At 35.2% G+C, this 57,671-nt stretch carries 58 protein-coding genes and 6 pseudogenes (2 of these 64 running past the window's edge); 14 read left to right on the top strand and 50 right to left on the bottom strand.

Annotated elements, in window-relative coordinates; translation table 11 throughout:
- The 6 genes from AC1Q8N_RS14010 to AC1Q8N_RS13985 all read right to left on the bottom strand — a co-directional run.
- Positions 1-295, bottom strand: partial view of a UvrD-helicase domain-containing protein gene (locus AC1Q8N_RS14010; RefSeq protein ID WP_493521224.1) — the start only. 1,472 nt of this gene lie to the left of the window's left edge; the window shows 295 of its 1,767 coding nt (coding positions 1-295); its start codon is at positions 293-295; its stop codon lies off the left edge, out of view.
- Positions 296-552: 257 nt separating this feature from the next.
- Positions 553-1,101 (bottom strand): restriction endonuclease, encoded by a 549-nt coding sequence (locus tag AC1Q8N_RS14005; protein ID WP_050000889.1) that lies wholly within the window; start codon positions 1,099-1,101, stop codon positions 553-555.
- A gap of 37 nt (positions 1,102-1,138) precedes the next feature.
- Positions 1,139-1,336: a hypothetical protein gene (locus tag AC1Q8N_RS14000; RefSeq protein WP_493521223.1), complete on the bottom strand. Its 198-nt coding sequence runs from the start codon at positions 1,334-1,336 to the stop codon at positions 1,139-1,141.
- 125 nt (positions 1,337-1,461) lie between these two features.
- Complete coding sequence (locus AC1Q8N_RS13995) at positions 1,462-2,439, bottom strand: tripartite tricarboxylate transporter substrate binding protein (protein ID WP_493521222.1); 978 nt, start codon at positions 2,437-2,439, stop codon at positions 1,462-1,464.
- A complete protein-coding gene (locus tag AC1Q8N_RS13990; protein WP_493521221.1) occupies positions 2,436-3,113 on the bottom strand; it encodes a response regulator in 678 nt (225 codons plus the stop codon). The genes AC1Q8N_RS13995 and AC1Q8N_RS13990 overlap by 4 nt, the downstream gene beginning before the upstream one ends.
- 19 nt (positions 3,114-3,132) lie before the next feature.
- Complete coding sequence (locus AC1Q8N_RS13985; RefSeq protein ID WP_493521220.1) at positions 3,133-4,722, bottom strand: ATP-binding protein; 1,590 nt, start codon at positions 4,720-4,722, stop codon at positions 3,133-3,135.
- A 225-nt stretch (positions 4,723-4,947) separates the two neighbouring features.
- Here AC1Q8N_RS13985 and AC1Q8N_RS13980 point away from each other — a divergent pair, with 225 nt between their 5' ends.
- Together AC1Q8N_RS13980 and blaIII are read left to right on the top strand one after the other, a co-directional pair.
- Complete coding sequence (locus tag AC1Q8N_RS13980) at positions 4,948-6,270, top strand: MFS transporter (protein WP_098222557.1); 1,323 nt, start codon at positions 4,948-4,950, stop codon at positions 6,268-6,270.
- Between the two features lie 536 nt (positions 6,271-6,806).
- Entirely contained in the window at positions 6,807-7,757 is a 951-nt protein-coding gene (gene blaIII / locus AC1Q8N_RS13975; RefSeq protein ID WP_081143868.1) for a class A beta-lactamase BlaIII, read from the top strand.
- A 217-nt stretch (positions 7,758-7,974) separates the two neighbouring features.
- Here blaIII and AC1Q8N_RS13970 read toward each other — a convergent pair whose 3' ends face one another.
- From AC1Q8N_RS13970 to AC1Q8N_RS13930, 9 genes and pseudogenes are all read right to left on the bottom strand, one after another.
- Complete coding sequence (locus tag AC1Q8N_RS13970) at positions 7,975-8,133, bottom strand: hypothetical protein (RefSeq protein WP_002087303.1); 159 nt, start codon at positions 8,131-8,133, stop codon at positions 7,975-7,977.
- 599 nt (positions 8,134-8,732) lie between these two features.
- On the bottom strand, positions 8,733-9,257 hold the full coding sequence (locus AC1Q8N_RS13965; protein ID WP_493521219.1) for a hypothetical protein: 525 nt from the start codon (positions 9,255-9,257) through the stop codon (positions 8,733-8,735).
- A 605-nt stretch (positions 9,258-9,862) separates the two neighbouring features.
- Positions 9,863-10,345, bottom strand: a complete 483-nt coding sequence (locus AC1Q8N_RS13960) for an antitoxin YezG family protein (RefSeq protein ID WP_000447113.1) — start codon at positions 10,343-10,345, stop codon at positions 9,863-9,865.
- A 2-nt stretch (positions 10,346-10,347) separates the two neighbouring features.
- Positions 10,348-12,015 (bottom strand): DNA/RNA non-specific endonuclease, encoded by a 1,668-nt coding sequence (locus tag AC1Q8N_RS13955; RefSeq protein WP_098642563.1) that lies wholly within the window; start codon positions 12,013-12,015, stop codon positions 10,348-10,350.
- Positions 12,012-12,374, bottom strand: coding sequence for a DUF3958 family protein (locus AC1Q8N_RS13950; protein WP_098642564.1), 363 nt, complete (start codon positions 12,372-12,374; stop codon positions 12,012-12,014). The genes AC1Q8N_RS13955 and AC1Q8N_RS13950 overlap by 4 nt, the downstream gene beginning before the upstream one ends.
- A 40-nt stretch (positions 12,375-12,414) precedes the next feature.
- Positions 12,415-12,690 (bottom strand): TIGR04197 family type VII secretion effector, encoded by a 276-nt coding sequence (locus AC1Q8N_RS13945; RefSeq protein ID WP_098642565.1) that lies wholly within the window; start codon positions 12,688-12,690, stop codon positions 12,415-12,417.
- 162 nt (positions 12,691-12,852) lie between these two features.
- Positions 12,853-13,149 carry a WXG100 family type VII secretion target gene (locus tag AC1Q8N_RS13940; protein ID WP_000918588.1) on the bottom strand — a complete coding sequence of 99 codons (297 nt, stop codon included), beginning with the start codon at positions 13,147-13,149 and terminating at the stop codon, positions 12,853-12,855.
- Between the two features lie 250 nt (positions 13,150-13,399).
- Complete coding sequence (locus tag AC1Q8N_RS13935) at positions 13,400-14,029, bottom strand: DUF4352 domain-containing protein (RefSeq protein ID WP_098642566.1); 630 nt, start codon at positions 14,027-14,029, stop codon at positions 13,400-13,402.
- Between the two features lie 169 nt (positions 14,030-14,198).
- A pseudogene (locus AC1Q8N_RS13930) lies at positions 14,199-14,327 on the bottom strand (GIY-YIG nuclease family protein); the annotation flags it as partial.
- Positions 14,328-14,534: 207 nt separating this feature from the next.
- Here AC1Q8N_RS13930 and AC1Q8N_RS13925 point away from each other — a divergent pair.
- The gene (locus tag AC1Q8N_RS13925; protein WP_098642567.1) at positions 14,535-14,873 is read left to right on the top strand and encodes a hypothetical protein; all 339 of its coding nucleotides are present in this window, start codon (positions 14,535-14,537) and stop codon (positions 14,871-14,873) included.
- Positions 14,874-14,979: 106 nt separating this feature from the next.
- Here the strand turns inward: AC1Q8N_RS13925 and AC1Q8N_RS13920 are convergent, their stop codons facing one another.
- The 3 genes from AC1Q8N_RS13920 to AC1Q8N_RS13910 form a co-directional block, all read right to left on the bottom strand.
- Positions 14,980-15,141 (bottom strand): hypothetical protein, encoded by a 162-nt coding sequence (locus AC1Q8N_RS13920; RefSeq protein WP_003304587.1) that lies wholly within the window; start codon positions 15,139-15,141, stop codon positions 14,980-14,982.
- Between the two features lie 51 nt (positions 15,142-15,192).
- Entirely contained in the window at positions 15,193-15,843 is a 651-nt protein-coding gene (locus AC1Q8N_RS13915) for a Yip1 family protein (RefSeq protein ID WP_070168460.1), read from the bottom strand.
- 412 nt (positions 15,844-16,255) lie between these two features.
- Positions 16,256-16,927, bottom strand: coding sequence for a hypothetical protein (locus AC1Q8N_RS13910; RefSeq protein ID WP_098642568.1), 672 nt, complete (start codon positions 16,925-16,927; stop codon positions 16,256-16,258).
- A gap of 127 nt (positions 16,928-17,054) precedes the next feature.
- Between AC1Q8N_RS13910 and AC1Q8N_RS13905 the strand changes: the two are divergent.
- Positions 17,055-17,278, top strand: a pseudogene (locus tag AC1Q8N_RS13905) (tyrosine-type recombinase/integrase); the annotation flags it as partial.
- Positions 17,279-17,376: 98 nt separating this feature from the next.
- On the opposite strand, the gene AC1Q8N_RS13900 reads toward AC1Q8N_RS13905, so the two are convergent.
- From AC1Q8N_RS13900 to AC1Q8N_RS13845, 12 genes and pseudogenes are all read right to left on the bottom strand, one after another.
- Positions 17,377-17,586, bottom strand: coding sequence for a hypothetical protein (locus AC1Q8N_RS13900; protein WP_098642569.1), 210 nt, complete (start codon positions 17,584-17,586; stop codon positions 17,377-17,379).
- A gap of 3 nt (positions 17,587-17,589) precedes the next feature.
- Positions 17,590-18,060, bottom strand: a complete 471-nt coding sequence (locus AC1Q8N_RS13895) for a hypothetical protein (RefSeq protein WP_493521218.1) — start codon at positions 18,058-18,060, stop codon at positions 17,590-17,592.
- 178 nt (positions 18,061-18,238) lie between these two features.
- Positions 18,239-18,386 (bottom strand): annotated as a pseudogene (locus tag AC1Q8N_RS13890) (DUF4176 domain-containing protein); the annotation flags it as partial.
- Positions 18,387-18,515: 129 nt separating this feature from the next.
- Positions 18,516-19,184 (bottom strand): hypothetical protein, encoded by a 669-nt coding sequence (locus tag AC1Q8N_RS13885; protein ID WP_142330289.1) that lies wholly within the window; start codon positions 19,182-19,184, stop codon positions 18,516-18,518.
- Positions 19,185-19,652: 468 nt separating this feature from the next.
- Positions 19,653-20,111, bottom strand: coding sequence for an SMI1/KNR4 family protein (locus tag AC1Q8N_RS13880; protein ID WP_070168448.1), 459 nt, complete (start codon positions 20,109-20,111; stop codon positions 19,653-19,655).
- Between the two features lie 18 nt (positions 20,112-20,129).
- The gene (locus tag AC1Q8N_RS13875) at positions 20,130-20,588 is read right to left on the bottom strand and encodes a YrhA family protein (protein WP_098642571.1); all 459 of its coding nucleotides are present in this window, start codon (positions 20,586-20,588) and stop codon (positions 20,130-20,132) included.
- A 140-nt stretch (positions 20,589-20,728) separates the two neighbouring features.
- Positions 20,729-21,301, bottom strand: a complete 573-nt coding sequence (locus AC1Q8N_RS13870; protein ID WP_000707080.1) for an imm11 family protein — start codon at positions 21,299-21,301, stop codon at positions 20,729-20,731.
- Between the two features lie 34 nt (positions 21,302-21,335).
- Complete coding sequence (locus AC1Q8N_RS13865) at positions 21,336-21,830, bottom strand: AHH domain-containing protein (RefSeq protein WP_002203410.1); 495 nt, start codon at positions 21,828-21,830, stop codon at positions 21,336-21,338.
- Positions 21,831-21,987: 157 nt separating this feature from the next.
- A pseudogene (locus AC1Q8N_RS13860) lies at positions 21,988-22,540 on the bottom strand (cytoplasmic protein); the annotation flags it as partial.
- Positions 22,541-22,588: 48 nt separating this feature from the next.
- Complete coding sequence (locus AC1Q8N_RS13855) at positions 22,589-23,566, bottom strand: ornithine cyclodeaminase family protein (protein ID WP_493521217.1); 978 nt, start codon at positions 23,564-23,566, stop codon at positions 22,589-22,591.
- A 19-nt stretch (positions 23,567-23,585) separates the two neighbouring features.
- Positions 23,586-24,638: a proline racemase family protein gene (locus AC1Q8N_RS13850; RefSeq protein ID WP_493521216.1), complete on the bottom strand. Its 1,053-nt coding sequence runs from the start codon at positions 24,636-24,638 to the stop codon at positions 23,586-23,588.
- A gap of 186 nt (positions 24,639-24,824) precedes the next feature.
- Positions 24,825-25,286 carry a VOC family protein gene (locus AC1Q8N_RS13845; RefSeq protein WP_048545603.1) on the bottom strand — a complete coding sequence of 154 codons (462 nt, stop codon included), beginning with the start codon at positions 25,284-25,286 and terminating at the stop codon, positions 24,825-24,827.
- A 131-nt stretch (positions 25,287-25,417) separates the two neighbouring features.
- Here AC1Q8N_RS13845 and AC1Q8N_RS13840 point away from each other — a divergent pair.
- Positions 25,418-25,618 (top strand): annotated as a pseudogene (locus AC1Q8N_RS13840) (YflJ family protein); the annotation flags it as partial.
- A gap of 202 nt (positions 25,619-25,820) precedes the next feature.
- On the opposite strand, the gene AC1Q8N_RS13835 reads toward AC1Q8N_RS13840, so the two are convergent.
- The 6 genes from AC1Q8N_RS13835 to AC1Q8N_RS13810 form a co-directional block, all read right to left on the bottom strand.
- Positions 25,821-26,774 (bottom strand): TRM11 family SAM-dependent methyltransferase, encoded by a 954-nt coding sequence (locus AC1Q8N_RS13835; protein ID WP_048545605.1) that lies wholly within the window; start codon positions 26,772-26,774, stop codon positions 25,821-25,823.
- A gap of 229 nt (positions 26,775-27,003) precedes the next feature.
- Positions 27,004-27,717: a hypothetical protein gene (locus AC1Q8N_RS13830; protein ID WP_098222850.1), complete on the bottom strand. Its 714-nt coding sequence runs from the start codon at positions 27,715-27,717 to the stop codon at positions 27,004-27,006.
- Positions 27,718-27,786: 69 nt separating this feature from the next.
- Positions 27,787-28,836: a M42 family metallopeptidase gene (locus AC1Q8N_RS13825; protein ID WP_098123545.1), complete on the bottom strand. Its 1,050-nt coding sequence runs from the start codon at positions 28,834-28,836 to the stop codon at positions 27,787-27,789.
- Between the two features lie 150 nt (positions 28,837-28,986).
- Complete coding sequence (locus AC1Q8N_RS13820) at positions 28,987-29,313, bottom strand: nucleoside triphosphate pyrophosphohydrolase (protein ID WP_048545611.1); 327 nt, start codon at positions 29,311-29,313, stop codon at positions 28,987-28,989.
- Positions 29,314-29,330: 17 nt separating this feature from the next.
- Positions 29,331-29,648, bottom strand: coding sequence for a YjcN family protein (locus tag AC1Q8N_RS13815; RefSeq protein ID WP_048545615.1), 318 nt, complete (start codon positions 29,646-29,648; stop codon positions 29,331-29,333).
- A gap of 114 nt (positions 29,649-29,762) precedes the next feature.
- Positions 29,763-30,551 carry an enoyl-CoA hydratase gene (locus tag AC1Q8N_RS13810; RefSeq protein WP_000454176.1) on the bottom strand — a complete coding sequence of 263 codons (789 nt, stop codon included), beginning with the start codon at positions 30,549-30,551 and terminating at the stop codon, positions 29,763-29,765.
- Between the two features lie 242 nt (positions 30,552-30,793).
- On the opposite strand from AC1Q8N_RS13810, the pseudogene AC1Q8N_RS13805 reads away from it, so the two are divergent.
- A pseudogene (locus AC1Q8N_RS13805) lies at positions 30,794-31,405 on the top strand (O-antigen ligase family protein); the annotation flags it as partial.
- A 256-nt stretch (positions 31,406-31,661) separates the two neighbouring features.
- Here AC1Q8N_RS13805 and AC1Q8N_RS13800 read toward each other — a convergent pair.
- Positions 31,662-33,140, bottom strand: coding sequence for a SulP family inorganic anion transporter (locus AC1Q8N_RS13800; RefSeq protein ID WP_048545617.1), 1,479 nt, complete (start codon positions 33,138-33,140; stop codon positions 31,662-31,664).
- A 187-nt stretch (positions 33,141-33,327) separates the two neighbouring features.
- On the opposite strand from AC1Q8N_RS13800, the gene AC1Q8N_RS13795 reads away from it, so the two are divergent.
- Both AC1Q8N_RS13795 and AC1Q8N_RS13790 read left to right on the top strand, forming a co-directional pair.
- On the top strand, positions 33,328-33,798 hold the full coding sequence (locus tag AC1Q8N_RS13795) for a hypothetical protein (protein ID WP_048545619.1): 471 nt from the start codon (positions 33,328-33,330) through the stop codon (positions 33,796-33,798).
- Positions 33,799-34,277: 479 nt separating this feature from the next.
- Positions 34,278-34,475 carry a hypothetical protein gene (locus AC1Q8N_RS13790; protein ID WP_048545620.1) on the top strand — a complete coding sequence of 66 codons (198 nt, stop codon included), beginning with the start codon at positions 34,278-34,280 and terminating at the stop codon, positions 34,473-34,475.
- A 584-nt stretch (positions 34,476-35,059) separates the two neighbouring features.
- Here the strand turns inward: AC1Q8N_RS13790 and AC1Q8N_RS13785 are convergent.
- The 4 genes from AC1Q8N_RS13785 to AC1Q8N_RS13770 all read right to left on the bottom strand — a co-directional run bounded on the left by AC1Q8N_RS13785 (position 35,060) and on the right by AC1Q8N_RS13770 (position 44,355).
- Positions 35,060-36,616: a fatty acid--CoA ligase gene (locus AC1Q8N_RS13785; protein ID WP_098048651.1), complete on the bottom strand. Its 1,557-nt coding sequence runs from the start codon at positions 36,614-36,616 to the stop codon at positions 35,060-35,062.
- Positions 36,617-36,929: 313 nt separating this feature from the next.
- Entirely contained in the window at positions 36,930-38,420 is a 1,491-nt protein-coding gene (locus AC1Q8N_RS13780) for a coproporphyrinogen III oxidase (RefSeq protein WP_063263540.1), read from the bottom strand.
- Between the two features lie 142 nt (positions 38,421-38,562).
- Complete coding sequence (locus tag AC1Q8N_RS13775) at positions 38,563-43,098, bottom strand: MSCRAMM family protein (protein WP_493521215.1); 4,536 nt, start codon at positions 43,096-43,098, stop codon at positions 38,563-38,565.
- Positions 43,099-43,482: 384 nt separating this feature from the next.
- Entirely contained in the window at positions 43,483-44,355 is an 873-nt protein-coding gene (locus AC1Q8N_RS13770; RefSeq protein WP_048545625.1) for a Cof-type HAD-IIB family hydrolase, read from the bottom strand.
- A gap of 134 nt (positions 44,356-44,489) precedes the next feature.
- Between AC1Q8N_RS13770 and AC1Q8N_RS13765 the strand changes: the two genes are divergently transcribed.
- Positions 44,490-45,107, top strand: coding sequence for a DNA-3-methyladenine glycosylase (locus tag AC1Q8N_RS13765; protein WP_046957221.1), 618 nt, complete (start codon positions 44,490-44,492; stop codon positions 45,105-45,107).
- 182 nt (positions 45,108-45,289) lie between these two features.
- Here AC1Q8N_RS13765 and alsD read toward each other — a convergent pair whose 3' ends face one another.
- Together alsD and alsS are read right to left on the bottom strand one after the other, a co-directional pair.
- Positions 45,290-46,048, bottom strand: a complete 759-nt coding sequence (gene alsD / locus AC1Q8N_RS13760; RefSeq protein WP_000215003.1) for an alpha-acetolactate decarboxylase — start codon at positions 46,046-46,048, stop codon at positions 45,290-45,292.
- A 16-nt stretch (positions 46,049-46,064) separates the two neighbouring features.
- Entirely contained in the window at positions 46,065-47,753 is a 1,689-nt protein-coding gene (alsS, locus tag AC1Q8N_RS13755) for an acetolactate synthase AlsS (protein ID WP_048545630.1), read from the bottom strand.
- 359 nt (positions 47,754-48,112) lie between these two features.
- Here alsS and AC1Q8N_RS13750 point away from each other — a divergent pair, with 359 nt between their 5' ends.
- Positions 48,113-48,670 carry an HAAS signaling domain-containing protein gene (locus AC1Q8N_RS13750; protein WP_098079878.1) on the top strand — a complete coding sequence of 186 codons (558 nt, stop codon included), beginning with the start codon at positions 48,113-48,115 and terminating at the stop codon, positions 48,668-48,670.
- Positions 48,671-48,694: 24 nt separating this feature from the next.
- Positions 48,695-49,291: an NDxxF motif lipoprotein gene (locus AC1Q8N_RS13745; RefSeq protein WP_493521214.1), complete on the top strand. Its 597-nt coding sequence runs from the start codon at positions 48,695-48,697 to the stop codon at positions 49,289-49,291.
- Between the two features lie 41 nt (positions 49,292-49,332).
- Here AC1Q8N_RS13745 and AC1Q8N_RS13740 read toward each other — a convergent pair whose 3' ends face one another.
- Positions 49,333-49,689 carry a YlbF/YmcA family competence regulator gene (locus AC1Q8N_RS13740; RefSeq protein ID WP_048545636.1) on the bottom strand — a complete coding sequence of 119 codons (357 nt, stop codon included), beginning with the start codon at positions 49,687-49,689 and terminating at the stop codon, positions 49,333-49,335.
- 141 nt (positions 49,690-49,830) lie between these two features.
- Positions 49,831-50,967, bottom strand: coding sequence for a DUF445 domain-containing protein (locus tag AC1Q8N_RS13735; protein WP_116443056.1), 1,137 nt, complete (start codon positions 50,965-50,967; stop codon positions 49,831-49,833).
- 134 nt (positions 50,968-51,101) lie between these two features.
- Here AC1Q8N_RS13735 and AC1Q8N_RS13730 point away from each other — a divergent pair, with 134 nt between their 5' ends.
- Positions 51,102-52,154 (top strand): YheC/YheD family protein, encoded by a 1,053-nt coding sequence (locus tag AC1Q8N_RS13730; RefSeq protein WP_098048660.1) that lies wholly within the window; start codon positions 51,102-51,104, stop codon positions 52,152-52,154.
- A gap of 20 nt (positions 52,155-52,174) precedes the next feature.
- Positions 52,175-53,635, top strand: coding sequence for a YheC/YheD family endospore coat-associated protein (locus tag AC1Q8N_RS13725; RefSeq protein ID WP_098681674.1), 1,461 nt, complete (start codon positions 52,175-52,177; stop codon positions 53,633-53,635).
- Positions 53,636-53,651: 16 nt separating this feature from the next.
- Here the strand turns inward: AC1Q8N_RS13725 and AC1Q8N_RS13720 are convergent, their stop codons facing one another.
- Positions 53,652-53,897, bottom strand: a complete 246-nt coding sequence (locus tag AC1Q8N_RS13720) for a hypothetical protein (protein ID WP_000510463.1) — start codon at positions 53,895-53,897, stop codon at positions 53,652-53,654.
- A gap of 438 nt (positions 53,898-54,335) precedes the next feature.
- On the opposite strand from AC1Q8N_RS13720, the gene sasP reads away from it, so the two are divergent.
- Positions 54,336-54,539: a small acid-soluble spore protein, SasP family gene (gene sasP / locus AC1Q8N_RS13715; protein WP_000013349.1), complete on the top strand. Its 204-nt coding sequence runs from the start codon at positions 54,336-54,338 to the stop codon at positions 54,537-54,539.
- 51 nt (positions 54,540-54,590) lie between these two features.
- On the opposite strand, the gene AC1Q8N_RS13710 is transcribed toward sasP, so the two are convergent.
- The 4 genes from AC1Q8N_RS13710 to AC1Q8N_RS13695 all read right to left on the bottom strand — a co-directional run.
- A complete protein-coding gene (locus AC1Q8N_RS13710) occupies positions 54,591-55,325 on the bottom strand; it encodes an amino acid ABC transporter ATP-binding protein (RefSeq protein WP_098048661.1) in 735 nt (244 codons plus the stop codon).
- A 28-nt stretch (positions 55,326-55,353) separates the two neighbouring features.
- The gene (locus AC1Q8N_RS13705) at positions 55,354-56,052 is read right to left on the bottom strand and encodes an amino acid ABC transporter permease (protein ID WP_033657688.1); all 699 of its coding nucleotides are present in this window, start codon (positions 56,050-56,052) and stop codon (positions 55,354-55,356) included.
- Entirely contained in the window at positions 56,039-56,836 is a 798-nt protein-coding gene (locus AC1Q8N_RS13700; protein WP_046957228.1) for an amino acid ABC transporter substrate-binding protein, read from the bottom strand. The genes AC1Q8N_RS13705 and AC1Q8N_RS13700 overlap by 14 nt, the downstream gene beginning before the upstream one ends.
- Positions 56,837-57,107: 271 nt before the next feature.
- A protein-coding gene (locus AC1Q8N_RS13695) for an ABC transporter ATP-binding protein (RefSeq protein ID WP_075312062.1) crosses the window boundary here: on the bottom strand, positions 57,108-57,671 show its 3' portion. It continues 1,437 nt past the right edge of the window; 564 of the gene's 2,001 nt are visible here — the last part of the coding sequence; its start codon lies beyond the right edge, outside the window — the gene reads right to left on this strand; the stop codon is at positions 57,108-57,110.

Below are 57,671 nucleotides of genomic sequence, written 5' to 3'. Positions count from 1 at the left end.
GGTATAAGTTAGCTTTACAAAATGGATTATCTACCTGTTTTCCATCTGCTAAATCTATTTTTCTTCTATCTGCTCTATTAATATAAGAAAGTTCCCAATCTTTCACTTCAAAGATTGTTACACCTCTTTGTGAATCAATTAAAATAAAATCAGGTTCTAAATGTCTAATTCTTGGTTGAATATATAAATACGCTTCTCGCTCCACGTCTTTATATAAAGAGCGAATCTTTTCAAGCACTCTTCTTTCACCTGAAGTCAAGCTTGGCAAATCATTCGGTATAATGTGTAAACCCACAAGAATCCCCTCTTTTTTCATATTATGCGTGTATTTCATTTATATAAATTAAATATAAATATATACAAATAAATGAGTTGCAATAATAAAAAATAATCAAAAGTTCTCTTTTACTATTAAAAATATTATTACACGCCATTTTCATTTTAAATTATATACTAAAATATAAGTTTTCTGGATTATTTTTCTATATCCAAAACAAAAAGACACTTTTCATAGTGCCTTTTCCATAAGTCTATACCTGACCTTCTGTATCACTAATTTCTCTTTTCTCGTTTGCCCTGACTAATTAACTTAATAAGTTTCTCTCTATTAATTAATACAACTCGATTCACTTTAGCGAGTTTGTATGCTGCAGCTGTAAATTCACTATTTGTAACAACCCATGTTTCATCAGCTTTATAAAATTCTTTTGCACCAACAATCTCCTGAACAGATTTAATTCCAACGTTATTCTTATAGCGTTTTGCCTGTACAATAATTCTTTTATCATTTTTTCTCAAAATTAAATCTGCACCAAAATCGTTAGATGCTTTAGTAATCTCTGTTTTATAACCCAAAGCAGGAAATAGACTTCCTAAATATTTTTCAAACTGGTGTCCGCTCATTTTATCAATATCATAAATTCCTGATTGTCGAAGTTCTCTTAGCTTTTTTACATTTACATACATATATAATAATATAATTGCTGCTGATACCATTACTATTGGCACTAAAAATTCCGGTTTCCACAACACTCCGAAAAACGTAATAACTAGTAAAGATCCCAATATTGATTCATCTTGCTTTTTCTTTCGCTTAGCCATCTTAACTCCTTTTTACTCATAAACTATAATAATTACTTTAATGACCTAAATAAAATATCCCACCTAAAATAACTAATGCTATAGCACCTTTAATTATAGGTAGCATATCATCTGGTATATAAGATCTAATAATTACAAGCACAGTACATACAACAAATATAATACCAAGGAGCATCCATCCATCCCAAAGTACTTCTTTTAATGATTCTGGTAACTCTATATTATTAACATCCATTTTAGTTCCCTTTCTATCTTAATTTATAAAATTATAATAACGCATTATTTTTATAAAAGGAAACATTTATATAAATGTATATACTAAGAATGATATCGATATTTTATAAGTACAAAGCACTAAAATTACTTATCTCCTCTATCTCCACCAACCATCTCTCCATACCACTCATATCTCTCCTCCAAAAACACCCTACTCTCCCCACTATCCTTATAATAAGAATTCCACCCTCTCTCCCTCAAAATCCCCTTCCAACTCTCACTCTCCACCATCCTCTTAATCACACCATCCCAATAAGCAACCTCTTCCTCCGTCATATCTTTTGGGCCCATAATGCCCTTCCAGTGCTGGAAGATGACGTTGATTCCTTGTTCTTTCCAGGTTGGGATTTCTGGTAGTCGGTCTAGACGTTTTGGTGCGGATACGGCTAGTATTTTTATTTTGCCGGCTTTGTATTGTCTTTCGGCTTCGGATAGGGTCATGGTTGCGGCGCCTATTTGTTTGTTCGTTAGGGCGTTTATGATTTTTTCTTTGTTTTCGTAGACGAAGAATTGTAGTTCGGCAGGGTTTATGCCGAATGCTTTGCTTACTTGTACGAATGATAGGTGATCGTCGTTCCCTAGGCCGGGGGCAACGCCGATTTTGAAGTTTTTCTTGTTTTGTTTTAGTTGTTCCATTAGTTGTTTTGCATTTTCTATATTCGAGTCTTTTGATACGACAACGACTTCCCAGTCCGATGCGAGTGTCGCGAGCGGCGTGAAGTCTTTATATGTTAGTTTACTGTGGCCTAGTAGGTTGTTCGTTATGAGTAAGCTTGAGTTAATCGCCAGTACGTGACCGCCTTTTTGTTTCGTATATTTCCATCCGACGTCACCGCTGCCACCGACTTTGTTTGTGACTGTGATTGGTTTTGTGAAGATTTTTTCTTCTGTTAGCGTTTTTTGCATCGCTCGTGCTGTTAAGTCCCATCCTGCTCCTTGAACGTTCGGCGCAACGATTTCTACTTCTTCTATGTTCACTTTATTCGTGTGCGTTTTTTCTCCGGAACAACCAGCTATTACTCCTGTCATGATCCATATACATAGTAATAATCGTTTTTTCATAGTCCTCGTCCTATGCGATATTTTCGTTCTGGTCGTCCGATAATGCCGTATGTGTACTCTACTGTGCATTCATTTGTCGCTACTAAGTATTCTAAGTATCTTCTTGCGGTTGTTCTGGAGGCCCCCATTTGTTCTCCCATTTCTTCTATTGTAATGCCCTCTTCGAATCCTTTTATAATCCCTTTCACTTTTTGCAGTGTTAACGGATCTACACCTGTCGGTAAGTTTTTTATGTCTTGTGTTTGCGAAAGGCCAAAGAAGTTATCGATAAGTGCTTGATTCACTTCATTGTTACTATGTAATAATTGCTTCTTTCTTTTATAGTCTTCAATTGTGCGAACGAATTTTTCTAGCGTGACCGGTTTTATAAGGTAGTTGCTTACGCCGTTTCGAATTGCTTTTTCTAACATATGGTTTTCATTTGCCGCCGTAACCATAATGACGTCAACGTTTGGAAAGTCAGCATGAATTTTTGGTAATAAGTCTGTTCCGATTCCATCTGGTAAGTAATTATCTAATAGAAGTAAATCGATTTCTTCCCTTCGTAGTAATTCCATCGTTTCTTTCGCGTTCAATGCTTTTCCAATCACTTTTACGTCCTTTATTTTTGATAAAAACTCCTCCTGAATTTGCGCGACGCGGAAATCATCTTCTGCAATTGCAACCTTCAACATATGCCCATCCCCCTGTTTGTCATGTACTTTCTCTCAATGTTTTCGGAAGGTAAATTGTAAAAATAGCTCCCCCATTTTTCTCATTTTGAATCTCAATTGTTCCCCCTAGCAGATCTACCATTTCTTTCACGTTTGCTAGTCCGTAACCACGATCATTTCCTTTCGTTGAAAACCCTTTTTGAAAAATAGTCGTGATTTTTTCTGCCGGTATCCCTATCCCACTATCTATCACTTCAAACACAATATCGTGCCCAATATCCGTAACAAAGAAGGACACATTCTTTTCCTCTTGTGTACTCACCGCATCAAATGCATTGTCGATTATGTTTCCAAGAATCGTAATAAGGTGCGAAACTTTTATATGGTCTGGTAACGGATGAAGTGCACTATCTCCTTCAATATGAAAATCAATTTTCTTCTCAGACGCTGTTCCAAGTTTTCCTAATAAAATAGCTTGTACTTTCGCATCGTGAATTTGATGGAATAAAATATGATTTTGGCTTTGATGAATATTAGATTCTTGCTGGATAAATTCAATTGCTTCTTTGTAATGTCCTAACTGAAGTAATCCTGATAAAACGAAAAGTTTATTTGTAAATTCATGTGTTTGAGCGCGTAAGTCCTCAGAATACTTTCTTACCTCAGATATTGTATTAACAAGGTTTTGCAATTCTGTTTTATCTCTAAAACTACATACAACGCCTACCGTACTATTATTTTCGAGTATCGGCGTCCTATTTAAAATAAACACTTTATCTTGAAATGCGATTTCTTGATCGTTTTCTAGCACTCTTTCCATATTAAATTCTGGTAAAACTTTTGAAATGTGCCGCTGCATATAATCATCATTTACATGTAGCATTTCTTCTGCCGAGGTGTTCATCATCGTAATAAAACCGTTTTGATCAATAGCTATAATTCCTTCTTTTATAGATAGTAATATCGCACTTCGTTCCCGGTATAGCGCTGCGATTTCATTCGGCTCTAAACCGAGTGTGTCTTTACGAATGCTACGTGCTAAAAGAATGCCACCAACAATTCCAGCTACTAATACAGCTAAGGAAAAGAGTATAATTTCTTTCGTTCTACTCAATATGTTAGATTCAATACCTTTTATTAAAAACTCTACTGTCACAACACCTACAACTTGATCGTAGTCTCCGTTATGAACAATAATGGGTGCCTTTGCCATTAAAGCCGGACCACTTTCACCATTTCCTTCAAGCGTATAATAGCCACCAAAAGTGAGTGCTTCATAGTTATATGGATTGTTACTCTTTGTGCCAATTAACTCCGAATTAGAATGGGAATACATCACCCCAAAGCGATCTTCTATAATGACATAATCTGCACTAGCTTGCTCACGAACTTGTTCCGCAATGGATTGAATCGTACTTTTATGCTCATTATTTTGAAAAGCATCTTTTATAGCTGGCATAAAAGAAAGCGACTTCGCTGTTTGCAGTGCTAACTGTTCCACTTGTCGCTTCGTATCAACGGACTGAATGTAAACAAATATTCCTGCTAATAGGAGAACAACAAATAAAATTAACGTAATAATTAAGCTTACTATTTTCGTTTGTAATGACACTTTGCGTGATTTCTTCATACTTCATATCCTTTGATAAAATATTCAAAACTATCAATCTCCTTTTTCTATTATTATGACAAAACTAATAATGAAGCAACTATTAAAACTCTCCATGTACATAAAGTACAAAAAGAATAAAATTGTCATAATATTGAGATTTCATTCTATAGACAGTACAATTCAACTATAATGAACACGCTTTCATAATTATCATTTTATTTATAAGCACGAGGAGGAATGATTATGGCTCAAGCAAAATCTAATCGAGTCGCCGGCAATATTTTCAAAGGTTCTGTCGGCAATTTAATTGAATGGTACGACTGGTACGTTTACTCTGCTTTCGCTGTTTATTTTTCAGCAGAGTTCTTTCCTAAAGGTGATCCAACGAGTCAGTTACTGAACACAGCAGCTATTTTCGCAGTTGGATTTTTAATGCGCCCTATCGGAAGTTTATTAATGGGACGTTATGCGGATCGGCACGGCCGCCGGGCGGCATTAACGCTTTCCATTACAGTTATGGCCGGTGGTTCTTTAATTATCGCCTGTACACCTAGTTACGAAAGCATCGGTATTATGGCGCCAATTATTTTAGTTCTTGCCCGTTTACTTCAAGGGTTATCACTTGGCGGAGAGTATGGAACTTCCGCAACATATTTATCTGAGATGGCTAGTAGTGGACGCCGAGGCTTTTATTCGAGCTTCCAATATGTAACGCTCGTTGCCGGACAAATGGTTGCGTTAGGTGTTCAAATTGTTCTTCAGCAATTACTAAGCGAACCAGATATGAAATCTTGGGGATGGCGCATTCCATTCATTATTGGAGCGATGGGCGCAGTAGCTGTATTATGGCTTCGCCGCACAATGGATGAATCGGAACAGTTCGCAAACATAAAATCACAAAAACGCGAAAGCGCAGGAACTGTTCGCGCTCTTATGAAACACCCGAAAGCAGTATTAACAGTAGTCGGCCTCACATTAGGGGGCACTGTCGCATTTTATACGTACACAACATATTTACAAAAATTCATGGTAAACACAGTCGGTCTTCCGAAAGAGGTTGTAAGCTGGATTAACTTTGCCGCACTACTTATTTTCGTCGTACTTCAGCCAATTGCGGGGCTACTATCCGATAAAATTGGACGCCGCCCACTATTAATGGCATTCGGTATTCTCGGAACATTACTAACAGCACCGATCTTCTTCTTCATGGAAAAAACGACAGAACCAATCGTAGCATTTTTACTCATGATGGTCGGTCTCATTATCGTTACTGGTTACACTTCCATTAACGCCATTGTAAAAGCAGAACTCTTCCCAACTGAAATTCGCGCATTAGGTGTAGGTTTACCGTACGCATTAACCGTTGCGATATTTGGCGGAACAGCCGAGTTCATCGCATTATGGCTAAAGAGTATCGGAATGGAATCACTATTCTACTTCTACGTAGCTGGTTGTATCGCTATCAGCTTTATCACATATTGGCGTATGGATGAGTCATCGAAGACTTCGCAGATTGAGGCGGAGCTTGGTGGTGGGGATACACTAGTTAATAATAAGTCTAGTTAAAATTATGTATTCTATGTTTTTCGTTAATCTGAACTCGATTTGCTTTATCTAAAAAAGCATAATTCATTAAGATATAATTTAAAAACCTCTACTTATATGTAGAGGTTTTTGTATGATGAAAAAACACGTAGTTTCATTGTTATTTTACAAACCCAAAATTCTCCCTCCTCTTAAAGTGGAACAAATTTATTACTTAGAGTGTCTAATAAGTGTATTTCTAATATTAGTTGTCCAGATTGGATACAACATATCCCGTTTGACATCTATTTTTATGTATTACAAAAAAATGAAAGGACTTATTATTCCCAAAAGCAAAAAATATGTATTGTAATACTTTCACAGGTGAACCATTACAAGTGGAAACAAAAAAGAAACAGCCCAAACCGTGACTTATCAATCATATAAACGTTTTGGATATCCTTTAACCTGTGAAAATTTAGCTGCAGTAGTATTGTTACCCTATGCCATCTTTAATTGCATTGGTATTTAGAATACCTAGACAAAATCCATATATTCTTGAAAGAGGTTGAAAATTTATGTTCGTTTTAAACAAGTTCTTTAACATTTTACATTACAAAAAGATTGTGCCTGTAGTATTACTTTCATGTGTATCACTTATAGGATGTTCCAATAGTAACACTCAATCTGAACCACCTAAACAAACGAATCAAGCTAATCAAATTAAACAAGAAAATACAACAGGTAACCAATCTTTCGCTAAACTTGAAAAAGAATATGATGCTAAGCTTGGTATTTATGCACTGGACACAGGTACAAATCAAACTGTTGCTTATCATTCAGATGATCGTTTTGCATTTGCATCTACATCTAAATCATTAGCTGTGGGCGCTCTTTTACGCAAGAACTCATTAGAAGCTCTTGATCAAAGGATTACGTATACTCATGAAGATCTTTCTAATTATAATCCAATTACTGAAAAGCATGTTGATACAGGACTGACGTTAAAAGAACTTGCAGATGCTTCTGTTCGATATAGTGACAGCACAGCACATAATTTGATTCTTAAACAGTTAGGGGGGCCCTCTGAATTTGAAAAAATCTTGAGAGAAATGGGAGATACTGTTACTACTTCAGAACGATTTGAACCTGAATTAAATGAAGTGCATCCAGGAGAAACACATGATACCAGCACACCAGAAGCGATAGCTAAGACACTTCAATCATTTACATTAGGAACTGCACTTCCAATAGAAAAACGTGAACTATTAGTAGATTGGATGAAGAGAAATACAACTGGAGATAAATTGATTCGTGCGGGCGTACCAAAAGGATGGGAAGTAGCTGATAAAACAGGCGCGGGATCTTACGGAACAAGAAATGATATCGCAATTATTTGGCCACCAAATAAAAAGCCGATTGTTCTTGCTATACTTTCTAATCATGATAAAGAAGATGCTAAATACGATGATAAACTTATTGCAGACGCAACCAAGGTCGTGTTAAATACCTTAAAAGCTACGGAATAAATGATAATAGGTTAAAAGTTTTCTATTTTAGGCGGGTGTTTTCATCAACTAAAAATTTAATAGTGTCCCAAAAACGAAATTTGGTGCTAACTTGTAATAAAAAGCTCATTTTTATTGTTTGGGGATAAATGATTCTTTAAGCTTGATGGCAATTTGGTGCTATTCCTAAAACATCTGGACTGTAATAGCCAACTAAAAAATGCAAACAAAAAGACCTTTAATCAGTCGTTTTGTTTGCATTTCCTTTTTCTAAAACTACAGAAAAGATAAGTACTATAGTTAACACCATAATAAACCTTACTTCACTTCCATCACTTACAAAAAATGAATACAAAGTATAAATTAAAATTAATATTCCATAAATAACTTTGTGCAATGAACTCCCCCCTTTTTGCCGTATATATTTTAGTCTAAAAATTTAATTCAAGCCCTATATCAAAATAAAAATAAAAAGCACCTGTGATATACACAAAGTGCTTTTCTCTTGTCAATTTATCTATTTTCACTATATTTATCTATTTTCTTTTTATAACTCAAATTTCTTCGAATCATACTTTTCTAGAGTTTGCTACCATTCATTTTGTTCATATGGAATATATTTATCTGTCTGTACATCTTCAACATTTTCTCCACCTGTTAATAATCTCCTGTACTTAAAAGAGTGCCCTGTTAATACTGTTGTAATCATTTTGTATTGCCCTCCTTTTGTTTGATTACTTGTATCATAAAACAAGTATCTGAAGTTAATATGTAGTCCATCTAGAGTGTATGTAAATTTAGAAAATCTCTAATAAAATGTTTATGTTGTAACGTTACCACCAAAACTAGTGCTTCCAACACCATGATTTGAAGAGATAGTAACCTATATTCTAGCCCCAATTCCTCCTACAGTTCTATATTGAGTAAAACTAGTTAATCCCTACAATATAAAAAGAGCACCCCTTTTGGATGCTCTTCGTTATAACTATATATTATTTAATTTCCCTCTTTTGTTGGTACCATTTTTCCTTCTTGAGAGTCTGTACCCTCTGTTCTTTCAACAGTTTTTGCATGTTCTGGTTTTTCAGGGGCTCCCATTTCAAATCCAGATTGAGAATCTGTACCTTCTTTTGCTGGTACCATTTTTCCTTCTTGAGAACCTGTACCTTCTGTTCTTTCAACAGTTTTTGCATGTTCTGGTTTTTCAGGGGCTCCCATTTCAAATCCAGGCTGAGAATCTGTACCTTCTTTTGTTGGTACCATTTTTCCTTCTTGAGAACCTGTACCTTCTGTTCTTTCAACAGTTTTTGCGTCTCCTTTAGGAGTTGCTGGCACTGCATCTTTAGGTAAATCAAAGTTTTGTGAGAAAGACATTGTTCCATCTGCACTTTGTGTAATTACTTGATTTGAACTATTTTCATTTGACTTTAAATTGTCCATTTTCGCATCATCTGCACCTACTGCACCTCCCGCTACCAATCCTGTACTTAAAAGTGCTCCTGCTAATAATGTTTTAATCATTTTTCATTACCTCCTGTTTATTTGTAATATTCATCAAAAAAGTATCTAGAGTTAATGTTTTAGTCATTATCTTTATCTACTTGCTTTTTTGATTACATTTAGCATAAGACAAGAATCTATAGTTGATATGGACTGTATCTGGAGATTATGTAAAGAAAAATAGATGATCAATTGTATATCCTAATGGATGCTTAGACAAAATTGAAACTTTATATGAGTTTGAACAATTGAGTTCCCCTTTGTTTTTGGGTGTGAGGTTTTTAGCTGGGGTGGAGTGAGGGACTAACCTTTTCTAATTTGAAAGCAAACTTTTTATTATTAGTTTACATTCGAATCCCAGTAAAAGTTGACTTCTCATCAATTCCCCTGATATTCTCAAAATACACAACAAAAGTATACATTCAAGACATTGAAAATACAAAGGTCAAAGATATGAAGTAAACCCTCAAACGTCATTGTTCCGAACGGGACTATATTCTGTTCCTATCTACTCCCTCTCATAATTAAGTATGAGAATTATTCATTTTTAACTATTGAATTTAATAAAAAATCCTCTATGAATGATAATTCATAGAGGATAACATAACACACAATTATCAATATTTTTATTTATCTTCTATATTTTTAAGATAATTATCTAAAAACTTTTTATCAATTTCATTATCGGGAGTAATACCAAGATATTTGTATTTCCATATTATCTCCCTTTCTGTAGGATTATGTTCAGGGGATAACACATCTGTATAATCATATTCTATTTTGAATTTTCCTGAATCATGTAGAATTAATGTTAAGTTTGTCCATAATTCTTGTTCATTTTTCTTAAATTCTTCACGTAATTTCTCTAATGCGTCATATAGTTCGAATAATAAGTCATCATAAATCTCCTCATCTACATCATATACTTTTGGAATATTATTCGAATAAATAAAACCATTTTTTTTAGGAGTAGTAAAGAAGAAGTATGCTTCTGTTGAATCCTCTAATAATTCAGCATATAGATAAATTTCGTTCCATTCCCCTGGTATAATTTCATCTATTTTTGTACCTATTTCTTGATAAACTATTTCCATTTTTTCAGTTTCCATACTTATCCTCCAGATTGATTTTTTATCCTAATTTTTTTAATTTCTCCATTAATCTCATAAGCTATTTTAAATTGAGAAGGTCTTATACTATCATCAGAATATATAGGCTCTATTTTTACTTTCACCGTTTTTTCATCCGCTAAAGCTTGCGACCACTTTTGTTCAAGACTATACCATTTACCTCCAGAACGATTTATTTGTGAATTCATTGCCACCAAATTATCAATATCACCAGATCCCTCAAACATACTTGCGATTAAATGACCTCCATCATCATCTTTTAATCTATCATTTCTTCCATTCGGTCCATTTTGTCCAGCTTTTCGTTGTGCATAAGGATTTCTTTTAGCATCTCCTGTTTTTAATTCTCCTTCTACACTAGTAATTCGCCTCTCACTATCAGTTTTATAAGTATGGCCTGATGGTGATTTATACTCTACATCTGGTGCAAGTACTTTTCTGCGTTTAACTCTTTCATAATGAGCTCCATATTCTACTTTAGCGGATAAAAGCGTATCCTTTGCTTGATTAAACTCAGGTATATTAAACCTGGATTGTCCACCACTTCCACCAGCAAAAGCAAATTGGTCTTTCAATGGTATTTGATTCGAAACGGAAGAGATACCTTCTGGGAATTTTGCTAGATTCGCGCCTTCACTGAGTGTAGTTATTTTCCCTACTCTGCCTATCCCTTTATCCCCAATCCATCCTATCCCAACTTCCATAAAAGTACTTGTTCCCCATTTTGCACGACTTTCTGCATCACCATGCCAAAAATCATTCATAAATGAATCAGAAAAAGTATTATACGCAGTAAATGCTGTCTCTAGGGGATGGCCTATAGCATACTTAATATTTTCTTTTGTTACTGTATCATCTAGTGAATTGAATCCTTCTACAATCCCTCCGATAACTTGCCCAGAACCAACGTATATACCGTCCCAAACTTTTCGAAGCATAGATTTTTCAGGGGGGGTATCATACATTGTACCTTCTTCGATATTATCATCTGATAAATTGTTATTTACAAAATTATCCGCTTCGCGTGCCTTAGCTTCTGTCATTTTTTGAATGGAAGTCGTCCAGTCCATATTCAATCCCTGTGTACTAAATGTACCACTTACGGGACTAAAACCTTTTCCACTTTGGACTTCCGCTAAACCCTTCGCAATGTTAGCGGCTAGTTGGAGTGCAGTATCATAATTACTACTAGAAGTATAATTAAACTCATATAAATGCTCTAGTTTTTCTTCAAGTTTTTTTCTCATCGCAACTAAGACTGCAACAATTGCGTCTATTCCAGGCATTGGCATAGCTACATCTACCGCTTCTATACTTGCAATCGATTGATTGATTTCCTGTATTTGTTCTCTTATTTCTTGTTCGATAACATCAGTTGAAGCTACCTTTGATTGAAATTGACTTGGAAAAGCATCATTCTGACGAATTAATTCTTCACATAAATAAATGATTCCTTGTGCTAAAGGTCGAAAAGTTTGTACAAAAAATGATTTTGCACTGCTATATGTTTGTCCTTGTAGAACAGTATCAATTGCAAAAGCGTCAATCGACTGAATAGCTTGTTCCATACCTTGAATGGTAGCGGTACATACAGCATTCATACTTTGAGTTTGGTTTTGTACTTCTCCCAAATACATATTTAAACTCATGCGTTGACCTCCCTTGTTAATTGTTGTTGTTGAAAGGAAAGGTCGTTTTCTAAATCACTAAGGTCTCGTCTTTCTTTAAGCAACGTTTCTTTTTTGTTTTCCAATTCAAATGTGACTTTTCGTTCAATATGTTGTGCATCTTGATACGTATTCATAAAAAACTGAGACATTTCTCTATCACCATGCCAAGTTCCTAAAATTCGATCAAACAAACGACGATTTCGACTTCTACATTCATAAAAATCTGCTTCCGCTTGTTCCTGAGCTTGAATCGCGAATTGATTTCGGTCCTGTTCTTCAAATACACTTCGTAACTTTTGATTTAACTGTGTAATTTTGTTTTCAATATCTCGATCCATCTTTTTCCTCCTACTATTTTACTTTACGTAGGTTGTCACATTAGCGAAAAGTGTTGTGAAGTTCGTTATCCATTCTCTCAAATTCATTAGATACTGAATGAATATTATTAACCGCTTGTTGAAAAGCAGTGGAAAATTGTTTCGTCAAGTCTAAAACTTGCTGATTCGCTTCTTGTGCTTTCAAATTAACAGATAATGTTGTACGCGTCGCCTTTGTTATAGGACGATTTGTTGCACTTTGGATTATATTCGAAGCTGTTCTCATCTGGGTAGCAATTTGCGTTGCTGTTTGTAAATTACTTTGAAATTGTCCCATTCTTTCAAACCCTTTCTATAAGTTTTCCAAACGCACCAAAGAAATCTCAATAAATATATATCCCTATCAATATCACTCGCGCTAGGCATACAATCAAATGAGCCATACAATATAAGCTGTATGGCTCATTTGAAATGCTTGTTATATAGAGTAAAACAATTTTTATTTCAAACCGAAATTACGTGATAATTCTTCATCATGAGAAGCAACAGCCTCTGCAGTTTTATTAAGCTGCATATTAATCTCTTGTAATAGCTGTGCAAAGTTTTGTACCTTTGGCTTTAATTCATTGAACTGTTGGTCAAAACCTTCAAAAGCACGTCCTTCCCATTCTCCTCTTAATTCATTTTGCAAGTTTTGTAGTTGACTTAAAATGTCCTCAATTTGATTTGCACCTTGTCCATATCGAGCCGCTTTCGATTTAAGCTCCTCTGGTGACATACGAATTTGTCCAGCCATTTTCATTTCCCCTTTAATACATAATGAGCAAAATATATATTGGTTAATTTTACTAAACACATTATAATCTATTATTTTGAACTTTTAAACGTTTTATCTTTCTATTGAATATTAGAATATTAATATCCAACTTTTTCTTACTTTACAAGATTTTATGCGGAAAAGACCACCAAAAGGCAGTCCCTCAAAACCAAATTCTGTGTTAACTTGTAACAAAAAAGAGGAGCCATCTCCTCTTAATAAATAAACACTATTTAATTTGTTCCTTATACTCATGGTTAACAAGTACATACCATTTTCCTGTATCAAATTTTTCTTTATTAATCACGTAAACTTTATTTTGTCTCTTTACCTCCCCTGGTTTTAATTCCTTAGTAATAGTAGAGGTCTCACCTTTTTCAACCTCATAACTACTAGCTGCCCACACATCACTTTGGTAAGCATTGTCATTTTCATCCACTAAATCCACTGATGGTAAAACGGCTAATTTCATCGATTCGTTTGTGATGTTTTTCCCTTCTACTTCTACAACAATAAAGACATGTCCATTTTCAGGTTCTTGGATTCCTATACTTTCTTTACCAACCTTATCTCTTTCTACAACTCTTTTTACAGTTACATCAAATTTAGGTGTATGAAAATCCTTGTTTACAGCATACTCTTTTTCTTTTACTTTTGATTTCTCTTTTGTTTGTTCCGTATTTTTCTGCTTTGTATTCTCTTTCGTTTTCGCCTCATCAGTTGTTTGCACTTTCTTTTCTTCTTGTTTAAAATTGGTTTCTTTAGATTCTGAAGAAGTTTTGTCGGATGCATTGCCGCAACCAGATAAATTGAATACTAAAGCGCCACCTAAAATACATGTAGTAAATTTTTTCAACATCTCTTTTTATCCCCCAATAACACGATATATAAATTCCTTACTTATCATAGCAAAAAATACAATCTTAAATTGTTGCATCTTGTCGAATGATTAAGAATAATCAATTGTTTTTATTGCATATAAAAAACATGATCTTGATGTAGTACCAAGATCATGTTTTACGTTGATGTTATTTATAAAACACTTTATTCACATTATATTTCGCTTGAAATTCATTAATCATATATGTTTCGTAAATTCCTCTTTCCATCTGATTTTCTACAATACATACATCAATACGATACACTTCATCACGATGTTTTTAATTGGTGATAAAATCTATTAGTGCATTCTTGCGATAAACTACATTTATAAGGATGATAAAATAAAAAAACCACGAATAGATTACCTCACAAAATGAGTTAAAAAACTATCAACTTACAGAAAATCCCTCTAAAATGATTGTTATATATGATCGAAAATGTAGAATGAAATTAAAGAAAAAAAACATATTTAGGAGGTTATCATGACATTTGATGAATTGAAAAAAAATAAACCAACAACCTCATGGGTTGAGTATGATGAAGATGGGGAATTTTTCACTGAAGAAAATATAAGTGCAACAAATAAGGTTCTTGACACTTACATTAACCATTTACAGCAATTAGGTGAGAATCCAACCGAAGCTGAAGTCATGCAAGTTGTTAAAGAGGTCGTTATTAAATTAAATGAACTCAATATCGAACATGACCATTTTATCGAAACAATGGAAAGAGAAGATCTCTATGAATTTATCGATGCAGCTGCACGAATAGCTAGCTTAGAATCCGAAGAAGATATAACAGAAGAATGGCGGGAGTGGTAACAAAGGCCGCATTTACTCCTTCATAAAAATTCATCCCTTATTCTCCGATTGGAAAATAAGAGACGAACAAAGACAATCTACTCAGCTCCCTTAAGGTTTTAATAGTTTAATAGTTTAATATTTGATTTTCAAGTTTGCCTTCACAAATTCCTGTTAACACTGATAATAAGAAAAACAGGCCGTAAAACGGGCGATCAATTTGATCATATAGGTCATACGCTTCGCCAAGTGGAACATCCGAATCATGTGGTTGTTCACCCTGTAACAATTACTAACAGCGCGTAGAAAACGTTTGGGTAAATAAGAGGCAAATAAATGATTAAAAAGTTGTAACCCCTACTATAAGAAATACTATTATTACCAAAGGAAGAATGATAATCATAAAGGATATTATTATTGTTAATAATGCTTTCCATGCTGAAAATTGGTGTGCTTCTCCTAAACATTTTAAGGAAATAATGATTGTCCAAATTCCAATAACTATATCAATTATGGCAAAAATAAGAAACAAAATCGTTAAAGTTATGCTACTATCCATTTCCGGTGTCTCACTCGTAAAGTTTTCTATCCCAAACAAGAAAAATGAAGGCACCCAAACTAATATAAGAGAATAAACGTAAGGGATATAAGAATAGGCAACTGAGTAACGTGTTTTTTCAAAGGTACCTTGTCCACCAAGTTTTTTTGCCACCCAATTAAATAACGCTGGTAGCAAAAAATAATAAATTAAGAAAGCAACAAAGGTACCGAATATAACCATTGAGATTAATGAAACTGGACTACTTATTGAATCTGCCATATTTTTAGAAGATGCTCGATCTAAAGTCTGTACGAATGAGCCTAATAAAATAAGTAAAAACACATTCTTAGGTTTGGATATAAAAATTTCTTTCATTGTATCACGTGGCTTTGTCCAAATGGAGAACCAAGGATTAAGTGCACGTTTAAATTGATTTTCTGGAGTTTCCATATAAAAAACATTCCCCTTTCTTAAAACATCTTAAATATAATTTCCTAATCATCCCAATTATGTACCTAGAAATATTAAAGCATAAATAGTCGGTTATTTAAATATAAATATTCAATCATTTAATTTCATCTGAAACTTAGGGGGAGTGCTTCTTAGCAATTACCTCTATATTGTCTTGCATTTTTAACTATGGGCTGAGTAGTTACTTTCATTTTTGAGTACCTCACATTCTTTAATACATTGGATAAACATTTATAATCCTATCATTAATAAGAACAAACCTAATTTCCATTCCTTCAGATGTTTTACTAGAATATAATCTTCCACTTATACATCTTTTATTGCTATAAGTCTCGTGAATGGCTTCCATAAGAAGAATGCGATTATATACTTGAAATGCAACAAATCCTCTTTAAAAGCCTATACGTATTTTCCCTCCATCTTCTATATGCTGCCGTAAATAATAATACTTATGAAGTTCTATAATCATATAAAACAAACCAAACGAAAACACTGTGCATGCAGACATAAATACAATTGCCCCCATCTGTTGTGTTGCAATGCTAAGAATTATATTAGCGATTAACTGCCCCAATCCCGCTGCAATAGCTGCTACTTTTACACCACCAGTTCCTTTCGATGATTTTGATTTTTTTCTTGGTTCCTGAAGTTTTTCAATATGATTTTTATAAAAATAATACAAAGCAAAACCATACAAACCAAATGAAAGAATAAAATAGATAGGAGTTTGTAATTGTAACACTTCATAAGCATATTTTTGAGTTATAACCAATAATCCGACTGAACATATGATGCCATATACTCCTCGAAATAGAGTGTATTGTAATTGTCGTTTCCGAGGATTGATAGCAATCCATATCGCCCATAAATTTAAAAAAATAACTGGAGGAGTTACTATATATACATAGAGTAATCGAAAAGGATTCGCAAACGCAGGCAAAAGAACAAACACGTCTGCCCCCAAAAGGACAAGACCAATTACGTGGACTCTTATTTCATTTACAGGATAAAGAGCCATATAATGTGCAAAAGCTTTCTTATTAAAATCTAGACTTTTTTTCATGTTAATTAAACCACCCCGCTATTGTTGACCAGGCTTTTTTCGCACCCGTTTTCACCATATCCTTAATACTTTTATCTTCACCATCACCATCTAAATCAACATCCCATTTCACACCTTCTGTGAAATATTATTCCCTTCTCGAAAAGAAGATCAACCCATTAATAAGATCTAGACTTATCAAAAATCTCAAAAAGCCGGAGATTTTGCTGGTATCAAATCTATTAGAACTCACACTATGCGCAAAACTTTCGGCTATTGGTTCTATAAACAAAAGACATTGCAATGTTGCAAGAAATCTTGAATCATAGCACACCACAGATTTCACTTAAATATATTGGTATCACTAAATAAGAAAAAGGTAATATCTTAGTTACATTTCAAATTTTAAAAATAAAAAGGGCATATCCCTTTCGGAATTGCCCTTTACCTTAAGAGTATATGTCAGCTTATTATTTATTTCTTTTCACAAAATGATGAATCCCTTCAAAGATTACTTCTTTTAGAGCTTCTGGATAATCCAAATAACCTTGTTTTCCCGTAATTATTTCCAATAATCCCCTTACATTCCCATCAAGTATTATAGTAACTTCTGGCGTTAGTTCACCAGTTTCTTCATTTTTAAATGTTTCTTTTATCATAATTAATTTATTTTCTTCAATGACCTAATCCTCTCTAACTAAATAGCTTTTATTCTTATCTTCCCAGTATCTATATTCATAGGGGACTTGTTCATTAAATCGCTGTAAATAACCTCTCCAGTTATCCGGAATATATTCTTCAAAAGATATTGATTCCGGATAATTAGAATAAAAAATTAAACGCTCAAAATCTATTAAGAAACATGGATTATAATCATAATTGGCTTCTTCTCTATTAGTTCTTAGTTCCCTTAAAAATTCTAACCTAATATCTTCTGTAAATCTTTTATATTTTTCTATTCTTTCTACAAAGTTAGCTATTGTAGTCTCATTTAAAATACTAATGCCTTTTCTTTCTTCTGGATATTCACTAGGAGAATATCCAGCTTGATTATAATCTAAACACCATAAATCCGATTCAGTTATATACCAATTGAGCTTATTTTTATATTTTACACCTACTATAATATTTTCGACGTATAAAGGCTTAATCATTTAACTCGTTCTCCTCTCTTACTTAATAAGTTTAGCATTTCGTCCATATTCTACCAACCACCGACTAATGGGGGCAGGTAATTCGTATGCAACACCTTCAAATCCATATTTATCAAAAATACCCTTGTCAACAATCTTAGGAGCTGTTCTACCTTAGTTAAGTGGATTAGTTTTATAATCCTTCTGAATAAAAACAGCCTATGTAGTCATACAGGTTCTTCAACCATAAGTAGTTGTTTTCTTCCGTAAATTACAACCTTTTTTGTCCCTCCTTTTAACAGAACAATAGAGCCATTTGGTAAAAACTTTTCTTTAGAAAATTGTATAATTCCCCATCCTTCCTTTATCTAAATGTAATTCTATATTCATGATGTTGCTTCTCCCTTTTCTTTTCCGCAGTCTTTACTGACTATAGGAGAACCACGATTATATACTTAAAATTCAATACAGACTCTTTAAATGGTTTCATGTGTTCTACCTCCACCTTCTATATGCTTCCTTAAATAATAATACCTATGGAGTTCCATAATGAAATGAAACAACATAAACGAAAGCATGGAGTATACACACATTAATACAATTGCTACCATCTTTTGTGTTGCAAAACCAAGACTGATATTAGCAATGAGTTGACCCAATCCTACAAAAGCCAATACTCCGAAACCAGAGTTTTTTTTCGATGACTTTGATTTTTTGATTGGTCCTTGAAGTTTTTTAATATGATTTTTATAATAATGATTCAAAGCAAAAATATACAAACCAACTGCAAAAACAAAATAGATGGGAGTTTGTAATCCTAACATTCCATATGCAAACTTTTGGGTTATAACTAATAATCCTACTGAACATACGATGCCAAATACCCCACGAAATAGAGTGTATTGTAATTGCCGTTTCCGAGGATTTATAACAATCCATATTGTCCATACATTTAAAAAAACAACTGGTGGAACTATAATATACATATATAGTGGTTGAAAAGGATTCGCAAAAGCAGGCAAAAGCACAAATATATCTGCTATCCCAATAACAAGAGTAATTATAGTCGATCTTATATCATTTACAGCATAAAGAGCCATATAATATTCAAAAGCTTTTTTATTAAAATCTGTATTTTTTTTCATGTTAATTAAACCACCCCGCTACCGTTGACCAAGCTTTTTTCATTTCCCCTTTAATACATAATGAGTAAAATATGCATTGGTTAATTTTACTAAACATATTATAAGATTTTATTATGAATTTTCAAACATTTAATCTTTCTATTGAATATTAGCATATAATCAATTCTAATCATGAAACATTCTACCTTTTCTTGTTTTGATTGTTTCTAAAATACCGACAATAACCCCTAAATCAAATATTTTTTCAGCGTTAAAGATATTATTCCCGAATTTAATAATAGGTGCATTTAATCCAAATCTTTCATTCCATTAATTAATCTTAATACCCAATCACCCTTTAAACATATTAAGAACGGAATATACAATCTAACATGTCATTAAAAAAGCTTATGCAGGTTATACATAAGCTTTCTTACTCATGATTAGATATTTTTCAAATGCTACACCTTAAAGCAAGTCTTAAAAAGATTAAATATAATAGTCAGGATTTTCATCCATTTTAATTGAAAATTCTTCTAAAGAATCCGCTATTTTCCCATCCTCAGAGTAAATAGGACATTGACCTAATTCATTTTCCTCTTTAAATTTAATGGTTAAAAAGTTAAGTTCTGTTACTTCAAAAAACACTAATGATTCATCATCATCTACATCATCTAGGTTGGGATTATATTCATAAATATCTTGTCTTAAACGGAAATCTGCAACTGAAATCGGGTCCATAAATCTGTTAAAAAACGTTCTTTTATCAGAATTTAAAAACCCACAACCTATTTCTTGATAAAAGCGTTTCAGTTCTTTTGGAAGTTCCATTTGTAATAAGCTTTCTGCCTCATCTATCTCATCTTGATATATAGGATAGAAAATAGGTTTTTGTTTAGAACGGACACTTCTGTCTGCTACAACATATTCTTTCAAAAAATTAAACATAATTTTTACTACCTCCTATTAAAGAAGGGTTATTTTTAACGCTTCCTCAAGCATTGTATTAAAATCATTATATGTGTTCATTACCGTACCTGATGGTTTATCAATTTCTAAATAAGTACCGTCTGATAAGCTTTTACAAAACCACGCAATATTTGAATCGCCAAAGAAAAGATACTCTTTTTGAAATTCATTTTCATACCAAATCTCATTCGTGTCTATAAAGCCGCAAATATGTTCATGTTCATCTTTTTCTGTTTCTAGTAAAGGAGAATCGACTCCGTAAAGTACCAATCCATCAAAGTCTAAACCATTTACAGTTTTAAGAAACTCTTCGTATTCACTCGGTAAATCAACATTAAATTTCTCTTTTGCATATTCTCTTAATCTCTGAACTTCAGTATCCGTTGCGGGTGTATTCAGCTTATAATTAACACTTTTCAATATATCTTCAATTTCTAAAATCAGATTTTTCCACATATAAATTTCACCATTTCTTCAGCTTGAATCAGTTCAAAAATTTCTTTTTCATTTCCCTCATAATTGTTTAACATTCTTAGAATTTCTAAAACCTTTGCATCCATGTCACTAACTCCTATCAATTATTTTAGGACTTTCTTTTACATGTTTGCTTCTGAATCCCATACCTCTATAAATTCAAAACCTTTTAAATCACTTTCTAACACTGTATTTCTAAATTCATCTGATACAAAAACGGAAGGAATATGTAATATTTCATTTAAGTAAACTTTAAATATTGTTTGGTTCTTAACCATATTAGGTAAGAATGCGTATTTTTTGAAATCTATTACTAAGCCAGAACGTAGTTTCTTTAGTATAGCTTTCTCATAGTCAATAGCATCTAGTGCATTTAAAACGTTAATTATATAATACACTTCTCCCATCACATCATGAATTAGGGGAAGAAATTCTACATTATCACCAAGTATAGACTCTAAGAACTTTTTAGCTTTCCCACTAACCATTGGTGTACCAACTTCTCCCCAAAAATGAGGCAAATCACTTTGATTTCCTTCTTCTACACATTTAATACGTATTTCTCCCCATGAATCAGATGCTTTTACTGCCGAGTCAATTTTTCCTTCAAAATACTTTTTAGAATCTTCTTCTAAGTTCAATAGTTGAAAGGATTCATAGTCATCAAATGAACTCTTTAATTCCCAAATTTTCATGTTTACTCTCCTTTGTTATTTTTCTATTCTAAGATTACTCTTTCTTCGGTTTATTTAATTTTAATTCACCATTTAATAAACGTTCCCTTATATCATGTAAGGCGTCAACAGCATCTTCTTGAGTACCGCCCCGTTTCTTAACAAGACTTAATACTCTCTCTACTTCAAGTATGTACTCTGAACTATGCTTTCCTATGTGTAAGACTTCAGTAGTCACGTATTCATTAACTTTATAAGGTAAAAATACTCCATTAGCCGCTGAATCATGGTCTATCCCAAATTCCTTTAATAATTTTTGTGCCTTTTCTGCCCTACTATCGTTCCAAGGTGTTAGATGATGCGCTGCATTAGAATATGGGGTTGGTTCAATCCCTGCATCCTTAAGTTCTTCACGTAATATTTTAGATGCTGTATACGAATCAGGATACTCATTTTTCACTTCAACTCTATCAAGAACTTTATCCGCATAATCTTGTATTACTTCTTGTACACCTTTAACTCTATTTCTTCCACCAGTTTTAGAAAACATAAATGTATCACGGGCTTCTTGTAAAGCTTCAAAAGTTTTATCTGATTGCTACCAAAGCCACTAGTACCTGCGAATGCAAATCGTTCTTTCAATGGTAAATGATTCGAAACAGACGAAATACCTTCTGAGAATTTTGTTAGATTTGCAGTAGTTGCTACCTTCGATACTTTACTTAATCCTTTATCACCAATAAGTCCTAATCCAACTTGTGTTAAAGCATAACTTCCCCATTTAGCACGACTTTCAGCATCTCCATTTATTACATCATTAATAAATGAATCTGACAATGCATTATACATGGTACTAAGGGTATCAATAGGGTGCAAAGCAGCGTTCCCCATGTTTTCCCACGTTTCCCAATCTCCTAAAGCTTTTATTCTGTCTATTGTATCGCTAACTGCTTGTCCCGTACCATCTACAATACCGTCCCAAATTTTTTCACCAGTAGTTTTTTCAGGTAGCTTACCACACATTTCACCTTCTTCAATTGAATTGGCAGCTTGTCGAGCCCTCTCTTCTGTAATTGCTTGAATTGAAGTTGTCCATTCCATATTCAACCCTTGTGTACTAAATGTACCACTTGCAGGACTAAATCCTTTTCCACTTTGAACTTCAGCAAGACCAGTAGCAATACTCGCTACTAGTTGAAGAGCCGTACTATAGTTATTACTGGACGTATAATTGAATTCATATAGATGCTCTACTTTTTCTTACTTTACAAGATTTTATACAAAAAAAGACCACCAAAAGGCAGCCCCTCAAAATTCAATCCTATTCCCCACTCCGCGCTCCACCGCTTTCTCATACAAATACTTCGCAACGATAATATCTACTACTGCCAAACCAACCGATTTAAAAACAGTAATCTCTTCATCGTTCTCCCTACCTGCTTTTTCTCCGCTTATGATTTGTCCGAGTTCAGCGTAAATGTTGCTTGCCTCAAATAGACCTTCTTGTATCGGAACTTGAAGGTCACCTGTTTCTTCTAGTGCTGCTTCTTTTGATTCGACTACTACTTTGTTTGCATTAGCAATGGCGTGGGATGGTAGTTCTTGCATGTTCGGTTTGAATGAGCCGGCGGCGTTTACGTGGACGCCTTTTTGTAGTTTTTCTGAGAAGACTGGTGTGGATGCGTTCGTAGCTGTGACAATAATGTCAGCTTCGCTTATTGCTTCATTTGCATTTGTGTGAACATATGCAGGTTTATTGAATCTCTCTTGTATAAATTGCGCAAATGCATACGCTTTTTCTTCTGTTCGATTGTATAAAATGACTTTTTCGATGTCTCTTACCGCAAATATAGCTTCAGCAATTCCCTTCGCCTGTTCACCGGTCCCGATGATGCATAAAGTTTTTGCATTATGACGAGCTAAATGTTTTGTCGCTACTCCTGATAGGGCGCCTGTTCGAATCATCGTTAAGTAGGATCCTTCTAAAAGTGCGAGCGGTTCTCCCGTTTGAAAGTCTGATAGCATAACAATCCCGTTTATCGTTTTCTTTCCTATCTTTTTGTTCTCGGGGACTACTGTTACTACTTTTAAGCCAAGTGCCTCAAGTCCCTCCGCTACTGAAGGCATAATTAATGCCGTATTTTTCTCGTTCGCAAACGGTAATGAGCCGCGAATTGGTGTGATCGTTCTTTCTGCGGAAAATTCTTTTAAAGCAAGCGCCGCGTATTCAATGACTTCGTTCATATTTACTAAGTTTCGTTGTTCATTCGCGCTTATGACTAGCATATCTTTCCACCTCCTCCTTCTATCCTAACAAAAATCCCCGATTCAAATCATCTCTCGGGTCTACAACGAACTGATGAAATCCTGTAATAAATGCATGACCCGTTACTTTCGGAACGACAGCTTCATATGTATCTACTGCGGTTACCGACAATACTTCCCCCTCGAATTTCCCGTCAGTAATGCATTCGTGGATGAAAATTTCTCCCTTTTGTAAAGCATCTTTTTCAAAAAGAGTTGCGATTCTTGCGGAAGTTCCTGTGCCGCAAGGAGAACGATCTACTTGCCCATCAGCAAAGATCGTTACATTTCGTAAAGTTGCATCTTTTTCTTTCGGTTCATCTGAGAAAATAACGCCATATATTCCTTTTAACCCTTCTTCAAGTGGATGCTTTACTTCCATTTTGCTCTCGATGTAGTGCTTAATTTTACCGCCCCACGTTTGAATAGCAGCTAAGTCTTTGAAATCAACCTTCAAACCAAGTTCTTTACTATCTACTACCGCGTAGAATGCTCCACCAAACGCGATATCTACTTGAAATTCATAGTTATCTATTTTAATAGGAACATCTTTTTTGTATACAAATGAAGGGACATTTTCAAATGATACAGACTCTACTTCGCTCCCGTTATATTTTGCGTACGCAATCACTTCCCCAGCAGGGCTATCAATAATGAACTTTTGTTCCTCACCTGTCACTTCAAACATACCTGTTTCAATTCCTACTGTAATAACAGCGACAATGCCATGACCACACATCGTACTCCAGCCTTCATTGTGCATAAATAATACGCCAAAATCAGCGTGATCACTCGCAGGCGGAGTAATGATACAACCGTACATACCGTGATGTCCTCTTGGTTCATACATAAGAACCTCGCGAAGATGGTCCAAATTCTCCATACAGTACGTGCGTCTTTCTAACTGCGTTTCTCCTTTTATTTCTGGCACGCCGCCTGTAATAATTCGAAGCGGTTCCCCAGCTACGTGAGCATCAATTGTCGTGTACACTTTACTAACCTTCATTTCTATCTCTCCCCTATATGTTGATACTATTTTTATTGCAAATATCATGCCAACGCATAGGGTATAAATTTGTATACATTGTAAAAAAAAGCATACACTACTGTCTATTTTTTTATACAGTAGACAGTTAGTGATTATTAACCAGCACAAAACAAAAAAGCCATAACGTCACTACTTGAGCAAAGTTATGGTTCCTTTTTAAATTATTTTGCGGGATTTGAGCCAATATCAAATTTATATTTCACTCGGTAATTTTTCCCACTCACTTAAATACATGACATCTTGTTTTACGTTTTTCTTTTCAGGAAGTAAGCATAGAAACTCTAAAGAATTACCGTCAGGATCATAAAAATAAAGATTCGCAGTAGGTGTCCACGTCTGGACCATAGGCTCGGAAGGTTCAAGACCGAAAGCGGCTCTTGGTTTTATTCCTTTATTAAGAAGCCATTCTCTTGCATGAATGATTTCTTCATAATTAACCTTGAATGCAAAGTGACTTTTATTGAATTCCTCTTCTGATACCTCCCAAATGCCCAGCATTTGTTCCTTCTTATTATCTTTATCAAACCAAAAGAATGCTACACGTCGTTCTTCAATTGTGCGAGCATGAAATAATCCAAGTTTAGTATAAAATTCTTTTGCTACTTCTAAATTTCTTGTTTTAACATGTGTTTCATATAAAGTACCTGGAAACAAAGCATATTCCCCCTTTATATTTTTAGAAATTCTTACTATAAAGCCTATTTTTATAAACTAAAAATAGAAGTGATATCATATTCTTCTTACATGTTTTTCAAATTTGTAGCACTAATGCTGAATAAAATAGAAAATTCTCTCCCCCCGCCACATATACTGTTCAAAAGCAAAAAGGAAGTGATCCAATGTACTACGGAACAAAAGGCTGGTACGTAGCCGAACTAAAAAAATTAGGCGTGCGTTACCACGAAGGGCGAAAACTAGAAAGTTACCGCGGACACGTATTACGCAATTTATTACTTGCACAACAAGAGAAATTAAAAGAACAGTAATATGCTAATGTAGCGATATCGGTAATTCTCGGAATATATCAACGATTTTTTAAATATATCAGCGATTCAGTACAATATATCAACGATTTTTTAAATATATCGACTTACCGACAAATTACGTCAAATCACTCCTCCATTCCACCAACCAATCACACATCAATATCCAACAAAAAAGGTCACCCAAACGGGTGACCTTCCTTTCTTATTCACAAACAAGAATTTGTCTAGTAAATGATCCTTTTCTTGTAATACAGCGATCTGTAATTTCAAATCCTGCTTCATGAATCATGTCGTCCATTGTTTCCATCGTGACAACGACTACCTTTTTAGCGATGCGGCGCGCACTTGAAAGAATAGAGAACTGGTCTTCTGGTGTTGCATGCGTAAATAAGTCGTACGGCATATCGATAATTGCAACGTCGTAGTTCTCAGTAATTTCTTCAATTGGGCCTTTTGTTACTGTTCCTTCAAATCCGAAGTGTGCGATATTTTTTCTCGTTCCAAGAACTACAAGTGGGTTTATATCTCTACCAACGATGTTAATTCCCATAGAAAGTGCTTCTACTACTACTGTTCCAATACCGCAGCACGGGTCAATTGCTCTTACTCCATCTGGATTTGGTACAGCGATATTGGCAACCGATCTCGCAACACGTGTGCTAAGAGATGTCGAATAACTATGCGGTTTTTTTATGTGATGATACCAAACTGGTTCACTTTCTACATAGTGTCCGAAGTACCAGCGTCCTCCAAGAGGAACAATCCCGAATACACGCTCTGGATTACGAACATCCGCTTCTCCTTCAATATGCATACCGAGGTCTCGTTCAATGAGACGTCTTTCCCCATATTCAATTTTATTTTCTCCAACCAGGTCATTGATTTTAACGAAGATAACTTTAAACGACGCTCCCGCCAAATCAATTTGTTCCACTTGTTTTAAAATACTTTCTAAGTCGTCTCCTTCATACATAACCTCAACGCGCTCTTTAATAAATGCACTTCTACTCGGGTCAATTTTGACATCACTTTTCAAAATATTAACGTGAGACTCCATTCCAAAGAACGAGCGCATTTCCAAATAACATAAAGCACGCTCCTCCTCACGAAATGCATACGTATATATACATGCAGGTGTTGTACTATGATTACTCAATCTATTATCATCCTTTATCGTTTAAAATTATTATGATTACAATTATTCGAATATCTTTTTTACGTAAAATTAAATGATATCACATGCCGGAAATAAAGAGAAACGTTAATAAATAAAAGAGACTGCCTATTGGCAATCTCTTTATTTTTATTAACAGAAAGAAGTTACATTCTGAACTTGTTCTTCCTAGTAATCTAGCATACCACCATCAGTTGCTTCTCCTAATGTATCATTTGAAATTGTCCTTAACGTATACATTCCCTTCCTCTAAAGGAATTTTTTTCTGATCAACCCGTTTCGCTTTTCCCGTTTCAAGATCGGTTTGGAAAGTTGAAAAATACCACATTCCTTCTCCATTATCATAATTCCCAATAAGAAACTTCCCTTTATCTAAAGCTTTAAAACAAGTTCCTGCAATACCAAAATCATCTTCATTAATTTTCACTTCGAGCACTTTCCCTTTATGAATGTAAAAAGCTTTCGCTGTTGAAAAATTAGAAGACTCACGTTGCAGTGCTACGAAAAAATCTGGTGTACCTTTACTTACAAATCCATTTTTTCTAGACGTATTAAATACAAACTCTCCAATTTTCGCCTCTTGCAAATATAATGTCGCGCTTGTAGATTGTAAGGCAAGCTGATATTCACCTTTATATATTTGATCCCCTTCTTGTGCACCAACCCAAGGCTCTTTTTGCGTTTCATGTTGTTCATTATTCGAAAAAACATGCAAAGTATACGCTTCTCCCTCAGTAGAATTCATTGAAACAGTGTAGCGACTTTGCACTTGTGGATTTATTTGTGATCCTTGTATTTTTCTACTCTCTTTTTTATTCCCCTCGGTACCCTCTACCTTCGTCACTACTTTTTCATCTGAACCTTCTTGAGCACATCCACTTAACGCTAAACTTACGACGATACTACCCATCAATAATTTCTTCATCTTGCCCCCCAAAATGAAAAGCTGATTAAAAATAATATTTTTAATCAGCTCTCTCTATTTTCTATGAAATTATTCTTCAATTAAATGAGACATTACATATGCATATACTAACGCTTCTGTATGTGCAATCGAACTTTCATGTGTACGCTCAAATGCATGAGAAGAATCAATACCCGCTCCAATTAATGCATGTTTCACATCAAATCCAGCGTGAATCGCAGCTGATGCATCCGATCCATAGTAAGGATAAATATCTACTTTATATTCAATATTGTTCGTTTTCGCAAGCTCTACTAAATGTTTACGCAGTGCATAATGATACGGACCGCTAGAGTCTTTTGCACAAATAGATACTGTATATTCGTCAGATGCTTGACCATCACCTAACGCTCCCATATCAACCGCTAAATACTCAACTGTTTCTTCTGGAATGTTAGAGTTACCACCGTATCCAATCTCTTCATTATTAGAAATTAAGAAATGCGTTGTATATGGTAATGTTACGTTTTCGTCTTGTAATCTCTTCATTAATTTTAATAAAATCGCAACACTTACTTTGTCATCTAAATGACGTGATTTTATGTATCCACTCTCTGTAATTTGAACGCGCGGATCGAATGAAACGAAGTCTCCTACTTCAATTCCTAATTCACGTACTTCATCAGCTGAAAAGACACGCTCATCAATACGAACCTCAATATTTTTCTCGTCGCGTTTCGCTTCACCTGCATCTTTATATACATGCACAGATGTTTGATGCATTAAAATCGTTCCTGTATAAGTCTTACCGCTTGATGTTTCAATTTCGCAATATTCCCCCTCTACAGAGTTCCAGCGAAATCCGCCAATCATAGAAAGACTTAGACGACCGTCAGGCTTAATTTCTTTCACCATCGCCCCTAACGTATCAACGTGTGCCGTTAATAAACGGTGCTGTGCATCATTTTTCCCTTTTACCGTTAAAATAAGAGCGCCTTTATTGTTACGCTTCGTTTCTACGTTCCACTCACTTACATAGTTTTCAATAAAACGAATGATTTTCTCTGTATTTCCAGACGGACTCGGAATAGAGACAAGCTCCTTAATAAGTTCCATCGTTTCTTTCGTATGATGTGCCATTGTCGTTTCCTCCTCATTTTCTCTACTATTCAGTATACCGAATTTACTATAAATCCTCTACTAATATAGCTTAATTTTCTAAATTATATTAAAATTCACTTTAACAAAAAAAACATAGCGTTATTCATAAACACTATGCTTTCTATCAAACTATTCTTCTGACACATCTAATAAATAAATGCCTCTTTCAAACCCACCGCGCTCTATTTCTTTTTGCTTTCGTAGACTTTCTACATCTTCAATTGTTGCACCTTCTGCACGCGCTAAAGAGATAATTACTTCCAGTGCATCCGCAAGTGAATCTAGCGCATGTTCACGCTCTTTCATAGAAGCAAATTCACGAATTTCTTCCGTTCCAATTTTCGCTAAAGCTTGTATGTATGCTTGTCCTGTTAATTTTTGTGCTGTATATGTTTTTCCAGACCTTAAAATCTTCTCTGGAACACGATCTCTTACTAACTTGTTATATGCTGACATCACTCAACCTCCTATATTTAATAACATCCGAGCTCTGCTTTATAGAAAAACCATTTTTTCTTCACGCACGCACTAAGCATATCAATTCCTGATCCATGTGCCCTTACGTGCGGAAAGAAATAGTACTCTGATTCTTCTTCCTTACTATATAAAGTTTGGTACTCAGCTGGAATTGCTTCTTTTTTCACATCTTTTTCTTTCGTCACCTCGGCAGAAAACGCAACGCTTGGATGTCCTTCAAAAAACAATGCAGTTCGCACCGCCATAGATGGTGTACTATGTAAAGCATAATATGCTATTACAACCATGCCAATAACACCAATAATTTTCTTCATATATTACTCCTTAAAAAAAAAGTGCTAACACAATTATACTAAAATGTGTTAGCACTTTCTCCCCTTTACCTTAAATTAACCGGCAGTAAAACTACCATTAATTCAAATTTCACTTTATTCCCCTTTAAATGCAGGCAAACGTTTTTCTAAAAATGCAGCAATGCCTTCTTTATGATCCGCTGTTTGTCTCATCGCATATTGGCCGCGCTTTTCAAGTTGCAATGTTTGTTCTAAATTAGAACGATTTACTTCACATAAAATTTGCTTCGTTTGAATCATCGCTTTAATCGGCTTTTGTGACCATTCACTAATTTTTTGCTTCACAGCCGTTTGGAAATCCTCACCGATTACTTCATCAATTAAACCGATATCAAGCGCTTCTGTTGCTGATAATTTCTTTCCTTCCCAAATAATTTGCTTCGTCATATTTTCACCGACGCGCTTTTGAAGGAAGAAATGGCCGCCACCATCTGGAATTAAAGCGATTCCAATAAAGTTCATCGCAATAACGGATGATATATCTGCCATCACATAGTCAGCTGTTAACGCAATACTTAACCCAAGACCAGCAGTCGGTCCATGAATCGCACTAATCACAAGCTTAGGCATCGTATATAAAGTTACAACAACTTCAGAAATAGTATTCATAATGCCATCAAACTTGCTTTCATCATTACTTGAAAGCATCGATTTAATATCTCCACCCGCAGAAAAACCACGGCCGTTTCCGCATAACACAACAATGTGTGCAGAACTCTCCGCTACTTCTTTCAGTTTTTGTAATAGCTCTTTTAACGTTGGTTCATCTAATGCATTTAACACCTCTGGGCGATTGACCATAACTGTTGCAACGTGCCCTTCATATTTCACAATGACAGATTCTGTTTTACTTGTTACTTCCATTATATATACCCCTCTTTTCTACATAAAGATTATACTTATATAATTATAGAAAGCAGGTGAAAAATCCTTCTTTTTTCTTAATTTTCTGTCTAATAATCTCGTAATTTGTATATAGCCTCGTATAAAACATAAAATTCCGTTAAAAAATATAGCAATTAAAGTCGGTTTATCGATAATTTCCATCTATTTACCATTTATATATAGAAGTGCTGAAATAAAGGAATGAAGAAATGGAGGCACATATGGTTACTAAGTTAAAACAGATGGATAACTACTTCCCGCATTTCCTACTGCTATTCATTGTGTTTCAACCAATTTTAGATCTATTAACATCTTTTTCAATTTATATATTACACATGAGCGCAACCGTCGGAATTGTAGTCCGTTTCGCCTTTATGCTTCTTGCATTAGGTTATCTACTTCTTCATCATAAACAACACGGTGCAAAAAAGTATATTCTCTACTTATGTCTCTTTGGCATCGTACTCGCAATCGGCCTTATAAATAATTTAATGGTCAAATCTCCAGTTTCATTTGGAGAAGAAGTAAAATTTATTTTGAAAAGTGTATATCCAATTGTACTACTGTTTGGATATATTATCGCACTAAAAGAATTAAAAAATAACGAATATGTATTTCATAAAATCATTACGTATTTCTTATATGCAACGTTAATTTTAAGTATTTCAATCATCGCGGCTATGGCAACTGGTACAGATTTCCAAAGCTATCCGAACTCAAAGATTGGTTCAAGAGGATGGTTCTTTGCTGGAAATGATTTAAGTTCCATTTTTGCAATTATGTTCCCAATCGTTGTCTTATACTCTGTTCATAAAACAACTTCTTTCTCAAAAGAAACAACAATTGAGCGTACAATCCCAATTTTCACTCCGTGTGGTAACTGTTGTACATCAATTATTCCCCTCTAGCTTAAAGCTTTTCCTTCTGAAAAAAGGAATTCTCAAAATTCATATACATTTTTATAATATTACGTTCCTAATCTAGAATGTTACTATAATGCTAAGATTAACAAACTTCAATAACCACAAAACATTGTGATATAAAGATGTTGAATACAATAAAAAAACACTCTCATACGAGAGCATTTTCTTATATAGCCTCAGCTTTTACAAACTGTAATTTATCTTTCTGCTCATTACTCGCCATCGTTACTAACGTATTTTCAATATGAGCAGGCACTTGTTCTAGCGTCACACTCGCACCTACTTTATCCGACTGCTCAACAAAGTTTAACAATGCCATCGCTCCTGATACATCCATATAGCGCACATCTTTCATACGTAAAACAACTGGAGACTTTACGTCTTGTAAAGTATGAAAAACACGATCCACTGTTAAAAATGAAAGTGGGCCTTTAATTTTATATGTCGCGTCTTTTTCTTTTACAATAGAAGCTTTACGGTCTTTACATTTCACCATGTATATCATGAACGAAAGAATAATACCGAACGCAACAGCAATCATTAAATCAAACTTCACTGTGACAACCATCGTTACAAGCATAACAATGACATCACCTTTTGGTGCTACATGCATTTTCTTCATGCTTTCCCAATCAAACATGCCAATACCAGTTAAAATTAAAATACCTGATAATACAGCAAGCGGAATGTATTGTACAACTGACCCAAGTCCCATAATGAAAATAAATAATATAACACTATGCATACTCGCTGAAAGCGCCGTTTTACCACCGCTTCTTATATTCACGATAGACCGTACAGTCGCCCCTGCGCCTGCTAATCCACCAAACAATCCGCTCATCATATTACCGATACCTTGTCCGACCAGTTCTTTATTACTTTTATGACGTGTACCCGTCACATTATCCATTACAACCGATGTTAACAACGAGTCAATCGATCCTAATAAAGCAATACTAAGCGCTGGTAAAATAAGTTCTGCGATGCCTGTTCCACTTAAAGATGGAATATGAAGCGTCGGCATTGCTTCTGGAATCGTTCCAATCTTCTCAATCACCTTATTTAATGACAAGTTTCCGATAAACGGTAACTTCACTGTAAGCCCTTCTAACGCAGAAGAAATGAAAGGAAGCATAGCTGTCACACCAACTAATGCAACTAAACTAGACGGAATAGCCTTAATCCATTTTCCAGAAACAATCATTACAATAATCGTTAATACGACGAGTAGAAAACTATTTTGCACATGCTTCATTTCACCTAAAATAATAATTAATGCGATTCCGTTCATAAATCCTGAAACGACAGAATACGGAATATATCGCACGTAAGAACCAAGCTTACATACACCGAATAAAATTTGAAACAGTCCCGCCATCATAAAGGCTATAAAACTCGCCTCTAATCCGTGCGTCGCAATAACCCCTGTTGCGATAACAGTAATCGGCCCAGTTGGCCCAGTAACTTGCCCAGGTGTACCACCAAATAACGCCGCAAATAAACCTGCAAAAATTGCACCATACAATCCAACTAGTGCTCCCTCAGACGTTCCCGTTGCAGCAATACCAAATGCAATGGCAAGTGGCAACGCAACAATTGCGACAGTAAAACCTGCTAAACATTCCTTTGCTATTTTTTGAAACATAAAAAAACCACCTTTGTATAAAGTCCATGTTCCATTGTACACCTAAAAGAATATATTCGTTAGTCCACTTTTTACAGTCTCGTGACGTAAACGTATTCAATTGCAAGCTCACACCGCATCTTTGGAAACCATTGTAACTGTGCTATAATAGATAAATTAAATCTTTTATTATATATTTGGAGGCACTATGCTAACTTTTGAAGAAAAATTATCGATTATTGAATCTTTCCCTGAATTAGAAAGAAAGAACGTATCATTAAAACGCGTGAACTTTCACTTTGAAGAAAGTCGTTTAGATAAAAAAAACGTTGTATATCATTTACATCCAAACGGAAACGGCTTTGTATATGCAAGCTTCATTAAAGGTTATAAAACAGATGATAAAGGCATGATTAACATCCGTGAGTTTTCAGAAGAAGAACTGCGTTCATTAATTGAAAAAGTAATTGAACGTCTATCACAGGAGCCAGAAGAAATTGTTACACCAATGGAACCTGCTGCAGAAGAAGAATGGAAGAACGAAGACGGCCACATCCTAACTCTTATTCAAGAGGATGATATGTGGAACGTGTACGCTGGTGTAAACTTAGACGGTACATTCAACTCTTACCCAGAAGCTGCGGAATACCTTGATGAAGAAGGATTTTCACGTAAATAAAAGTAGAAAATGGGCATCCCAACATGACCATCAAACAATGTTGCGAACCCCATTTCATTCAACAATTTTTATAACAGTAAAAACCCCTCAAGCATTCATATGCTTGAGGGGTTTTCAATTAAAAGGTAGAACAGCTAAAATTCCTTATATTAAGAACAACGTGGAATTATTCCTAGACCAATTAATAGAGCTGCAGCAGCCGCTGGAATTGGTACAGGAATCTGGATACCTTCTACAAATAAGAAATATTGACCACTTACTATTTTAAAACAAACTAATTGTATGGCTATTCCTCCCTTCTGTTAGATTAATACGTTTTATTAATTAATCTTATTATAGATATAATTAAATTATTTGTTTTTTAAAAGTTACTATGTTACCATCTCTTCAATATCTTCACCTTTCTTTTTGACTATATAAACTCCTTCCTCACACTGTTTCTATTAATTTACATAAAATGATCTAGAGGAGGATTAAAAATGAATACAACTGCTAGATTAGTAAATTGGAAAGAACATGGAGATATGATTATTTTGGAATGTGAATCAAATGGAAAATGCTTCGAGATATCAACGTATAAACAAAGAATATATAATGCCCACCTTTTGTCAGATGACGTATATGTTCGTTTAGATTCATCTGATAATATAATTGGAATAGATATCTATAAGAAGTAAGAAAAGCCCTCTATTTTTTGTAGGTGGGCTTTATCTTTATTACAAAACACCAAAGTATACTCTCTTTTTCTCATGAAGTTTATGTAATTATACATATTCACAAAAAATAAACTAAATGAATATTACATGTAGTAAAATATAACTTGTGGACACGTTCTATAAAGCAGATTCTTTTAAAAGGCGTAACATATCAATCATTATAGGGGATGTGGCGTTACTCCGATACTGATCTCAGATCTCTTATATTTTGTGAACTAACAATCTAGTGTATATAGACGATTCTGTTTTATAGTATGTGTTTACACTTATAACAAAGGGGTAATACGGATAGATTCGTATGAAATGAAAATGGTTCAAGTCGGAGAGAGGCACCTTAGGGTGTCTTTTCTTTTATACATTACATCCCTTTTGTTCTTTCACCTTACTTCAAATACACGAATCACTCTTCATTAAGAAAAAACGAGAATTAAGTGAAGATCAATTGACCTTCACTTAATTCCCCACCTCTACAAAAGAGCAAAGATATTGCTTCGTCTATTTAAAAACAGGCGAAAATCACATAGGTATAGTGCATCCTACACTTTCTATTTTTTCGCACCTTTCAACGACTCTCTCAGGACAAATTTTTGTAATTTCCCACTCGCATTACGAGGCAGTTCATCCACAAATAAGTAATGACGTGGACGTTTATAATCTGCTAATTCATCACTTTCTTTACAATATATTTCTAAATCATTTTCTGTAATCGCTTCATCTTTCTTTACAACAACGGCCACAACACGTTCTCCCCATAATTCATCTGGCTCACCAAGCACCGCAACATCTAATACACCAGGATGACTATGAAGGAAATCTTCAATCTCACGTGGATAAATATTAACACCTCCGCTAATTACCATATCATCCACACGATCTGCGACGAATAAATAGCCATCTTTATCGAAGTAACCTAAATCACCAGAGTGATACCATCCTTTATACATCGATTTTGCATTTGCTTCTTCTCGGTTATGATAACCAGCCATCATAGTTGGGCCGCGTAAAATAATCTCCCCTACTTCATAAGGAGGTAATACCTCATCTGGTTCTGCTGGTGCATCATCATTTGGTTTTACAATGCGGATTTCATGACTAAAGCACGGTGTTCCTGCTGAACCTGCTTTCGTAATTTGATCTTCTTCTACAAGAAATGCAACAACTGGTCCCATTTCTGTCATTCCGTATATTTGTACGAGATCAATATAAAGACGTTCTTTACATTCCTTCACTAATGCTGGAGCCATTGCCGCTCCTCCATATATACCAATCTTCATCGATGTTAAATCGTACTGCCTTAAATCTTTTTGCAGTAACATATTCCACATCGTCGGTGCTGCAAAAAATGTCGTAATCTTCTCTTCTTGAATCGTATGTAATACTCTATCCGTATCAAAGTGATGTAAAATAACATTCTTTCCACCAACTTGAATACGCGGAATGATTCCAGCATTTAACTCGCCGCAATGATATAAAGGTGCTACTACAAGTCCGGCACTATCTCTATTATATTTTAAGAAATACGTACAAATCATACTATGCTCAGTCATTTCACGATGACGATGCAATACGCCTTTCGGATGACCTGTCGTACCGCTCGTATACAGCATAGAACAATAATCCATTTCATCAATTTCGATATCTACTTTGTCAGAAGATGCCGCATTCACTTTTTCATGGTAAGAACTAGCATAGGAAGGTGTATCGTCTTCTACGTACCAAAAAGACGAATTTGGAAAATCTCGTTCAATGATAGCAACAGTTGATTCAACTGCTTTTTCAAAGACTACTACTTTCGAGGCTGCATCTTGAAGGATATACGATAATTCTTTTGCTTTTAAACGGAAGTTAATCGGGTTAAAAATCGCCCCAATTTTCGCACAAGCTAAGTAAACGTTTACAAATTCACGGCAATTATATAAGTAAACAGATACAGTATCTCCCTTTCTTACCCCTTCTTTCAATAGAGCTTGCGCCGTTTTATTTATTTGTTCATCCCACTGTTTATATGTCCAGCGAATATTTTTTTCCGGCTCTACTAACGCCTCTTTATTCGGATACTTACCAACAGCTAAATCAAATATTCTCCCTATCGTCATGTACATGCCAACAATTTCCCCCTTTTCTCTTTCATAAATCTATCATTTCGTCCATAAGTAGACATTGTCCTCTAATGATTTGACTAATTTTTCTGATTATTATCGACATAGTTTTACAATCAGTGCCGCTTGGCGGTAAGTGAAATTATATCGGCGGTTTTCCGAATATATCGACCACAACTTGAAATATATCAGCGATTTTTAAAATATATCGACCGCAACTCAATTTATATCAGCGATTTTTCGAATATATCAACTTACAGACAAAAACTGACAAAATAAAAAAGAGGCTGTTCCAAATGGAACAACCTCTTTCTTCTTATACAAATAGCTCTTCTAAAATTTTCAGTTTGTCTTCTGTATATTTTACGAAGCCATCGTTATATGATTTTGGATCTTTCGGATTTGCGAAGTGCGTAATTGCTCCCGTTTTCGGATGAACAAATTTACTTGATGCACCACAGCCAAGTCCGATAATCGATTGAACTTCTTCCATAATAACAATGTTATAAATACTTTCTTGCGTCGGCATTGCATAACCAACGTTCTCTAAGTTACCTAAAATATTCTTTTGACGATATAGGTAATATGGTACGTAATTATGCTTTTGCGTCCACTCTTCTGCTTCGTGCATCATCGCTGTAATTTCTTCGCGACCTGCTACTTTATATTTACGTTTGTTTTGCGTCATTTCAGAAGCACGTTTGAATGATAACGTATGAACTGTTAACGATTCTGGCATTAACTTTTCTGTTTCATCTAGCGTATGCTTAAAGATATCTAACCCTTCACCAGGAAGACCAATAATTAAATCCATATTAATATTGTTCATTCCCATTTCACGAGCTAAATGATACTTCTCAATTGTTTCTTCTACAGTATGGTGACGTCCAATCGCTTTTAATGTCTCTTGATGGTATGACTGCGGATTAATACTAATACGGTCAATGTTCCATTTATTTAACACTTCTAGCTTCGCTGGCGTAATTGTATCTGGGCGACCTGCCTCAACTGTTACTTCACGCACATTTTTCACATCTGGGAACGCTTCATACATTTCTTCATACAGCATATCCATCTCTTCTGCTGTAATACTTGTCGGTGTACCGCCGCCGTAATAAATCGTCGTAACTGTTACACCTTTTTCTTTTAAAAACTTACCAATTTCACGAACTTCATAATGTAAACCACCTAAGAATGAATCAACAGAGCCTTGGCGTCCGTTAATTGCATACGCCGGGAATGTACAATATGCACATTTTGTTGGGCAGAATGGAATACCGATATAAATACTTACTTCCTCTTTCAAACGGTATAAATCCGGAACTACCGCTAATTGGCAATCAACAATACGCTGAAGAAGTTCAATTTTCTCTTCATGAATTAAATAGCTTTCACGAAGTTCTTGGTGTGCTTCTTCTTTTGACATACCACTTTGAAGCATTTTATGAAGAAGTTTCGTCGGACGAACTCCTGTTAAAATGCCCCAACTTTGTTCAAGACCAGTTAACTGCTGAAGAACAGAAAGATATACATAAGAAACAACGTGCTTCACTTGCTTCATACGCTCTTTTTCATCTGTGAAAGCAGATAAATCTTTTGCGAAAGTTTCTTCATACACATTTCCAGTAGCAACATCTGTTAAACGAGCAGATGCTTTCACATTCTCTTCAATGTGTATATCAACAATAAGATTTGCTTCCTCTTTTTCAAATCCAATCGTACTATCTTCAAAAAATAAGCCGCCAATATTTTGCAGCGGACGTAAAAAACGATCATCTTGTAGCGTTTTAATTGAAATTAACAACATTATCACCTTTTCATTTGCAAACTCTCTTTAGTTTACTTGAAGGGCGTTTGCAGGTCAATACAGAAGGTTTTACCTTATTTCTTCTATTTAAAAACTTAAAGGCAGAAGAGATGACATTTCTCTTCTGCCTTTTATAAATCTATTAGCTATTTTTAGTCATAAATCTTAAACGCATTCCTAATAACACAAGAATTACACCTATAAATGGAAGGTAATTTGTATTATGCCCTGTAGCTGGAAGTTTTTGATCATTGGAACTGCCTTGCTCTTTTTCTGGTAAGTTAGGCTTTCCTACTTCTTCACCCGGCTTCTCTGTTTCTTCACCTGGTTTCTCTGTTTCTTCGCCTGGCTTTTCTGTTTCTTCGCCTGGTTTTTCTGTTTCTTCACCTGGCTTTTCTGTTTCTTCACCTGGCTTTTCTGTTTCTTCACCTGGCTTTTCTGTTTCTTCGCCTGGTTTTTCTGTTTCTTCGCCTGGTTTTTCTGTCTCTTCACCTGGCTTTTCTGTTTCTTCGCCTGGTTTTTCTGTTTCTTCACCTGGCTTTTCTGTCTCTTCGCCTGGTTTTTCTGTTTCTTCACCTGGCTTTTCTGTTTCTTCGCCTGGTTTTTCTGGACCTTTTTCTTGTTCTTTTTCATTTGTAATTTCAAGATTTTTAACTTCTACTTTTTCATTAGAAATCTTAAATTTAATTTCCTTATCAGATAATTTATATCCTTCTGGTGCATGAACTTCTTTTAAAATGTAATCTCCAGGTTCTAACTTCTTAGAAATTGCTTTACCATTCTTATTTGTTGTTAATGTGTCTATTTTTGTTCCATCTTTCCAAATTTCAAACACTGCGCCAGCTAATGTTTTACCTGTATCATTAGCATCTACTTTTGTAATTTCTAATTGACCTGTAATTTCTTCTTTCACTTTTTCATTCAATACTTCTCGTTTCGCTACTTCATTTGCTACAACGTTTACTTCTACTGTAACTTCTATCGCTTTGTAGCCTTCTGGCGCTTTCGTTTCTTCTAACGTATACTTACCTGGCACTAAGTTTTCGAATTTCACAATGCCGTCTTTATTCGTTGTTTTCGCCTCTCCAACTAGTTGACCATTTTCGTTCTTCAGTCTAAATTCTGCGCCTTCTAGAACTTTTCCACTCTCTGCATCCTTTTTGATTACTTGTAAGCTTCCTAGTTCTTTTGCGTTTTCTACTTGTACTTGTACTACTTTGTTTGCTTCCACAACGACTTCAATTTCTTCTTTTAACAACTTATATCCTTGTGGTGCTTTCGTTTCTTTTAATGTGTATGTTCCTGGTTCTAATTTCTGAGAGGTTACTTTACCTGTTTTATCTGTTCGTAACGTCTCTACTTTTTTACCATCTTTGTACACTTCAAATTCTGCGTCTGATAATACTTTCGTTTTATCTTCTGCATCTACTTTTACGATTTCGAATTGACCTGTTACTTTTTCATTCATAACTTCTTGTTTCGCTACTTCATTCGCTACTACGTTTACTTCCACTTTTACTTCTACTGCTTTATAGCCTTCTGGCGCTTTCGTTTCTTCTAACGTGTACTTTCCTGGCACTAAGTTTTCGAATTTCACAACGCCATCTTTATTCGTTGTCTTCCCTTCTCCAACTACTTGACCAGTTTCATTTTTTAGCTTAAATTCTGCACCTTGTAGAACTTTTCCACTCTCTGCATCCTTTTTGATTACTTGTAAGCTTCCTAGTTCTTTTGCGTTTTCTATTTGTACTTGTACTACTTTGTTCGCTTCCACAACGACTTCAATTTCTTCTTTTAACAACTTATATCCTTGTGGTGCTTTCGTTTCTTTTAATGTGTACTTTCCTGGCTCTAATTTCTGAGAGATTACTTTACCTGTTTTGTCTGTTCGTAATGTCTCTATTTTTTTACCATCTTTGTACACTTCGAATTCTGCGTCTGATAATACTTTCGTTTTATCTTCTGCATCTACTTTTACGATTTCAAATTGACCAAGGCTCTTACTGTTTGTTACTTTTACATCAATAACTTTTTCACCATCAACTGTTACATGAATTACTTGTTTTGTTAACTCATAACCTTCTGGTGCTTTTGTTTCTTCTAACGTATATTCACCAGGCACTAGTCCATCTACTTTAACAATTCCAGACTTATCTGTTGTAATTCCTTCTTTTACAACATTCCCTTGCGCATCTTTCAATGTGAATTCTGCGCCCGCTAAACGTTTCGCTTGATCTTTATCATCCGTCTTAATAATTTGTAGAGAACCTAAGATTCTTTCGTTTTCCGCCTCTACTTTTACTACTTCTTTCTCGTTTTGTATTGTTACTTTCCATTCTTTATTTGAAAGCTTGTAACCTTCTGGTGCTTTCGTTTCTTTCACTGTATATTCACCTAATGGTAATTTTGGTGACATCACTTTTCCACTCTCATCTGTTTTCAGTTCCGCTACCTTTTTACCATCTTTATATACTGTAAATTCTGCACCTGATAATACTTTCGCTTTATCATTCGCATCTACTTTTACAATCTCAAATTGACCTGTTACTTTTTCATTCATAACTTCTTGTTTTACTACTTCATTTGCTACTACGTTTACTTCGACTGTTACTTCTACTGCTTTATAACCTTCCGGCGCTTTCGTTTCTTCTAACGTATACTTACCTGGCACTAAGTTTTCGAATGTTACTACACCGTTTTTATTCGTTGTTTTCGCTTCTCCAACTACTTGACCAGTTTCATTCTTTAGCTTAAATTCTGCATCTTCTAGAACTTTTCCACTCTCTGCATCCTTTTTGATTACTTGTAAGCTTCCTAGTTCTTTTGCGTTTTCTACTTGTACTTGTACTACTTTGTTTGCTTCCACAACGACTTCAATTTCTTCTTTTAACAACTTATATCCTTGTGGTGCTTTCGTTTCTTTTAATGTGTATGTTCCTGGTTCTAATTTCTGAGAGGTTACTTTACCTGTTTTATCTGTTCGTAACGTCTCTACTTTTTTACCATCTTTGTACACTTCAAATTCTGCGTCTGATAATACTTTCGTTTTATCGTTTGCATCTACTTTTACGATTTCGAATTGACCTGTAGCTTTTTCAACAATTTTTTTATTCAACACATCTACAGTCACTGTATTATTAGCAGCTACATCAACATGAACTAAACTAGATGATAGTTCGTAACCTTTTGGTGCTTCAACTTCTTTTAATGTATATGTTCCAACTGGAAGTTGTTTTGATAAAGCTTCACCTTTACCATCTGTAATAATTGTTTCGACAACGTTCCCATCTTTATCTATAACATCAAACTTTGCACCTGGTAAAAGTTGACCAGATTCACTATCTTTTTTCAATAATTTAAATTGACCATTTTCTACTTTTTTCGTATTCTTCATAACAATTTTCATTACGTTTGTATTATCAATTGTTACTTTTACTGGTGTATCAACTTTTATATATCCCTCTGGTGCACTAATTTCTTTTACAAAATAATCACCAAATGGTAAATCTTTAACTTCCGCAATACCCTTTTCGTTTGTTGTAACAGTAGCCACAACATTATTATCTTTGTCTATAACATCAAATTTTGCGTCTTTTAAAACAATGTTTTCATCGTTTTCATCAACTTTTTTAATTTGTAAATTTCCTTTTTCAGCTGCCGGCTTTTTCCACTTTGGCCAGTTAAATTTAAAATTATGAACCTCAAATCCATCTCTTTGGTGTAATCCACCAACATAGGCTTGTCCGTTAATAGATCCACCCTTTGTATCTACAACTGCATTAGGTGCAAATACACTTCCTACTACACCATATCCTTTAGTTGTTATCTTTTTAGCATTAGGGAACACCCAAATGACTTTACTAGCTAACTCAGTAAAGAAGGAATTAGGGTCATATGCTTGAGAGGTATTAACTAATGTGAACCCGCCCTTATCTGTCGTATCATACAGGATTGCACCGCCACCAAAATTAACTTCTTCTGCATCTGAATGAATAACAATAAAATCTTTGTTACTTACATTTGGAAGATAAACATCCTTTACATTGAATGGTTCTTGCCCTTCTAATCCTGAAGAGACATAAATATTAGGATTATTTACATCTTCACCGATTCCAAAGGTCATACCCGGTTTTGGTTTATCAGTGTGTAATTGGCCCGCATCCTCAATTACGCTATCAACATCTTTTCTAAACTCTTTAAATTTAGCATCAATCTCCGCTTGCTCTTTATAAGAGATACGGTCATATGATGATTTCATTGCACCTTCTGGGTCACCATCTTTTGTCATCGCCACTGTTCCATCTTGGATAATTACTTGTCCTGTTCCCGCTTTCGTAAATTGACCGCCTAGTAATAATGATGGATATCCTTCCTCTACCCATGTCGCTCCAGCTAAATTATTCGCTCCAGTTGCAGCCGCTAAGACTGTATAACTTGATGCGTTCATATTTTTTTGAATAGCCATCGCACCCTCAATATCCGCACTCGTTGCACTATGATCTCCAAAAATGATTGCATTGTAATAAGATACATCACCTAAACCTTTTAACTCTGTTGTAGCTGCCTCTGCTTTATCTGGTAAATGGATTAAAAAATTCATACATACTAGTAACATAACTATAAAACTACTACTTAATTTTTTTATTTTTTGATTAAATGATTTCCTCAAAAAATTCATTCCCCCTTTTATGATTCCTAAATTTATGAAAAGAAGCTCATTTCATATGTACCAAGCCTTACTCACATTAACTTAAAATAATCCATTTAAATAAACCAAAGAAACTCTACAACGAATTAATAACATTACTACAATTCATTTTTGAAATAATACGTGAACGAAACTATCATGCGGAAATGTTTTTACTTATGGGAGCTCAATAAAATTAATCTGAAGAATATTTCATGTGGTGTAACTTTTTTGGCAACATCATCCACTTTACAACAGTTTTCTAAAGGATTCAAGTGAATTGTATAGATTTCAGACACAATTAACTCGAGTAAAACGCTTTCAACCTTAGGATAAAACCAAAAGAAAAACGTAGCAAAAAGCTACGTTTTTCTTTCATCGTTTCGGTGTATTTTTATGATTCTTCAAAAATGGAAGCGGAAATTGCTTACGGAAATGTTCTTTAATCATATACTCTACACCGTTCTCACTATTTGAACGTGTAATCCAGTCAGCTGCTTGTTTTAGCTCTACAGGTGCATTTCCCATTGCTACTCCGAGCCCTACATTTTCAATTATTTCTAGATCTTCTAAACTATCTCCAATCGCAACCATTTCGTTTAGCGAAATATTTAAATGCTCTCCAAGCAATTGTAATCCGCGTAATTTTGATACATTTTGCGGCAAGATTTCTATTCGTTTTGAATCACACTCAATATACTCTATATCTTGGAATGCTTTTCGTAATGTATTTAGCCCTCGTTCTTTTTCACCTTTACTTTGGAAAATCACATCAATTTTCGGAGCAGCTACTGGATGATCACGAAGCGCATCACCTAACGAGTCTACAAACTGAACCGGATAAAATAACGGATCTGCGCTTGATAATACAGTACGCGCAATTAAGTTTGGTGTATTTCTCTCACGATTTCCGATTGAAAACCGTTCATGAGAAATGCGGACGTTACAATCGAAGTGCTCTAACACTTGCACAATGTTAAACGTCTTCTCTTCAGATAATCTTTTTTGAACGTACGGCTTATCTAACGTTGCTGAAACGAAAGCACCACCGTGTGTCACTAATATAGAATCTAATTTTAACGCCTTTGCTACTTTATGAGCAGACTGAAAATTACGGCTCGTAAATAATGTAACGTATACGTCTTTTCTTTTCACAAATTCAATTGTTTCTCTTAATCCTTTTGCAATTTTTCCGTTGTTGTATAGTAGTGTCCCATCTATGTTAAGAGCTAGTAAGCGATAAATCATGTCGCACTCCCCCTCTTCGCTGTTGTACTCTATCCATAATTTATGAAATAAATGTAGCAAATAGAACGAGTTAGAATTACTACTGAAAATTTGGTTTACTATATACATATACACTCAGTAAAGGAGATAGTACAATGCAGGCACCTCCTTCCTTTTATGAAGGCGATACGTTAGAAATAGCAAAGAAATTAATTGGGCAGAAGCTTGTTCATATTGTAGACGGAATAAAGCGAAGCGGAATCATTGTTGAAGTAGAAGCATATAAAGGTCCCGATGATAAGGCAGCACATAGTTACGGCGGCAGACGGACTGATCGCACGGAAGTCATGTTTGGTGCACCAGGACATGCTTACGTATATTTAATTTACGGTATGTATCATTGTTTTAACGTCATTACAGCGCCAGTTGGCACCCCGCAAGGTGTTCTCATTCGAGCCCTTGAGCCAGTAGACGGGATTGAGGAAATAAAACTTGCGCGATACAACAAAACCGACATTACAAAAGCGCAGTATAAAAATTTAACGAACGGCCCTGGCAAACTATGCCGTGCCCTCGGAATTACTTTAGAAGAACGAGGTGTATCATTACAAAGTGATACATTACATATTGAACTCGTCCCAGAAGAAGAACACATATCATCACAATATAAAATAACAGCAGGACCTCGTATTAACATCGACTATGCAGAAGAAGCTGTACATTATCCGTGGCGTTTTTATTATGAGGGCCATCCGTTTGTTTCAAAGAAATAAAGTGAAACTTTAATCAGCCCTCACCAATCGGACTTTTATGGGCAGTTGATCCCCCGCCTAACTTCTTTGCTTTCGCTGAATTTGGAGGTGGGGATCTTACTGCCCATTAAAGCGGGATAAACGATATCAACAAACAATATTAATAAAAGAAGACTGTTCCACAATGGAACAGTCTCTCCCTTTTACTCCGCGCCTTCCGCAGTCGCTATATTATCCTCTAAGTTTTCTCTCGATAATTCAGCCGCCATAAAGTCAGCTGTTTCTGGAAGTGCTAAATGCATATGAGCTTTTTGACAAATTTGGATCGTACAGTTTTCAACAACATAATCGAAAACATGTCCGCCTCCGCTTCTTGCATCGTCAATGTAATGTAAGTGGAAACCAGCTACACCAATGCCTTGCGCATAATCTGGTGTCCAAAATCCAGCAAGCGTACCTTCTGTCTCTTTAAACGAAAAGATCGGCTGTGATTTCGTCACTTCAACGAGCGGTGTATACGGTTTTTCTTGTCTTGGAACAGTTCTCGTTCTTACTTCACGGAACGTACCGTCCATTCTAATAGCGTAAAATAAGTTTTTACTTGGCATTAATTCATGTAATAATGCCTCAACTTCTTCACGATTCATCGGACGCTCTACCGTATAACTCATTTCTTTTTCAAAAAACGTTACAGTCGCAAACGGTGTTGTTTCTTCCGGTTCTACTTTTTCTGCTGAACCGTCTGAACGTAAATGATAAAATTCGTTATCAAATGCAATCATTTCACCATCTAATTGATCAAATGTGCCGATGCCGAAATCACCACGTTCTTTCAATTCCTCAAAGCTAATTACACCATCATATATACCATCTAATAGCGCAAGCATTGTAGATGTTTGATATACTTCATTACTCGTTTTCGTTCTTTTTGCATCAATATCAATGAATTGTGCAACAGTCATCTCAATCATGCCTCCATTAGTTTAATTGGTTTGGTAATAATTTTTCGCTTAATTTAATGTTGTCACGGTAGTCAATTGGAATATCAATAATGACAGGACCTTCTGCTTCTAACGCTTCTCTCAATACACCTTCTAATTCATCTGGTGTATTGACACGAAGACCTAACGCCCCGAAACTTTCCGCATATTTCACAAGATCAACATCGCCAAACTCAGTAGCTGATGTTCTGCCGTATTTCATCATTTGTTGGAACGCAACCATATCGTACGTACCATCTCTCCATACGAGATGTACAATTGGAGCATTTAAACGTACCGCTGTTTCTAATTCCATCGAAGAGAATAAGAAACCACCATCACCTGACACGGAAACAACTTTCTTGCCCGGTTCAACTAAAGTAGCAGCAATTGCCCAAGGAAGTGCAACACCTAACGTCTGCATACCGTTACTAAATAATAGTCTACGTGGTTCATAAGAACGGAAACATCTTGCCATCCAAATAGAATGGGAACCGATGTCACATGTAACGGTTGTATCGTCACTAATTAAAGAACGAAGTGTACGAATCACTTGAAGCGGATGCGTAACACCTTCTGAAGCACGGTTTGGAACTTCTGCTTGTTCTGATAATTTCGCACGTAATCGTTCTAACACTGCTTCTGATTTCGAACTTAATACAAGTTTCGGTAATTTTTCTGCAATGCTATTTACAGTTAAAGCAATATCACCAATTAATTCGCGCTCTGGTTGGTAATCATGGTCGATATCCGCTTGATGATCATCAAGATGAATGATCGTTCTGTCTCCAAGTTTATTCCAGAATTTTGGATCATACTCAATTGGGTCATAACCGATAGAAATAACAAGGTCTGCTTCTTCTAGTAAAATATCACCTGGTTGGTTACGGAATAATCCAACGCGGCCAAAGAAATGATCTTCTAACTCACGCGAAATTGCACCAGCCGCTTGATATGTTTCAACGACAGGAAGTTCTGTATCCGCAATTAATTCACGAACGGCTTTCGTCACTTCATTTGTGCTCGCTCTCATACCGAGTAAAATAACTGGTAATTTCGCCGATTTTATTTTTTCTACTACATATGTAATTTCATGTGTGGGAGCGATTCCAAGCTGTGGCTTAGAAAGCGCACCGATAGACTCTACAGTCGTTTCCGCAGTCATAACGTCTTGCGGCAGACTTACTAAAGTAGCTCCTGGATTAGTGGAAGTCGCACTTCGGAATGCATTTGATAGTGCTTCTGGCACATTATCAGGATGCTCTACTTCTACGCTATATTTTGTGATTGGTTCGAATAGTGCAGCATTATCCATAGATTGATGCGTACGTTTTAATCGATCTGTACGCGGAACTGCACCAGCTAAAGCAACAACGGGATCACTCTCCGCATTCGCAGTAACAAGACCTGTCGCTAAATTCGATGTCCCTGGTCCTGAAGTTACAAGACATACGCCCGGTTTCCCTGTTAATCTACCAATAGCAGCTGCCATAAATGCTGCGTTTTGTTCATGACGACAAACAATTAACTCTGGTCCTCTTTCTTGCAGTACATCAAATACAGAGTCAATCTTCGCTCCTGGAATACCGAAAACATGTGTCACACCTTGTTTAATTAAACAATCAACAACAAGATCTGCTCCTTTTGTTTTTGTTTTCACGTCGTTTGCTTTTACACCTGTACTCAAACTAATCATCCCTTTATTTCATAATGTGTGTAATAAAGATTTTTAATTTCACCTAGTTAATTAATGTAGTGAAGTATTATTTATCATTATATTACAAATGCATTATTTTTCCAACAATATGAATTTGGCAGTTTTTTGACAACCATTAAGGAATACGCTTACAACCCTTTATTTATCCTAAAATAATAATTTTATATCTCATCTAAAAATGCACGAAAAACTTTCATCTAGTCACAGTATTAAAAACATTACAGTACCTTGCAAAGAACACTACTAAATGATATATTTGTAAATATTGGAATACCCAGCAATTGGAATGTGTTTTGTAATTCATCATTTTATAAAGGAAAGTGATTGTTATGAACAAAAGTGAATTTTTGGAACAACTTAGTTCTTCCCTGCGGAATATGCCTAATGTAGAAAAGAAAGATATTATTTCAGAGTATGAAACTCATTTTATCAGTGGTAAACAGGATGGGAAATGTGAAGAAGAAATTGCTAGAAAACTAGGAAACCCTAAAACGATCGCTAAAGAACTTAATGTTTCCTATGCAATAAGCAATGCTGACAAGAAACGCAGCTTTAAAAATATGATAACTGCACTATTTTCTGTTATGAGCTTAAGTATTTTAAACTTTGCCTTTATCATTATCGCCTTTTTCGTACTACTCTTTTTATTACCTATTATTCTAGCACTTATCATTGCCACTCCACTATTAATCATCTCACCTATTTTATTAATAGGATTAGGATTTTTCAAAGGATTTCATCAAATTAGTTATTCCGATGTTTATAATGTGTTCATCGCTTTTTGCGGCGGTTTACTCATATCCGTCATATCTTACCAAATGGTAAAACATCTATACGCAACTTTAGTAAAGTATTTGAAATGGAATATAGCTATTTTACAAAGATAATAATGAATATAAAAGGAGATTAAAATGAAGAAGTATACTTTATATCTACTCATGTTACTTACAATTTTATTGCTACCAGCTTGTTCAAACAGTGCACAACCTAAGGAAGAAAACGATGTACAATCTATTAAAGATGTAACGATTAAAATTCCAGAAACTATATTCACTTCCTCAAAAAAAAATGAAACTATTAACGAAGACGAAATGAAACAAAATATAAAAACGTATTTAAATTATAGCGGAGAGTTATACGAAAACATCGTTCCACTTTCGTCAGCCATGTCTGACGAGAATGTCACGAAATCCGACCGAGAGAAATTAAAACAACTAGTAAATTTAGCGCAACAAAATGATGCGAACTTCCATGATTTTATTAGTAACAATACGATCCCTGATGATTACAAACAGCCTTCAAAGGAAATTCATGATTACATTTCAGCGTCTACGGCACTTTCAGTAGAACTAGAGCAAGAATTAGATAAACTCGCGCAAGATGGTAACTTATTCAAAACTGATTTTTCTTTTACAAAACGCTTTGAGAAAGTGAATGGTAGGAAGCAAAAAGAAATTGAAACATTTTTGAAGGAAAAGAATATTAAGACGGAGTATTTCCACAAATAACAAACAAAAAAGACGCCCCTATACAGGGGCGTCTTCCACTATTACGCTTGTTGTTGCGCGTTATATAATTCTTCAAGTGGCTGCATGATAATTTTGTTAACGTCAGTGATAACGATGTTTAGGCGTTGTTCAGTTTCCATTAACTTTGTGATTTTAGCATCTTGTTGAATGCGAGCTACCACTTCTTGTGCTTTTTGGTTATCTTCTTCAGTGATTTCTTGACCTTGCATCATTTTTTGTTGTAGGCCAAGTTGCATTGTGCGGAACTCATCGAATAAGTTCTTTGAATTTGCATCACCTTGTACTGCTGCGTAGCTTGCTTTTAATGTTTGGAAATCTTCGTTTTCAGCGATTGCTTTTTGTAATTCATATGCAACATCATGAATGTTTTTTGTCATTTTATTTTTCCTCCTTTAGAAGGCTAGCGCTTGTCATGCGCACTGCCTTTTCAGTGCATTTACATACGCACTCTTCTTACCATATCAAACTATGCAAGAGATGTGAAGAAATTTCACTTTTATTTCTATGTACTTACCTTATTATTTAAGAAACAACAGTAATAATCCTTGCACAATTCCAATCATTCCGCCTAATAAGGCACCTAAATACGTAATCATTTTTAGTTCATTTTTTGTAATGGACAGCACTAAATCTTCTAGTCTCTCCGTTGAAAATGTGGAGACTTCTTGCTGGACAATTTCAGCCAAGTGGAGATTATTTAGTATACTCGCTACGTTTTCTGCTCCCCACTTCAAGCCTTTCGTTACTGCACTTGGAACTACCTTTTCCATAATTGTTTCTCGAACTGGCTCACATACTTGCTGCACAGATTGATTTAAAAATTTACTCACTGTTTCTTCAACTTTAACCGCTGACAATATGGAGCTTACAATCATTTCTTTTTCTACAAACGTTTCTACTTCTTTTACATCTCTTCCTTTTAACTTTTCCCACTCTTTTTGCAGTACGTCAGTTAAAAGCTGCTTTGTTCCATCTTGCCCTAAAAACTTAATGACTTCTGGCTGCACACGATCCACTACACTTACATTCCCTAAAAACATTCCGACTAAGTTAAGTAGCGTTCCCCTAGAAGCAAAGAAATCATCAATCATTTTTGAAAGACGTGCTTTCCCTTCTTCACTCTCAAAGAAATTAATTCCTCGCTCTAAAATAAATGCCGAGACATTTGGGATTGTATTCTCTATTTTTTCATGAACAGAATGAGGTAAAGCCTGTTCCCATGTATATGTATAATACTCTGCTAAAAATGCCTCTATTTTTTCTGTAATCACATGTTCGATTTTCCCGGTCGCCTCTTTTTCTACATACGCTACATTCCATTTTTCTAACATATGTCGTAACGACTGTTCATTCGTAATTACTTTATCCACTTCTACTTGTGTCCATTGAATTAAACCTTTTTGAAACTCTTCATTTGTTAATTTCTTTCCGATTCCTTCTGGCGTTAACAAATGTTCGACAACCATTTTTCCTAATTGAACAGCAAGTTCATCACGGCGCTTCGGAATTAACCCTGGTGTAAATGGAACTTGAAATTTTCCAATATAAATAGGGCGATGAGGACGAAATAACATTTTTATCGCTAAATGATTTGTAAATCCTCCAATAATCGCTCCGAGCCCTGTCGTCGTTAACATACTTAACCATATATTCATTACAATCAACCTTTCGCTTCTCCAAAACTATAGCATATCATCATACGGACAAAAGTATAATGGTATAAAAACGTATTTGCAATATATAGCTCTGCTTATTATGCCAACATTTTGTTAGTAAAGGAGTGATTTCGTTGGTTCTCGGTATTTTAACTTCTCACCCTCATTATGAGCAAATGTATTACACCGAAATCGCTAAACGCGCTCGGCTTTATCATAATGTCGTTGCCCAGTTTACGCCATTTGGTATTGATCCTAAAACAGACCTTGTCTCTGGTCTGATTTATGATACAGATACAGGAAAATGGAAAGAGCAAATATTCCCTATTCCTTCTTATATTTACGATCGTTCTTCTTTTAACGAGGAAACAGACTTCAATAAAGCACAATCAATTATTCACTCATTACACAACCGTCCTACCACTACCTTTTTAAATAACACACTCATTGACTTAAGCGAACTTCATGATTTATTTCTCACGAATAAAAAATTATCTCCTTATATACCAAAATTTGAAATAGCAACGATACAAAACATTTTCAAACTGTTATTAAAAACAAAAGATATTATTATACGGCCTACTAACACACATTCCAATGAAAGTCTGTACCGGATCGCTTATAAAAATAAAACGTTTCATATCGATACGATAAATGATGACTATCATACTTCTACTCCAATCAAACGGACAGATGAATTTATATCTTGGTACAAATCTAACATACGATCAGCACGTTACATCACCCATACAATGCTACAACCACCAAATCAATTAACATACCCGCTTCATATTCGAACCATTTTGCAAAAAAATAAAGAACAGAAGTGGACTGCTATCGGCCAATTTATACAAAAAAGCTCATTTCCGAATCAACTTTTACTTTCGGCAACGGATGATTCCTCGCTGCATTCGTTTTCAAAAATTAAATACGTACTATCTAGTACAGGTGTACAATTATTACAGGACGCTTTACATGACATTATAAATGAAGTGTTTCAAACATTAGATCAATCTTATTCTTCGTTATTCGAGCTAGAGCTTTCCACCATTATGGATCAAAAAGGGGCAATTTGGCTTATGTATGTCAACACGATTCCCCCGTACGAACATTACATTCGTCATAGTGATGCACTAGCCGAAAAAATATATCACGGACCACTAAAGTTTAGTCGCTTCACACCATAATGAAAGGAGGTAACACCATTTTGAAAGAGCACATATATACATTAAACATTTCAGATGAGCATCCAAATAGTATTACTTTACCTTATATTTTTTCCATTACACCACCAATTGCATCTCTTTCCTTCGGCGTACGCCATGTTGCAAGTGAAGAGGTGAAAATTCATTATTCCTTTACTCGCGAAATCATTATCGGAAAACAAATTGCAGAGAAACTTTTACTTCCTCATTCCACTACTATCCATGCATTCACGCAAAATGAAACCATTATTTTCGGACCATTAATCGGGATTTTTACAACTGGTTTTAACGATGACTCTTCTAATCCTTTAGGAAACCGTTCAACTTCTCTTGGCGAGTTACTAACGCCACCATTCACCTTGCGACCATTTGTATTCGTTTTTGGTGTGCAACATATAAACTGGGAAGACGAAACAATTGAAGGATATTTCTTTCAAGAGGAACAGTGGATAAAGAAAAAAGTCCCTTTACCGAATGTCATTTACGATCGATTACCAAATCGTAAAGCCGAAAATTATAAACCGATCGTAAGAGCAAAAAGAAAGTTAGAGCATGACTATGCTATTCCATGGTTTAATCCAGGCTTTTTCAATAAATGGGAAGTGCATCAACTTCTTATGAAAGATGAATCCATTATTCCCTTATTACCAAATACGGAAGCTTTTCAACACTTCGAACAAGTAGAACGCTTTCTTGGCACGTATAAATCTGTTTACATGAAACCGATACACGGCAGCTTTGGTAGAAACATTCATCAAATATTTTACTCTCAAACAGAGAATTGCTACTACTGTCGTTATCGCGAAAATGAAGAAAATAAACTAAGAAAGTACCAATCATTAGAAACGCTTCTGAACCATGTATTAAAAGGACATGATTTAAAAAAGTTTATCGTACAACAAGGTATTTCCTTACTTCGCTTCGATGGGCAACCTGTTGATTTTCGCATTCATACAAATAAAAATCATTTCGGCCAATGGATGGTCAGTGCAATCGTTGCAAAAATTGCTGGCAAAGGTAGCTTAACAACGCATGTAAATAGCGGTGGCGATACAAAATTACTGCAAGAACTTTTTCCAGATTCAACGAAACAAGTTCAAATTGAAAATAAATTAAAACATACAGCCTTACAAATCAGTTACGCGCTCGATGAACAAGTAACCGGAAATATTGGAGAAATTGGTTTTGATATCGGCTTAGACACGCAGGAAAACCCGTGGCTCTTTGAAGCAAACTCTAAACCTGGGCGAACTGTATTCCAAGATGAAAAGTTAAAAGAACAAAGTGAACTGACGCGCCAATTATTTTACGAATATGCCATCTACTTAACTGAACATTCTTTGCGCCATGCAAAAGAAAAAATGGCTCAAATAAAATCCGGAACTCCATCAAACACCGAACATATCCCATCCCCTATGATTCACTCACAAATACGAAAACAAAAACTTCCACCTCATTCATAAGGTGGAAGTTTTCTATTTACACAAGTTTCACTACAACCTCTGTTTCCACATTACACATCCCGCAATAAAAAACATGATTGCAGTACTCTTGTGAATTACTATGTGTTAAACCATCTACTGCACTTAATAATTCTTGATCCATATACGCACTATAATCGTCTATGTAATCTACAGTTTTCCCATAATCTTGGAGTATACCTTGGCAATTTTGACAAGAATATGTTTGTGATTCTAATGCGTTGCAAAGCGGGCAAATTCCCATCACGATTCCTCCATACGTTATCATTTACAAGCAGATTGAAGAGAGCATCTAGCCGTGCATAGGAGCGTCCTGTCCCCCTACTTAAAATAGAACTATAAAGTTGCTACCGATTTAATTTTAGTAAGTCATAAATAAGAAGTTAATGATTTGCCCCACAATAGCGGGATACAAAAAGAAAAACATATTTCATATCGCTCTTAGTTTAGCCTTCTTTCTAAAAAATACAACGATTACTCTTATTTCATAATTTACGAAATCACTAAGATTTTTTTACAAAATTTACAAATTATTATTTCGTATATCTTTCTAGGTAACATCCATACTATGAGTACAAACTTAATTACCGATGGATTAGCGCCAAACGGGGCGATAATCTGGTTCAAATCCAGCTAGTCCAACCAAAAAAAATTTTTATAACTCTAAGGAGGATATATTCCTATGGCAAACCAAAGTTCTTACAATCAATTAGTAGTACCAGGAGCAACAGCTGCAATCGATCAAATGAAGTACGAAATCGCTCAAGAATTTGGTGTACAATTAGGGGCAGATTCTACGGCTCGCGCTAACGGTTCTGTTGGTGGAGAAATTACAAAACGTCTAGTTGCAATGGCTGAGCAAAGCCTTGGCGGATTCCAAAAATAAATATATATGGCAAAAAGGTCTCAAGGCATATGCCTTGAGACCTTCCTTCATTTACTGCAACATTTGTAAAAACTTCTTCGTACGTTCTTCTTTTGGATTTGTAAATACATCTTCTGGTGTACCTTGTTCGACAACGACACCGCCATCCATAAAAATAACACGGTTCGCAATTTGATGTGCAAAGCGCATTTCGTGCGTTACAATCACCATCGTCATGCCTTCTTTAGCAAGTTCTTTCATTACTTTCAGAACTTCTTGAACAAGTTCAGGATCAAGTGCTGACGTCGGTTCATCAAATAGTAATACTTCCGGCTCCATCGCAAGCGCGCGAGCAATTCCAACGCGCTGTTGTTGTCCGCCTGATAATTGGAACGGATATAAGTCTACTTTATCCGCAAGACCAACTTTTTCAAGGAAATAGGTCGCTTTTTTCTTCGCTTCTTCTTTCCCCATCTTTTTCACTGTAACGAGCCCTTCCATTACATTTTGAAGTGCTGTTAAATGAGGGAATAGATTATGGTGCTGGAATACCATACCTGTTTGCGTACGAAGATTGACAATATCTTTCTTCGATACTTTTTGAGAGAAGTCGAGCTCTTTATTACCGATGCGAATATTACCAGCGTTCGGCGTTTCTAACACGTTGAGACAACGCAGGAATGTCGTTTTACCAGATCCAGATGGACCGATAATAACAACAACCTCCCCCTTCTCAACTGATAAATCTATATGTTTTAGTACGGTATTATCTCCGAAACTTTTTTGTAAATGTTGAATTGAAATCATAAAAACAAAAACTCCTTTTATGAAAGGGTTATTTTAGAGTGTAACGTTCTGAACGTTTTTCTAATATTTGTTGCACAATAGATAATAAGAAGCAAATTGCCCAATAAATTAGACCTGCTTCGAAATAAACAATTAAAAACTCATAGTTCATTGCCGCAATTTCCTGCGCTTTTCGGAACATTTCTGTTACTAAAATTAACGATGCTAATGAAGTATCCTTCACTAAACTAATAAATGTATTCGAAAGCGGCGGAATAGATACTCGCGTTGCCTGCGGTAAAATAACACGTTTTAATGCTTGCGGGTATGTCATCCCAATTGTGTAAGCTGCTTCCCACTGTCCTTTCGGGATTGAAAGGATAGAAGCACGAATAATTTCAGATGCATACGCACCAACATTTAACGAAAATCCAATAACTGCTGCTGTATATGGCTCAACTTCAATATTAAGAGTTGGAAGACCATAGAAAATAATAAATAGCTGTACAAGAAGTGGCGTTCCGCGAATGATAGATACATAGATACGAGCAATCCATTGTAAAATACGACTACCTGAAATACGTGCAAGCGCTGTTAACGTCGCAAGTATAATCCCGATAATAAATGTAATAAGCGTTAATGGAATTGTCGTAAATACAGCTTCCTTCAGCATAGGCATGAAGGAAGACTGCATAATATCTATCCAAGTAGACAATCGATCTGAAACCAACGCACTACTTAGATACATTTTCACCGAACCATTTTTTCGCTATTTTATCGTACGTACCATCTTTTTTCATATCTTCTAACGCTTTATTTACTTCTTGTACTACCTTGTCGCTACCTTTACGGAATAAGAATCCACTTTGTGACGCTTCTTTTTCTGTATCTACAATTTTAATTTTTGCATCTTTTTTCGTTTCTAAATAATTTAGCACTGATAATTTATCATTAATTGTGAAATCAACGCGTCCAGTGTTTAATAATTCTGCAGCTTGGCTAAAGCCTTCTACATTCGTAATTTCTGCACCATTTTTCTTAGCAATATCTGCATAGTTACTTGTTAAAGATTGTGCTGCTTTTAATCCTTTTACATCAGCAAATGTAGCAGGTTTATCTTTATCCTTCGCAATAACTAATACCGCTGAAGATGAAACATATGGGCTAGAGAAGTCATATTTCTTTTGACGATCTTCACGAATACCAACTTCATTCGCAACCATGTCGAAACGTTTTGCATCTAGACCAGCAAGTAAGCTATCCCATTGTGTTTCTTTAAATACAGGTTTTACTCCTAAACGTTTTGCAACTTCTTCTGCTAATTCAACGTCAAATCCAGTTAATTTATTACTTGAATCGTGGAATGTGAACGGTGGATATGTACCTTCTGTTCCAATTACAAGTTCACCACTTTGTTTTATCTTTTGTAACGCATCTTGATTAGCTGTATCTTTTTTCTCTTCTTTACCGCAGCCCGCTACAATCCCGATTGCTAATGTAGTTACTGCAAGTACTGAAAATAATTTTTTCATGATGGTAATCCTCCAAGTATTCTGATAGGAATTTAAAAACTATATTGATTGTATGCAATCTTGAACAATTTTTCAATGAAAATGTTCTTATTTAGTTTATCCTTTTTCTTCATAATCAAACAAAAGGAGAAAATAACGCTACATACAAAAAATAAGTAACATTTTTTAATATAGCATTTATAAAGAAAAAGGTAAAACAATACTTCTTATTTAACTGCCCTGATTCACTAAAAAAGAACTTGTGAAAATCACAAGTTCTCCTCCATACATATTAAGCGCTCTGGTTTCCTTCCATTTGCGTTTTGTACATATCGTAATAACGCCCGCGCTTTTTCATTAGTTCATCATGAGAGCCTTTTTCTAAAATCGTTCCTCTATCAAGCACAATAATTTGATCTGCGCTTTTAATTGTGGAAAGACGATGAGCGATAATAAATGTCGTTCTTCCTTTTTTCACAACTTCTAACGCTTGTTGGATCATCGCCTCTGTTTCTGTATCAATACTAGACGTTGCTTCATCTAAAATTAAAATGGCTGGATCAAAAGCGAGTGCTCTAGCAAACGAAATAAGCTGACGTTCTCCGGTTGAAAGTGTGCTTCCTTTCTCCGTAATTTCTTCATCTATATTGTTCGCAAACCGTTCAGCGCCAACATCACGCAATGCTTTTACGATGCGATCTTCTGAAATTTTTTCATTCTCTAAGCTTACATTAGAAGCGACCGTCCCGCTAAATAAAAACGGATCTTGCAGTACGATTCCCATATGTTCACGCGTTGCTTGTTTTGGCATCGCTTTTACATCGTGACCATCAATCGTAAGCTTCCCTTTTTCAAA

The organism is Bacillus sp. GW823-FHT06B01, from assembly GCF_058952315.1.
The sequence above is the reverse complement of the archived record's forward strand: the minus strand, read 5'-3'. Positions and strand labels throughout refer to the sequence as shown.

What these genes read in the sequence shown, in the direction of transcription:
- AC1Q8N_RS14005 (WP_050000889.1), bottom strand. Translation starts at nt 1,101, where the DNA reads ATGGCTAAGCGAAAGAAAAAGCAAGATGAATCAATATTGGGATCTTTA.
- AC1Q8N_RS14000 (WP_493521223.1), bottom strand. Translation starts at nt 1,336, where the DNA reads ATGGATGTTAATAATATAGAGTTACCAGAATCATTAAAAGAAGTACTT.
- AC1Q8N_RS13995 (WP_493521222.1), bottom strand. Translation starts at nt 2,439, where the DNA reads ATGAAAAAACGATTATTACTATGTATATGGATCATGACAGGAGTAATA.
- AC1Q8N_RS13990 (WP_493521221.1), bottom strand. Translation starts at nt 3,113, where the DNA reads ATGTTGAAGGTTGCAATTGCAGAAGATGATTTCCGCGTCGCGCAAATT.
- AC1Q8N_RS13985 (WP_493521220.1), bottom strand. Translation starts at nt 4,722, where the DNA reads ATGAAGAAATCACGCAAAGTGTCATTACAAACGAAAATAGTAAGCTTA.
- AC1Q8N_RS13980 (WP_098222557.1), top strand. Translation starts at nt 4,948, where the DNA reads ATGGCTCAAGCAAAATCTAATCGAGTCGCCGGCAATATTTTCAAAGGT.
- blaIII (WP_081143868.1), top strand. Translation starts at nt 6,807, where the DNA reads ATGTTCGTTTTAAACAAGTTCTTTAACATTTTACATTACAAAAAGATT.
- AC1Q8N_RS13965 (WP_493521219.1), bottom strand. Translation starts at nt 9,257, where the DNA reads ATGATTAAAACATTATTAGCAGGAGCACTTTTAAGTACAGGATTGGTA.
- AC1Q8N_RS13960 (WP_000447113.1), bottom strand. Translation starts at nt 10,345, where the DNA reads ATGGAAACTGAAAAAATGGAAATAGTTTATCAAGAAATAGGTACAAAA.
- AC1Q8N_RS13955 (WP_098642563.1), bottom strand. Translation starts at nt 12,015, where the DNA reads ATGAGTTTAAATATGTATTTGGGAGAAGTACAAAACCAAACTCAAAGT.
- AC1Q8N_RS13950 (WP_098642564.1), bottom strand. Translation starts at nt 12,374, where the DNA reads ATGGATCGAGATATTGAAAACAAAATTACACAGTTAAATCAAAAGTTA.
- AC1Q8N_RS13945 (WP_098642565.1), bottom strand. Translation starts at nt 12,690, where the DNA reads ATGGGACAATTTCAAAGTAATTTACAAACAGCAACGCAAATTGCTACC.
- AC1Q8N_RS13940 (WP_000918588.1), bottom strand. Translation starts at nt 13,149, where the DNA reads ATGGCTGGACAAATTCGTATGTCACCAGAGGAGCTTAAATCGAAAGCG.
- AC1Q8N_RS13935 (WP_098642566.1), bottom strand. Translation starts at nt 14,029, where the DNA reads ATGTTGAAAAAATTTACTACATGTATTTTAGGTGGCGCTTTAGTATTC.
- AC1Q8N_RS13925 (WP_098642567.1), top strand. Translation starts at nt 14,535, where the DNA reads ATGACATTTGATGAATTGAAAAAAAATAAACCAACAACCTCATGGGTT.
- AC1Q8N_RS13915 (WP_070168460.1), bottom strand. Translation starts at nt 15,843, where the DNA reads ATGGAAACTCCAGAAAATCAATTTAAACGTGCACTTAATCCTTGGTTC.
- AC1Q8N_RS13910 (WP_098642568.1), bottom strand. Translation starts at nt 16,927, where the DNA reads ATGAAAAAAAGTCTAGATTTTAATAAGAAAGCTTTTGCACATTATATG.
- AC1Q8N_RS13895 (WP_493521218.1), bottom strand. Translation starts at nt 18,060, where the DNA reads ATGATTAAGCCTTTATACGTCGAAAATATTATAGTAGGTGTAAAATAT.
- AC1Q8N_RS13885 (WP_142330289.1), bottom strand. Translation starts at nt 19,184, where the DNA reads ATGAAAAAAAATACAGATTTTAATAAAAAAGCTTTTGAATATTATATG.
- AC1Q8N_RS13880 (WP_070168448.1), bottom strand. Translation starts at nt 20,111, where the DNA reads ATGTTTAATTTTTTGAAAGAATATGTTGTAGCAGACAGAAGTGTCCGT.
- AC1Q8N_RS13875 (WP_098642571.1), bottom strand. Translation starts at nt 20,588, where the DNA reads ATGTGGAAAAATCTGATTTTAGAAATTGAAGATATATTGAAAAGTGTT.
- AC1Q8N_RS13870 (WP_000707080.1), bottom strand. Translation starts at nt 21,301, where the DNA reads ATGAAAATTTGGGAATTAAAGAGTTCATTTGATGACTATGAATCCTTT.
- AC1Q8N_RS13865 (WP_002203410.1), bottom strand. Translation starts at nt 21,830, where the DNA reads ATGTTTTCTAAAACTGGTGGAAGAAATAGAGTTAAAGGTGTACAAGAA.
- AC1Q8N_RS13855 (WP_493521217.1), bottom strand. Translation starts at nt 23,566, where the DNA reads ATGCTAGTCATAAGCGCGAATGAACAACGAAACTTAGTAAATATGAAC.
- AC1Q8N_RS13850 (WP_493521216.1), bottom strand. Translation starts at nt 24,638, where the DNA reads ATGATATTTGCAATAAAAATAGTATCAACATATAGGGGAGAGATAGAA.
- AC1Q8N_RS13830 (WP_098222850.1), bottom strand. Translation starts at nt 27,717, where the DNA reads ATGAAGAAATTATTGATGGGTAGTATCGTCGTAAGTTTAGCGTTAAGT.
- AC1Q8N_RS13825 (WP_098123545.1), bottom strand. Translation starts at nt 28,836, where the DNA reads ATGGCACATCATACGAAAGAAACGATGGAACTTATTAAGGAGCTTGTC.
- AC1Q8N_RS13820 (WP_048545611.1), bottom strand. Translation starts at nt 29,313, where the DNA reads ATGTCAGCATATAACAAGTTAGTAAGAGATCGTGTTCCAGAGAAGATT.
- AC1Q8N_RS13815 (WP_048545615.1), bottom strand. Translation starts at nt 29,648, where the DNA reads ATGAAGAAAATTATTGGTGTTATTGGCATGGTTGTAATAGCATATTAT.
- AC1Q8N_RS13810 (WP_000454176.1), bottom strand. Translation starts at nt 30,551, where the DNA reads ATGGAAGTAACAAGTAAAACAGAATCTGTCATTGTGAAATATGAAGGG.
- AC1Q8N_RS13800 (WP_048545617.1), bottom strand. Translation starts at nt 33,140, where the DNA reads ATGTTTCAAAAAATAGCAAAGGAATGTTTAGCAGGTTTTACTGTCGCA.
- AC1Q8N_RS13795 (WP_048545619.1), top strand. Translation starts at nt 33,328, where the DNA reads ATGCTAACTTTTGAAGAAAAATTATCGATTATTGAATCTTTCCCTGAA.
- AC1Q8N_RS13790 (WP_048545620.1), top strand. Translation starts at nt 34,278, where the DNA reads ATGAATACAACTGCTAGATTAGTAAATTGGAAAGAACATGGAGATATG.
- AC1Q8N_RS13785 (WP_098048651.1), bottom strand. Translation starts at nt 36,616, where the DNA reads ATGTACATGACGATAGGGAGAATATTTGATTTAGCTGTTGGTAAGTAT.
- AC1Q8N_RS13780 (WP_063263540.1), bottom strand. Translation starts at nt 38,420, where the DNA reads ATGTTGTTAATTTCAATTAAAACGCTACAAGATGATCGTTTTTTACGT.
- AC1Q8N_RS13775 (WP_493521215.1), bottom strand. Translation starts at nt 43,098, where the DNA reads ATGAATTTTTTGAGGAAATCATTTAATCAAAAAATAAAAAAATTAAGT.
- AC1Q8N_RS13770 (WP_048545625.1), bottom strand. Translation starts at nt 44,355, where the DNA reads ATGATTTATCGCTTACTAGCTCTTAACATAGATGGGACACTACTATAC.
- AC1Q8N_RS13765 (WP_046957221.1), top strand. Translation starts at nt 44,490, where the DNA reads ATGCAGGCACCTCCTTCCTTTTATGAAGGCGATACGTTAGAAATAGCA.
- alsD (WP_000215003.1), bottom strand. Translation starts at nt 46,048, where the DNA reads ATGACTGTTGCACAATTCATTGATATTGATGCAAAAAGAACGAAAACG.
- AC1Q8N_RS13750 (WP_098079878.1), top strand. Translation starts at nt 48,113, where the DNA reads ATGAACAAAAGTGAATTTTTGGAACAACTTAGTTCTTCCCTGCGGAAT.
- AC1Q8N_RS13745 (WP_493521214.1), top strand. Translation starts at nt 48,695, where the DNA reads ATGAAGAAGTATACTTTATATCTACTCATGTTACTTACAATTTTATTG.
- AC1Q8N_RS13740 (WP_048545636.1), bottom strand. Translation starts at nt 49,689, where the DNA reads ATGACAAAAAACATTCATGATGTTGCATATGAATTACAAAAAGCAATC.
- AC1Q8N_RS13735 (WP_116443056.1), bottom strand. Translation starts at nt 50,967, where the DNA reads ATGAATATATGGTTAAGTATGTTAACGACGACAGGGCTCGGAGCGATT.
- AC1Q8N_RS13720 (WP_000510463.1), bottom strand. Translation starts at nt 53,897, where the DNA reads ATGGGAATTTGCCCGCTTTGCAACGCATTAGAATCACAAACATATTCT.
- sasP (WP_000013349.1), top strand. Translation starts at nt 54,336, where the DNA reads ATGGCAAACCAAAGTTCTTACAATCAATTAGTAGTACCAGGAGCAACA.
- AC1Q8N_RS13710 (WP_098048661.1), bottom strand. Translation starts at nt 55,325, where the DNA reads ATGATTTCAATTCAACATTTACAAAAAAGTTTCGGAGATAATACCGTA.
- AC1Q8N_RS13705 (WP_033657688.1), bottom strand. Translation starts at nt 56,052, where the DNA reads ATGTATCTAAGTAGTGCGTTGGTTTCAGATCGATTGTCTACTTGGATA.
- AC1Q8N_RS13700 (WP_046957228.1), bottom strand. Translation starts at nt 56,836, where the DNA reads ATGAAAAAATTATTTTCAGTACTTGCAGTAACTACATTAGCAATCGGG.